Source organism: Streptomyces sp. E11-3 (genome assembly GCF_046540415.1).
In the GTDB taxonomy this organism is placed as follows: domain Bacteria; phylum Actinomycetota; class Actinomycetes; order Streptomycetales; family Streptomycetaceae; genus Streptomyces.
Genome location: NZ_JAZGRL010000002.1, coordinates 1,494,885 through 1,547,571 on the forward strand (window position 1 = coordinate 1,494,885; position 52,687 = coordinate 1,547,571).

The following is a 52,687-nucleotide window of genomic DNA, read 5'->3' on the forward strand; positions in this document are numbered from 1 at the left end:
CAGCCGACCTGCGCCGCGCGCTCCAGGCCGACGCCCCAGCCGAGGCCGCACAGGAAGCCCGCGCGGAAGGCGTCGCCGACGCCGGTCGGGTCGACCTTGGCCTCCTCCTGCGGGCAGCCGACCTCGATCGCGGGGTCACCGGCGCGCTCGATGCGCACACCGCGCGAGCCGAGCGTGGTGACCCGGTGGCCGACGCGGTCCAGGATCTCCTCGTCGCTCCAGCCGGTCTTGGACTCGATGAGCCCCTTCTCGTACTCGTTGGAGAAGAGGTACGTGGCGCCGTCCAGGAGGGTGCGGATCTCGTCGCCGTTCATCCGCGCGATCTGCTGCGAGAAGTCGGCGGCGAAGGGGATGGAGCGGGTGCGGCACTCCTCGGTGTGGCGCAGCATCGCCTCCGGGTCGTCCGCGCCGATCAGGACGAGGTCCAGGCCGCCGACCCGGTCGGCGACGTTCTTCAGCTCGATGAGGCGGGCCTCGCTCATCGCGCCCGTGTAGAAGGAGCCGATCTGGTTGTGGTCGGCGTCCGTGGTGCAGACGAAGCGGGCGGTGTGCAGCACCTCGGAGATGCGCACGGACGCGGTGTCCACGCCGTGCCGGTCCAGCCAGGCGCGGTACTCGTCGAAGTCGGAGCCGGCGGCGCCGACCAGGATCGGGTTCCCGCCGAGCTGCCCCATGCCGAAGCAGATGTTGGGGCCGACGCCTCCCCTGCGTACGTCGAGGTTGTCCACCAGGAAGGACAGCGAGACCGTGTGCAACTGGTCGGCGACCAGCTGGTCGGCGAAGCGACCAGGGAAGGTCATGAGGTGGTCGGTGGCGATGGAGCCGGTGACAGCGATTCGCACGGCTTTAGTCTCCTGCGGGAGGCAGCGGGGGAGATTGACAGTTCACGCTACCCGGTTTCGGCCGTTGGGTTGAACGGGGGAAACTACCCGATAGTAGACCTTCTGTGCCGGGGCTTGGCCTGCGTACGGTGCAGATATGTCGAAGCACACCGTGATCGTGGAGCCCGTCGACCTCAGCCTCGAGCAGCTGCGCGGAGACTGCGCGCAGATGGCACCTCACTGGAAGGCGTCCGCCGCGACCGCTCCCGCGCCCGTGCCGCCCTCGCTCATCCACGGCGTCGTCGTGCCGCCGCACTCGGCCAGGCTGCTGGACTCCATGTCGGACTACGGGGACTGAACTGGGGGCGCTCAAACGGGAACCGCGCGCTCCCCTGTTCCGTCTCATCGGTGCTCCCCCGTCGGGGGGATGCCGGATACGGCATGAGACGGCAGCACAGGTGAAGGAGCGATGCGGTGAGCACCGAGGGACCCGAGAACGACGACGCACCCGCCCGGCGGCGTATTCCGCTGACCGTCGCCTCGGTGGCGGCCGCGGTGCTGCTGGTCGGCGGCGGCGGGGCGTATCTCGCGACGACCACCTCGGGTGACGGCGGCCGTACGGGCGCCAGTGGGCCGAGTGCCGACGCATCCCCGCCCCCGCTCGACCTGGACGGCCACACGGAGCGCGGTACGGAGCCGGACGCGCCCGGCATCGCGCCTGGTGAGCCGGACCCGAGCGGGACCAGGTACCGGGCGGACGGCAAGCTGCCCGACGGGCCCGACGCGGCCCCGGTGTACCGGGCGCGCGGCGAGGTCACCAAGGACCAGGTGGCGCGGCTGGCGGCGGCCCTGAACGTCAAGGGCACGCCCCGGCTCGACGGCACCGCCTGGAAGGTCGGCCAGGTCAAGGACGGCTCCGGGCACGAGCTGCAGGTGCACAAGCAGGCGCCGGGCAGCTGGACCTACGCGAAGTACTTCTCAAGTGAGGGTGACTGCTCCGGAACCACCCGGTGCGCGCCCGTGGGCGGGAAGGGTCTCGCGAGCATGATCCCCCCGGTGAGCGAGGGGGAGGCGAAGGCCGCGGCCCGGCCGCTGCTGAAGGCGATCGGCCAGGACGACGCCAAGCTCGACGCCCGCCAGACCCAGGGAAGGGTTCGGGTGGTGAACGCCGATCCGGTGATCGGCGGGCTGCCCACGCACGGCTGGGCGACGAGCGTCCAGGTCAGCTCGGAGGGCAAGGTGTTCGGCGCCAACGGGCGGCTGACGGAGCCGGAGAAGGGCGCCACCTATCCCGTACTCGACGCGGACGAGACACTGAAGCGGCTGAACACACCGGCCGCGGGGGCCGAGCGGGGCTCCATCGCCGGGTGCGCGAGCGCCGTACCGCACGACGGTGACGCGGCGCGGAGTGACGGCGAGAAGCAGGCGCCGTGTGAGCCGGGTTCGGACATGCCGGTGCACCCGAAGCCCCCGACCGTGGTCGTGGACGACGCGGTGTTCGGGCTCGCGGCGCACTTCGAGCGGGGGCGGCAGATCCTGGTGCCGTCGTGGCTGTTCGAGGTGAAGCCGGACAGCGTGGAGCAGTCCGTCACGATCACGCATCCCGCGGTGGACCCGGAGTATCTGCAGGCGCCCGCGAAGCCGTCCCCGGAGCCCACGAAGCCCACGGATCCCACAGAGCCCCCGGAGCAGCGGGACTCGGCGGTCGAGTCGTACAGCGCCGACGGCAGGACACTGACCCTGCACTTCTGGGGCGGCGTGTGCTCCACGTACTCCGCGTCGGCCGAGGAGCGCGGTGACCGGGTGGTCGTCAAGATCACCGAGACCACGCAGGATCCGGGCAGGGTCTGCATCATGATCGCCAAGGAGCTCACCGAGACGGTGACCCTGGACAAGCCGCTGGGCGACCGGGAGGTCGTCGACACGAAGGGTGCGACCGTGCCCCGCACGTAGCCCGTACGTCACCAACGCGTGAGCGGCGGCTCCCGGATGATCCGGGAGCGGGCCCCCGCCGCTCACGCGTGGAAGCTCGGTGCTCAGTGCTGAGTACTCAGTGACAGCAGCTCAGCTGAACGAGTCGCCGCAGGCGCAGGAGCCCGTGGCGTTGGGGTTGTCGATCGTGAAGCCCTGCTTCTCGATGGTGTCGACGAAGTCGATGGAGGCGCCGCCCAGGTACGGAGCGCTCATCCGGTCGGTGACGACCTTGACTCCGTCGAAGTCCTTCACGACGTCGCCGTCGAGCGAACGCTCGTCGAAGAAGAGCTGGTAACGCAGGCCGGAGCAGCCACCCGGCTGTACGGCGACGCGCAGCGCCAGGTCGTCGCGGCCTTCCTGGTCGAGCAGGGCCTTGACCTTCCCCGCGGCGGCGTCAGACAGGAGAATGCCGTCGCTGACAGTGGTCTTCTCGTCCGATACGGACATCTGCTTCTCTCCCGGGTTGTTCGGACTGCTTGCCGACGGGTGCAACCGTCGGGGCCGCGGATTCATTCCGGGCCTGGCTGGCCGGATTCGCCGTGCCTCTCGCTGTCCCTTCATGCTCGCACACCCGCGCGGCGGTAGGGGCCGCCCAGTCGACCGGGAATGCGTCACATCGACACGATGGCCATCGTCAATCTGACGTGAAGCAGTTATGATAGATAGCGTCATTTCGACGAGAAGGCTCGTCGGCAGTGCCTCAGCAGTACCTCCGCAGTTTCTCCGTAGAACAGAAAGGGTGCGTGTCGTGACCACCGCCCAATCCCCCGTGGATCTTGGCGTCCAGCCGACGCCTCTCGCCCTGCTGCTGCTCGGCCGCGAGGCCGACCCCAGGAGCGAGCGCGGCGTGGAGTGCCCCGGCGACCTGCCGTCGCCCTCCGACCCGGACCTCGTGGCCCGCGCCCGTGCGGCCAAGGAGAAGCTCGGCGACAAGGTCTTCGTGCTCGGCCACCACTACCAGCGCGACGAGGTCATCCAGTTCGCGGACGTGACCGGTGACTCCTTCAAGCTGGCCAAGGACGCGGCTGCCAGGCCGCAGGCCGAGTACATCGTCTTCTGCGGTGTGCACTTCATGGCCGAGTCCGCGGACATCCTGACCACGGGCGACCAGAAGGTCGTTCTGCCGGACCTCGCGGCCGGCTGCTCGATGGCCGACATGGCCACCGCCGAGCAGGTCGCGGAGTGTTGGGACGTACTGACCGACGCGGGCATAGCCGAGCAGGTGGTGCCCGTCTCGTATATGAACTCCTCCGCCGACATCAAGGCCTTCACCGGCAAGCACGGCGGCACCATCTGCACCTCGTCGAACGCCAAGCGCGCCCTGGACTGGGCCTTCGAGCAGGGCGAGAAGGTCCTCTTCCTGCCGGACCAGCACCTCGGCCGGAACACCGCCGTACGGGACATGGGGATGTCCCTGGACGACTGCGTGCTCTACAACCCGCACAAGCCGAACGGCGGGCTGACCGCCGAGCAGCTGCGGAACGCCAAGATGATCCTGTGGCGCGGCCACTGCTCGGTGCACGGCCGCTTCTCGCTCGACTCGGTCAACGAGGTACGTGAGCGGATTGACGGTGTGAACGTGCTGGTGCACCCCGAGTGCAAGCACGAGGTCGTGGCGGCCGCGGACTACGTGGGCTCCACGGAGTACATCATCAAGACCCTGGAAGCGGCCCCGGCCGGTTCCAAGTGGGCCATCGGCACCGAGCTCAACCTGGTGCGGCGGCTCGCCAACCGCTTCGCCGCCGAGGGCAAGGAGATCTCCTTCCTCGACAAGACGGTCTGCTTCTGCTCGACGATGAACCGCATCGACCTGCCGCACCTGGTGTGGGCCCTGGAGTCGCTGGCCGAGGGGAACCTGGTCAACCAGATCCAGGTCGACGCCGAGACCGAGAGCTTCGCGAAGCTGGCGCTGGAGCGGATGCTGGCGCTCCCGTAGCCCCGCGGCGACGACTGTCACCGCCCTGGGACCGGCCGGTCCCAGGGCGGCTGTGCGTCCGGGGTCAGTCCACCCGCGGCCGCACCAGCCCCGACTCGTACGCGATGACCACCAGACCGGCCCGGTCACGTGCGCCGAGTTTCCCCATCGCGCGGTTCACATGGGTCTTCACGGTGAGCGGGCTGACGGTCAGCCGCTCGGCGATCTCGTCGTTGGAGTGACCGCCGGCGACCTGCACCAGGACCTCGCGCTCCCGTACGGTGAGCGCCGCGAGCCGCTCGCTGTGCCGCCCGCCGCCCTCGTCGTCGCCGTCGCCCTGGGCGAGGAACTTCGCGATCAGGCCGCGGGTCGCCGCCGGCGAGAGCAGCGCGTCGCCCGCCGCTGCGACCCGGATGGCGCTCAGCAGCTCCTGGGGCTCGGAGCCCTTGCCGAGGAACCCGGAGGCCCCGGCGCGCAGCGACTGCACCACGTACTCGTCGACCTCGAAGGTGGTCAGCATGACCACACGGACCTCGCGCAGCTCCGGATCGTCGCTGATCATGCGGGTGGCGGCGAGGCCGTCGGTGCCCGGCATCCGGATGTCCATCAGGACCACGTCGGCGCGCTCGGACTTCGCCAGGCGGACCGCCTCGGCGCCGTCCGACGCCTCGCCGACGACGTCCATGTCGGGCTCGGAGGCGACCAGCACCTTGAACGCGCTGCGCAGCAGCGCCTGGTCGTCGGCGAGCAGTACCCGGATCGTCATGTTCTCTCTCCTGCTAGAGCCTGTCTTTGGACCCCCGTCGTCCGCGCGGAGCGCGGGCGCAGCGCCCGCCGCGCAGCGGCTGATGTCCCGGCGGTGCGTGGCCTCGGCGTGCGGCGGTACAGGTCATGAATGGGGTCTCCCCTGCTCGAGCGAAGCCGAGAGCTTGGAGAAGGAGCCACCTGTCCTGTGNGCGGAGCGCGGGCGCAGCGCCCGCCGCGCAGCGGCTGATGTCCCGGCGGTGCGTGGCCTCGGCGTGCGGCGGTACAGGTCATGAATGGGGTCTCCCCTGCTCGAGCGAAGCCGAGAGCTTGGAGAAGGAGCCACCTGTCCTGTGGCGCCGTGCGCCGAGAGTGCGTGCCGGGCGTCGGGGCGCAGGCGGGGGTTCAAAGTCAGGCTCTTGGGGCCCGCAGGGGCAGCGTCGCGTGGACCCGGTACCCGCCGCTGTAGCGGGGGCCCGCCGTGCAGCTGCCGCCCAGCGCCTGGACGCGCTCACGCATGCCGAGCAGGCCATGGCCGCCGCCGTCCGGGCTGTCCTCGTCTCCGGGGCCGTCGTCCAGGACGGTGATCTCGATCAGCTTTCCCACCCTGATGACGCTCACCTCGGCCTTGGCTTCGGCACCCGCGTGCTTGTGGACATTGGTCAGTGCCTCCTGGATGACGCGGTAGGCGGCCAGGTCCACGGAGGCCGGCAGCGGCGCTCCGTCATCGGCGCGTACGACCTCCACCCGGAGCCCGGCGTTACGGAAGGTGTCGACGAGTTCGCCGAGCCGGGCGAGGCCGGGGGCGGGCTCGGTGGGCGCCTCCGGGTCGCCGCTCTGGCGCAGCAGGCCGACCGTGGCGCGCAGCTCGCCGAGCGCCGAGCGGCTGGCCTCGCGTACATGGGCGAGCGCCTCCTTGGCCTGGTCGGGGCGCTTGTCCATGACATGTGAGGCGACGCCCGCCTGCACATTGACCAGGGCGATGTGGTGCGCCACCACGTCGTGCAGTTCGCGGGCGATCCGCAGCCGCTCCTCGGCGACCCGGCGCCGGGCCTCCTCCTCGCGGGTCCGTTCGGCGCGTTCGGCGCGTTCCTGGATGGCGCCGACGAAGGCGCGGCGGCTGCGTACGGCGTCGCCCGCGGCCGCGGCCATCCCGGTCCAGGCGAAGATGCCCAGGTTCTCCTGGGCGTACCAGGGCAGCGGCCCGGAGAGCATGGCGGCGGCGGTGAGGACGGTCATGGAGAGCAGGCCGACCCGCCAGGTGGTGGGCCGGTCGGTACGCGAGGCGACGGTGTAGAGCGCGATGACCGCGCTCATCGCCACGGGCGCACGCGGCTCACCGGTGATCAGTTCGACGAGGGAGAGGGCGCCCGTGGCGGCCAGGACCGTCATCGGGTTGCGCCGTCGGAAGACCAGCGCCACGGAGACCAGCACCATCAAGGCGACACTGAGCGCCCCTGGCGCCCGCCCGAAGGTGGGTCCGTACGGCCCGTGCGGTTCCACGAAGGAGCCGGTCAGCATGGCGGCCAACACGCCGAGCGCGAGCCCCGAGTCCAGGGCGAGGGGATGGGCGGTCAGCCAGCGGCGGGCCCGCGCGAAGGTCGTCACCAGCATCACAGGAGGCGGCGAGAGGGCGCCCCCGCCCCCTTGCCGTACGCGGCGGGGGCGGGGGCGCTCACTCCGTCAGCCAGGGATGAGTCCATCGTCGCTGAGCATGTCGCGGACCTGTTCGAGGGTCGCGTCCACCGGCGGCAGAATCAGTTCGGACGGCTCCAGGGAGTCATCCGGGAGGGGGGTGCCCAGCTCGCGGACCTTCTCCAGGAGCGCGTGCAGGGTGTGCCGGAAACCGGGTCCGTCGCCGTTCTCCATCTCGGCGAGCAGCTCGTCGTCCAGCTTGTTCAGTTCGGCGAAGTGGCTGTCGGCCACCCTCACCTGCCCCTCCCCCATGATCCGTACGATCACGTCACTCTCTCCTCGAGGTCGAGCCGGAGACTGCCTACTGCTTGTCGAAGCGGGGGGTGTCCTGCGGGGTCTGCTGACCCTGCTCGGCACCGTTCCCACCCTCGATGGCCTGCTGCGAACCGGCGGAGCCACCGGACAGCTCGGCCTTCATCCGCTGCAGTTCCAGCTCTACATCCGTACCACCGGAGAGACGGTCCAGCTCGGCGGCGATGTCGTCCTTGTGCATCCCCGACTGGTCGTCCAGGGCACCGGAGGCGAGCAGTTCGTCGATCGCGCCGGAGCGTGCCTGCAGCTGCGCGGTCTTGTCCTCCGCGCGCTGGATCGCCTGCCCGACATCGCCCATCTCCTCGGAGATGCCGGAGAAGGCCTCGCCGATCCGGGTCTGCGCCTGGGCGGCGGTGTAGGTGGCCTTGATGGTCTCCTTCCGGGTGCGGAAGGCGTCAACCTTTGCTTGCAGACGCTGCGCCGCGAGGGTGAGCTTCTCCTCCTCGCCCTGCAGTGTCTGGTGCTGCGTCTCCAGATCCGTGACCTGCTGCTGAAGCGCGGCACGCCGGGACAGCGCCTCGCGCGCCAGGTCCTCACGGCCCAGTGCGAGCGCCTTGCGGCCCTGGTCCTCAAGCTTGGAGGACTGGCCCTGGAGCTGGTTCAGCTGCAGCTCGAGACGCTTGCGGGAGGTCGCCACATCGGCGACGCCGCGGCGCACCTTCTGCAGCAGTTCCAGCTGCTTCTGGTACGAGTAATCGAGGGTTTCGCGCGGGTCCTCGGCCCGGTCAAGGGCCTTGTTCGCCTTCGCGCGGAAGATCATCCCCATACGCTTCATGACACCGCTCATGGGCTTCGCGCGCCCCCTTCTGACGGACTCCAGAGCTCCAGCACTGCAATAGACCCAGCCTACGGGTCCTGACACCATTACCGCACTGTTCGAGCGCCGATGCGCTCATCCCCAAGGACGACTCTGTCCTGACCACTCCGGCGTAGGGAGTAGGTGCTCCCCTGGAGGAAGCTGGGAAACCTGCGGCAAAGCCCTCATACGGATCGCTGTACGTAACGGTTCAGACGACTGCCGTTGCCAGATCGTTCCCCACCGGCGTGTGCTCCATGCGCCGCACCCCGTACCCTTGGGTTTTGTGTTCCGTAGCCGTGCCAATTCCGGGAAGTCCCCCACCGAGAAGGTGCCGGACCTCTCCAAGCAGCCCCGCGACCCAGAAGCACCGAAGGGTCGCCCCACCCCCAAGCGCAGTGAGGCCCAGTCGCAGCGCCGCAGCGTGGCCAACACGCCCATGACCCGCAAGGACGCGGCGAAGCGGCAGCGCGACGCCCGCCGTGCGGACATGGCCAAGCAGCGTGAGGCGCTGGCCAGCGGCGACGAGCGCTATCTGCCGAGGCGCGACAAGGGCAAGGTGCGCAGGTTCGCACGTGACTACGTCGACTCGCGGTTCTGCATCGCCGAGTACTTCCTGCCGCTCGCGGTGATCATCCTGGTGCTGAGCGTGCTGCAGAACCCCGGTCTGCAGAACATCTCGCTCCTCCTCTGGCTGTTCGTGATCGTCATGATCGTCGTCGACTCGATCGGCATCGCGATCCGGCTGAAGAAGCAGCTGCGGGAGCGCTTCCCGGACGAGCCCAAGCGCGGCGCGGTGGCCTACGCGCTGATGCGTACGCTCCAGATGCGCCGACTGCGGCTCCCGAAGCCCCAGGTCAAGCGCGGAGAGCGGCCCTGAGCACGACGACCGGTTTCACCGGGGGCGCGGCGGACTGGCTGAAGGGTCTGGGCGGACTGCGCAACGTCGTACGCCAGGAGCTGGTCGCCCGGCAGCTGGACGAGCAGATCGCCGCGCGCTTCCCGGTCGGGCAGCGGCTGCGGGTGCTCGACGTGGGCGCCGGGCAGGGCACCCAAGCCCTGCGCCTCGCCCGTGCCGGGCATCAGGTGACCGGGGTCGAGTCCGACCCCGTCATGCTGGCCGCGGCCCGCGAGGCACTGGCCACCGAGCCCGAAGGCATCGTCAAACGGGTACGGCTGATCGAGGGCGACGGCCGGGAGACGGGCGTCCACTTCACCCCCGGCTCCTTCGACATCGTCCTGTGCCACGGCGTGCTGATGTACGTCGACGAGCCCGACGCCATGCTCGCGGGCCTGGCCCGGGTGCTCGCACCCGGCGGCCTGCTGTCCCTGGTGGTACGGAACGCCGACGCGCTGGCCATGCGGCCAGGACTCACCGGCGACTGGGACACGGCGCGGGCCGCCTTCGACACGGACGTGTACACCAACCGCCTCGGCCTCCAGGTGCGCGCCGACCACCTCGCCACACTGACCACGACACTCGACGGCATCGGGGCCCCGCTGCGGGCCTGGTACGGGGTGCGGGTGTTCACGGACACGGCGTCCAACAGCGCGGAACTGCCGCCCGACGGCGCGCTCGTGGCGCTGCTCGACGCGGAGGAGCGGGCGGGAAGCACGGAACCGTACCGGCGGGTGGCGGCGCTGCTGCACCTGTGCGGGGTGCGTGGCGCGACGGCCTGATCCGTCGGCGGCGCCGGATCGCCCCTGATCGGCCCCTCACCGGAGGCCGACCCTCCGCACCCGCGGTGATACTCCGGGCATGGACCGCTCTCGTACCCGCAGCGCCCGGCTGCTCCTTCCGCTGACCTCCGCCGTCTGTGCCGCCGCGCTGCTCGGGGGGTGCTCAGGCTCCTCGCAGTCCGGTTCGTCGCAGCCCGCTGCGCATCAGGCCGCGGCGCCCGCGAAGGCCGACGCCGACGACCTCCAGCAGGACTACCAGAAAGTGATCAAGGACGTCCTGCCGTCGGTCGTCCAGATCGACGCCGCCGACAGTCTGGGCTCCGGGGTCGTGTACGACGACCGGGGCCATATCGTCACCAACGCCCATGTCGTGGGCAAGGAGAAGACCTTCAGGGTCACCTCGCCGACCGGCGAGGAGGCGCACGCGGCGAAGCTGGTCTTCAGCTACCCGGAGCAGGATCTCGCCGTCATCAAGCTCACCAAGGTGCCGGACGGGCTGAAGGCCGCGAAGTTCGCCGACTCGGCGAAGGTCGAGGTCGGCCAGCTGGTGCTGGCGATGGGGTCTCCGCTCGGGCTTTCCTCCAGCGTCACCCAGGGCATCGTCTCGGCGACCGGCCGCACCGTCAGCGAGGGCCGTACGGGCGGCGGGACCGGGGCGACCATCGGCGGCATGGTGCAGACCTCGGCCGCGATCAATCCCGGCAACAGCGGTGGTGCGCTGGTCAACCTGGACAGCCAGGTGATCGGCATCCCCACGCTCGCGGCCGCCGACCCTGAGCTGGGCGGCAGTGCGGTGCCGGGTATCGGGTTCGCGATCCCCGCCTCGATGGTCAAGACGATCGCCGACCAGATCGTGAAGGACGGCAAGGTCACCGACTCCGGCCGGGCGGCGCTGGACATCACGGGCCGCACGGTGGTCGGCGACGACTTGCGCCCCGCTGGGGTGGCCGTCGTCGACACCAAGTCCGGCGGCGCGGCGGATGAGGCGGGCATCGAGCCGGGCGACATCCTCGTCGGGGTCGGCGACGCGGACGTCCCCACGACCACTGCCCTGGCCGAGGCGCTGGCCGCGCAGAAGCCGGGCGACAAGGTGAAGGTCACCTACTCCAGGGACGACACGGAACACACGACCGAGGTCACGCTAGGCGAGAGGTAGCCCCACGGTCCCCCGTGTCGGGGTGCCGGTCCCCTCGGGCTTGGTCCAACGGTGCGCCGCCGCGTCGGGGTGCGTGCGCGCTGTTCGTTGTGGGGTGGGACCGCGCGTCGGGGTGCGTGCTCCGCGCCGTGGTGCGGGGTGCGCGCTGTTTCGTTGTGGGGCGAGGCCGCGTCGGGGGGTACGTGCTCACGCCGACGTCTGATCCGGTGATGCCACAGGGATCCCGGCGTGGACCGTCGGCGCTGCGCGCGCACCCCCCGCCCCGTCCCCTCCGGCCGGCAGCGCGACTACCGGCCGGTGGGGGCTCGCGCCCCGCCCGTTGTNCACACCCCCGCCCCGCCCCGCCCCACAACGAAACAGAACGCAGCCCACGCCGCGGGACGCCGCCCGGACGGCTACTCCGCGTTCAGTGGCATCGGGCCGTAGATCTTGGTGCCGTCCTCGGAGAGGGTCACCTGGTCCGCGCCGCCATCCAGGAGCGCCTTCCAGTGTTCGCCGATCCAGGACTCCGCGTCCCCCTGCGTGGTGAACTCCTCCGGTTCCACGGCCGGCTGGACCTCGGTCCCATCGGACTTCTCGAACCGCCACGTCCACGCCACCATGTCAGCCTCCCAAGATTCCCAAGATCCCGACCAAGATCCGACTCGTGCCAGCAGCCTATCCGGGCGCGCAAGACCCGCGCGGACACGGGAGGATCGTCCCCGTGGAACTGACTCTGCTGGGCACCGGTGCCCCCGAAGGCCTGCCCCGACCCGACTGCCCCTGCGCGGCCTGCGCCAGCGCGCGCGGCGAATTCGCGCGTGCCGCCACGGCGCTCCTGGTGGACGGCGTACTGCTGCTCGACCTCACCCCCGGCGCCGCCTTCGCCGCCGCCCGCGCGGGCCACACGCTCAGTGGCGTACGCCAGGTGCTGCTCTCGCATCCGCACTACGGCCCGGCGCTGGAGCACCCGGCCGGACTGCCCGCGTCCGGGCGGGTCCCCGACGGACGGGAGTTGGCGCTGCTCAGCGGGCACCGGGTGCGGGCGCTGCCGATGGACGCGCCGGGCACCGGCTACGAGGTGACGGGCCCCGACGGGCAGCGGCTGCTGTACCTCCCGCCGGGTGCCGGGCCCGCGGGACTCGACCACCCCGTCCCGTACGACATGGTGGTCGCCGACATCGCCGGTCGCCCTGACGCCCTGGCCCGGCTGCGCGCGGCGGGCGCCGTCACCGCCACCACCGACCTGATCGCCGTCCACCTGGGCCACGACGCCCCGACCGGACCCGAACTGCACCGCAGGCTCGCGTCCGCGGGCGCCCGCGCGGTGCCGGACGGTACGACGCTGGTGGTCGGCGAGTACCACGAGGTGCCCGACGTACCGCGCCGCACGTTGGTGCTCGGCGGCGCGCGCTCGGGAAAGTCCGTCGAGGCCGAGCGTCGGCTCGAATCGTTCCCCGGCGTGGTGTACGTGGCGACGGGCGGCAGCCGCGAGCACGACCCGGAGTGGGCCGCCCGGGTGACCGCGCACCGCGAACGGCGCCCGGGCGCCTGGCGCACGGAGGAGACCTGTGACCTGGTGCCGCTGCTGGACGAGGACGGGCCCGCGCTGCTGATCGACTGCCTGTCACTGTGGCTGACCGACGCGATGGACCAGGTGGAGGCTTGGGACGACGCCAAGTGGGCCGCGGGCGGCAGCCGTGCGCTGCACCAGCGGGTCGACGCTTTGGTCGAGGCGGTACGGCAGACGCGGCGCACCGTCGTCGCGGTGTCCAACGAGGTCGGCTCGGGTGTCGTCCCCGCGACCGCGTCCGGCCGCCGGTTCCGGGATGAACTGGGGCGGCTGAACACGGCGTTCGCCATGGAGTGCGAGCAGGTGCTGCTGGTGGTGGCGGGGCAGCCCCAGGTACTCCGCGGCTGACTGCCGGAACCCGCCCTGCCGGAATCCGCCCTGTCGGGCTCTCAGAGACCGCGTTCGATGTGTCCCGGTACTGTTCGGCGAATGAGCTCGCTGAATCTCGACGACTTCTCCGACCTGATCGAGCGCCCCGACGGCGGGGTGCGCCGCGACGCCGAAGAGCGCAGGGAACGCCTGGCCGTGCCGCCCGGTTCGCTCGGCCGCCTGGACGAACTGGGCGAGTGGCTCGCCGCCGCGCAGTCCTCGGTGCCGGTGAAGCCGATCACGCAGCCGCGGGTCGTGCTGTTCGCCGGGGACCACGGGGTCGCCGAGCTCGGCGTGTCCGCCCGGCCCGCGGGCGGCGCGCGGGACCTGGTGCGGGCCGCGCTCGCGGGTGAGAGTCCGGTCGCGGTGCTGGCCCGCGGCAGCGAGGTGCCGGTGCGGGTCGTGGACATGGCCCTCGACTGCGATCCGGCCGAGCTGCCCAAGGACGTCGTACGCCATCGGGTACGGCGTGGTTCGGGGCGCATCGACATCGAGGACGCGCTCACCGAGGACGAGGCGGAGCAGGCGTTCCGGGCGGGCATGGCGGTCGCGGACGAGGAGGCGGACTCCGGCACCGACCTCGTCGTACTCGGCGACCTCAGCGTCGGCGGTACGACGGTGGCGGCCACGCTGATCGCGGCGCTCTGCGGCACCGACGCGTCCGTGGTGACCGGGCGTGGCGGGCAGCACATCGACGACCTGGCCTGGATGCGCAAGTGCGCGGCGGTACGGGACGGGTTGCGGCGGGCGCGGCCGGTGCTGGGCGACCAGTTGGAGCTGCTGCGTACGGTCGGTGGCGCGGATGTCGCGGCCATCACCGGGTTTCTGCTGCAGAGCGCGGTGCGGCGTACGCCGGTGATCCTGGACGGTGTGGTCTCCGCGGCCTGTGCGCTGGTGGCGCAGCGGGTCGCCTTCCGGTCACCCGACTGGTGGCTGGCCGGGCAGTCCAGCGGCGAACCGGCCCAGGCGAAGGCGCTGGACCGGTTGGCGCTTGATCCGCTGCTGTCGCATGGGGTGACGGTGGGTGAGGGGGTGGGCGCGATGCTGGCGTTGCCGGTGGTGCGCGCGGCGGCCTTGCTGGCAGCGGAGCTGCCGGTGGCGCCTACGGCGCCGGAGGCGGCCGTCGAGGCTGAGTGACGGCCCCAGGCCCCCGAACGCCCTTCGGGCGTGGCCTCAAACGCCGGCCGGGCTGAAAGGTGATTTCCAGCCCGGCCTGGGACCCCATACGCCCCATATGCTCACCTTCATGCGCACACTGGGCCGGCTGGCCAACGCCGAGTGGGGCCCGCTCTACCGCACCGTCCGCGACACACTCCGCGGCACCAAGCCCTGGCGGGCCATCCCCCTCACCCTCGCCGCCGTCAGCCTGACCGCCCTCGCGCAGTACGTGCAGAACCAGCCCTGGGGCTACCAGTTCGTCCAGAACATCGGTTCCGTACGCGCCGAAGACCCCCTGTGGCTGGCGCTCCTCCGCACCCCGCTCTCCCTCTTCGTCCCCGCACTCGACCTCCCCGTGTGGGGCGCACTCGCGCAGATCCTGCTGGTCTTCGGCATCGCCGAGATCTGCGTCGGTCGATGGCGCACCCTCGCCATCGCCTACGCCGCCACCCTGGCCGGCACGCTCTACGCGCGCGTGGGCATCGAACTGGGGCCCGACCACCCCCTCGGACTGCCCGCATCGGACGCCCAGGTCGTGGACACCGGCCCGTCGGCCGCCGTCGTCGGGCTCGCGGTCTTCGTCTGCTGGCGCTACCAGGCGTACGTCACAGCGGCGTTGGTGGTCGCGGTGATGGTCGTCGAGGTGCTGGTCAAGGACAACCTCGCGGGGCGGGAGCATCTCGCGGCGATCGCGGCGATCGCGGTCGTACTGGCGCTGTGCGCGGCGGCGGCCGCGGCGGGCGCGGCCGTACGGCGACGGCGTGCGGCGGCCGCCGCAGCCCGTATCAGCGGGAGTCCTGGCGAGTGAGCGCGGCCGGGTCAGGATCGGGCTTGCCGCCGATCAGTTCCTCCAGCCTGCGCCGTGGACGCGCCCAGCGGCGGTCGTGGTGGTACGCGCGCAGCCCGGCCTTGGCGCGGGCGCGCGGGCGGCGTCCGTAGAACATCCTGGCCCAGGGTGAGCCGGGCCGGGCCAGCCGGATCGCGCCGATGAGCGCCACGAGCGGGACGACCACGCCGATCAGCGCCATCCGCGCCTTGCCCTTGCCGAGGGCGACCAGGGCGAAGAAGAAGTTCGTGGCGGTGTTGATCACGACGAGTCCGCGGTTGTGCCGCTCCTGCTCGGTCAGTTCGTTGACCCCGAAGGGCAGGAACCCGCCGAGCACCAGCGCCACCAGGGCCGCGGTGAGGACGACGATCTCGACGCTCTGGCGGCCCTGTTCGCTCCAGTAGACGTCGTCGAGGTGCAGGACCAGCGCGAACTCGTCGAGCACCAGGCCCGCCCCGAGGCCGAAGAGCACCGCCGAGACCAGCGAGGCGAAGCCGTGCCGCCCGCTGGCCACCGCGCCGAAGCCGCCGATGACGACCAGGATGATGCCGGGCACCACATGGTGGATGTGCAGGCCGCCGGGTGCGATGTTCCTGAACGGCCCCTTGCCCGCCCGGATGAGCCGGGTGATGGTCCGGGTGGTCAGGAAGGAGCCGACGAAGGACAGCAGGGCGAGCAGCAACGGCAGCTTCCCCGGCTCGATGATGCTGCGGTACCACCAGTCACCCATACGCCGCTCTCCCGATATGCACCGTGTGCACGGTATGAGCAATTTACCGGGTCCGGTGCCGGGATAGCCTGCGCGGGATGACCGCGATACCCCCCTCCCCCGCCACGGCCGCGCCCCTCGGCGACGGACTGCGCTTCGCCTTCGGCACCCTCACCGTCCTGCCGGTCAGGGTGACCCGCTGGGACCGCGGCGCGGCCCGTACCGGCATGCTGTGCGCCCCCGTGGCAGGCCTGGTGGTGGGACTCGCCGCGGCCGCGCTCGGCACGGCGCTGCTGCTCCTGGGCACCGGGCCGCTGCTCGCCGCGGTCGGCAGCGCGGCGGTGCCCGCGGCGCTGACCCGCGGCCTGCACCTGGACGGCCTCGCCGACACCGCGGACGGCCTCGGCAGCGGCAAGCCCGCGGCGGACGCCCTGCAGATCATGAAGCGGTCCGACATCGGGCCGTTCGGAGTCGTCACGCTGCTGTTCGTGCTGCTCGCCCAAGTGGCGGTACTCGCCCAGGCGTACGACGGCGGCTGGGCACGCGGCGCCCTGGCGGCCCTCGTCTCGGCGACCGCCGCCCGCACCGCCCTGACCCTCGCATCCCGTACCGGCGTACCAGCCGCCAGGCCCGAGGGGCTCGGCGCCGCGGTGGCGGGGACGGTCCCGGTGCGCGCCGCGCTGCTGGTGCTCGCCGCCGTCACGGCGGCCGCCGCGAGCGCGGGCGCCGCCTTCGGGACGTACGACCTGATCCGCTACGCCCTCGCGGTGCTTGCCGCGGTGGCCGCGGCCGAACTGCTGCTGCGGCACTGCACGCGCCGCTTCGGTGGCGTCACCGGCGATGTGTTCGGCGCGCTCGCCGAAACCGCGGCAACGGCCGCCCTCGTCGTGCTCGCGACAGGCTGACGGGCGTAGGCTCGCCAGGGACCTGGGGGCACCAACCCAAAAGCCCGCAAAGACAACGAAAGAGAGACCTCACCACCGTGACTGCTCTGACTCACAGCACCTCCGCCGCGTCCGGCCTGCGCGCCGACGCGATCGTGGTCGGTGTCGCGAAGGGCGCCAAGGGGCCGGTGCTCGCACCGGGCGCCGAGGCCGTGGACAAGGCGTTCGACGGAAAGCTCGCCTCCGTCCTGGAGACCCTCGGCGCCTCGGGCGGCGAGGGCGAGGTGACGAAGCTGCCATCGCCCGCGGGCCTGAAGGCTCCGGTCGTCCTCGCGGTCGGGCTCGGCACGGTCCCCGAGAAGAACGAGACCTACGGTACGGACGAGCTCCGCCGCGCGGCCGGCACCGCCGCCCGCGCGCTGACCGGTACCAAGAAGGCCGCGTTCGCGCTGCCCGTCGACGAGGCCGCCGACGTCGAGGCGATCGCCGAGGGCGCGGCCCTGGGCGGGTACTCCTTCGACGCCTACAAGGACAACGGCAACGGCGACACCAAGGCCAAGGGCGGCAAGAAGGCCAAGGACGCCAAGGGCCCGCTCGGCGAGGCCGTGCTGCTCGGCGGGAAGCCGCGCGACAAGGCCTACAAGGCCGCGCTGCAGCGCGCCACCGCGGTCGCCGAGGAGATGAACCGCTGCCGTGACCTGATCAACACCCCGCCGAACGACCTCAACCCCGAGGCCTTCGCCGCGGTGGCGCAGGCCGCGGGCAAGGAGCACGGCATCAAGGTGCAGGTGCTCGACGAGAAGGCGCTCATCAAGGGCGGCTTCGGCGGCATCCTGGGCGTCGGCATCGGCTCCGAGGCACCGCCCCGCCTGGTGAAGCTCTCGTACACGCACGCCAAGGCCAAGAAGCACCTGGCCCTGGTCGGCAAGGGCATCACGTACGACTCGGGCGGCATCTCGCTCAAGCCGGCCGGGCACAACGAGACGATGAAGTGCGACATGAGCGGTGCCGCCGCCGTGTTCTCCGCCATCGTCGCGATCGCCCGCCTGGGCCTTGAGGTGAACGTCACCGGCTGGCTGGCGCTCGCCGAGAACATGCCGTCCGGCTCCGCGACCCGCCCCGGCGACGTACTGCGGATGTACAGCGGCAAGACCGTCGAGGTCCTGAACACCGACGCCGAGGGCCGCCTCGTGCTGGCCGACGCGCTGGCCAAGGCCTGTGAGGACAAGCCGGACGCGATCGTCGACGTGGCGACCCTGACCGGCGCCATGGTGATGGCGCTCGGCAACCGCACCTTCGGCATCATGGCCAACGACGACGCCTTCCGTACGTCGATCCACGAGATCGCGGAAGAGGTCGGCGAGCCGTCCTGGCCGATGCCGCTCCCGGCCCACCTCAACAAGGGCATGGAGTCGCCGACCGCCGACATCGCCAACATGGGCGAGCGGATGGGCGGCGGCCTGGTCGCCGGTCTGTTCCTCAAGGAGTTCATCGGCGAGGGCATCACCTGGGCGCACCTGGACATCGCAGGCCCGGCCTTCCACGAGGGCGCCCCGTTCGGCTACACGCCCAAGGGCGGCACCGGCTCCGCCGTCCGCACCCTGGTCCGGCTGGCCGAGCGCACCGCCGCTGGCGACCTGGGCTGAGTGCCATCCACCGCGCCGGGCCCGTCCGGGGCCCGGCGCGGTGGGTTTCGCCCTCAACGAAATTCGTAGGGGCACAGGTGGCCCTGACCCTCGAAGACAGTGGGACACCCGTCTCATCCAGAGGCCCGACGTCCCGTCCCCCGCGGACAAGTGCAAAGATGGGTTCTCGGCAGGACAGGGCCCCCACCAAAGGGCCGAAGGACAAAGCGGCCGAACACCAGCCGCCGAGCGGTCGTCAAGGCCGCCGACCGGCGCACATGCATGGAGGACGTGACGTGGCGAACGACGCCAGCACCGTTTTCGACCTAGTGATCCTCGGCGGCGGTAGCGGCGGTTACGCCGCGGCGCTGCGCGCTTCGCAGCTGGGTCTGGACGTCGCCCTGATCGAAAAGGGCAAGATGGGCGGCACCTGCCTGCACAACGGCTGCATCCCCACGAAGGCTCTGCTGCACGCGGGCGAGGTCGCCGACCAGGCCCGCGAGAGCGAGCAGTTCGGCGTCAAGGCCACCTTCGAGGGCATCGACATGGCGGCCGTCCACAAGTACAAGGACGACGTGGTCACCGGCCTGTTCAAGGGCCTGACGGGGCTGCTCGCCTCGCGCAAGGTGACCATCATCGAGGGTGAGGGCCGACTCTCCTCGCCCACCTCCGTCGATGTGAACGGCCAGCGCGTCCAGGGCCGTCACATCCTCCTCGCCACCGGCTCCGTGCCGCGCTCGCTGCCCGGCCTGGAGATCGACGGCAACCGCATCATCTCCTCGGACCACGCGCTGGTCATGGACCGCGTTCCGCAGTCCGCGATCGTGCTGGGCGGCGGCGTCATCGGCGTCGAGTTCGCCTCCGCGTGGAAGTCCTTCGGCGCCGAGGTCACGGTGATCGAGGGCCTCAAGCACCTGGTACCGGTCGAGGACGAGAACTCCTCGAAGCTCCTGGAGCGCGCCTTCCGCAAGCGCGGGATCAAGTTCAACCTGGGCACCTTCTTCGAGAAGGCCGAGTACACCGAGAACGGCGTCCGCGTCACCCTCGCCGACGGCAAGACCTTCGAGGCCGAGGTCCTCCTGGTCGCCATCGGCCGCGGCCCGGTCTCGGCCGGTCTCGGCTACGAGGAGCAGGGCGTCGCGATGGACCGCGGCTTCGTCCAGGTCGACGAGTACATGCAGACCAACGTGCCGACCATCTCGGCCGTCGGTGACCTCGTCCCGACCCTCCAGCTCGCGCACGTCGGCTTCGCCGAGGGCATCCTGGTAGCGGAGCGGCTGGCCGGTCTCAAGACCGTGCCGATCGACTACGACGGTGTGCCGAAGGTGACGTACTGCCACCCCGAGGTCGCCTCGGTCGGCCTCAGCGAGGCCAAGGCCAAGGAGGTCTACGGTGCGGACAGGGTCGTCGCGCTGAAGTTCAACCTCGGCGGCAACGGCAAGAGCAAGATCCTGAAGACCCAGGGCGAGATCAAGCTCGTCCAGGTCAAGGACGGCGCTGTGGTCGGTGTCCACATGGTCGGTGACCGCATGGGTGAGCAGATCGGCGAGGCGCAGCTCATTTACAACTGGGAGGCGCTGCCCGCCGAGGTCGCGCAGCTCATCCACGCGCACCCGACGCAGAACGAGGCGCTCGGCGAGGCCCACCTGGCGCTGGCCGGGAAGCCGCTGCACGCGCACGACTAGTCGCCTAGTCGCGGCAGTTTGCGCAGCGTGTCCAGTGCGTCCCGCGTGTTCTCACAAGAGCGCACCCCCAGTCACATAAGTTCGTAAGGAGCAACCGAAACCATGGCGGTTTCCGTAACCCTGCCGGCGCTCGGCGAGAGCGTGACCGAAGGCACCGTCACCCGTTGGCTGAAGGCCGAGGGTGAGCGCGTGGAGGCCGACGAGCCGCTGCTCGAGGTCTCCACCGACAAGGTCGACACCGAGATCCCGGCCCCCGCGTCCGGTGTCCTCGCGTCCATCAAGGTCGCCGAGGACGAGACGGTCGAGGTCGGCGCCGAGCTGGCCATCATCGACGACGGCAGTGGCGCCCCCGCCGCTGCCCCCGCCCCGGCCGCCGCTGCGGCTGAGGCNTGGCCCGCCGCGGTGAGGTCAAGCGCGAGGCGGTGCAGGAGGCCGCGAAGGCCTACGGTCTGGCCTGAGCCTGACCGGCTCCGCAGGTAGTACGACGAAGGGGCCCCGCCCGGAGATCACTCCGGGCGGGGCCCCTTCGTACTGCTTTCAGCTGGGTTCTTTCTGGGGCGAGGTCAGCTTCCCTCGGGTCCCGGCTCCGGCTCGTCCGGGTGGCCGCGGAGCTTGAGGAGTGCGGCGATCAGACCGCCCCACACGATGACCATGGAGACGACCATCATCACGACGGCACTGGTCGACATCAGCTCTTCCCTTCGTTCAGGGCGTCCTGGTCCAGCTGGGCGTCCTTGTCGGCCTGCTTCCAGGGGATCAGCGAGATCAGGATGCCGATGAGCAGCGTGCCGATGACGACGCTCCAGCCCGTCGAGAGCAGGAAGCCGGTCGAGTAGCCCTCGTAGTTCTCGTCGAACTCCTGGCGCAGCGCGTCCACCAGCATCCAGCCCAGGCCCAGCGGGGTGATGACGCCGAGGCAGATCTTCCACCAGTGGCCGAGCATGACCGCCGATGTGGCGTCCGCGTCCCGCTGCAGCATCGGCAGCTTGCGCACCATCCAGGCCACCAGGACCACGCTGGCCAGGGCGGCGACCGCGATGCCGTACTGGTTGATGAAGTGGTCGGATGAATCGAGGAAGTACAGGCCGGTGTCCGTCGGGAACAGCACGATCGACACCACGGCCACCGCACCGCCGACGCCGAACACGGCGACCGGGCGGCTCATGCCGGTGCGGTCCTGCACCGCGGAGACGACGACCTGGACGATGCTGATCAGCGAGGACAGACCGGCGATCACCAGGGACCCGAAGAACAGCACGCCGAAGAACGCGCCGGCCGGCATCTCGGAGATGATCGTCGGGAAGGCGACGAAGGCCAGCCCCAGGCCGCCGCTGACGTCGCCGATCTCGCCGCCGGTGGAGGCGGCCATGAAGCCCAGCGTGGCGAAGACGCCGATACCGGCCAGCAGCTCGAAGGAGCTGTTGGCGAATCCGGCCACCAGCGCGGACCCGGTGAGGTCGGCGCGCCGCCGCAGGTAGGAGGCGTAGGTGACCATGATGCCGAAGCCGATGGACAGCGAGAAGAAGATCTGGCCGTAGGCCGCGACCCAGACACTGCCGTCCGTCAGGGAGTCCCAGTCGGGCGAGAAGAAGGCGTCCAGACCGATCTCGGCGCCGTCCAGTGTGAGGGCCCTGACGACCAGGATCAGGAAGAAGACGACCAGCAGCGGGATGAAGATCTTGTTGGACGCCTCGATGCCGCGCCGCACCCCGAACGCCAGGATGACCAGCACGACGACCCAGACGGCGATCAGCGGCCAGAGCACTCCGGGCACGTACTCGGACATCGCGCCGGGCTTCTCGGCCACCCGCAGGAAGTCGCCGAACAGGAAGCCCTCCGGGTCGGCGCCCCACTGCTGGCCGACCGAGAAGCCGACGAAGCGCACCGCCCAGGCGAGGATGACGGCGTAGTAGGTGGCGATGACGAAGCTGATCCCGACCTGCCACCAGCCGATCGCCTCGGCCGGACGGGCCAGTCGTCGGAACGCGGCCGGAGGGGATTTCCGGTACTTGCGCCCGATCGTGTATTCCATGATGAGCAGCGGCAGACCAGCGGTGAGCAGCGCGATCAGATACGGCAGCAGGAATGCTCCGCCGCCGTTCCCGTAGGCAACGGCGGGGAACCGCCAGATGTTGCCGAGTCCGATGGCCGAGCCGATCGCGGCCAACAGGAATCCTGCGCGCGTGCCCCACTGTTCGCGGGGTTGGTTGGGCATTGCTTGGTGTCCCTTGTGTGCCTTGTGTGCCGTGGGCGGGATGTGACTTGTGGTGACGTGACCGATTTTGACAGCACGTTAGCAGTGAGGACCGTATCCGGCTGGTTGGGGAACGCGCACGGCAGAATACGGTCATGCGTGCTGCCCGTCTCATCAAGATGGTCCTTCTTCTGCAGGCCCGCCCCTCGATGACGGCGGCCGAGCTCGCCCGGGAGCTCGAGGTGTCCGAGCGGACCATCACTCGCGATGCCCAGGCGCTGTCCGAGGCCGGTGTCCCGGTCTACGCCGACCGGGGGCGGCTCGGCGGCTACCGGCTGATCGGCGGCTACCGCACCCGCCTCACCGGCCTCGGCCGTGACGAGGCGGAGGCCCTGTTCCTGTCCGGGCTGCCCGGCGCGCTGCGCGAGATGGGCCTCCAGGACGCGGCGTCCGCAGCCCGCCTCAAGGTCTCCGCGGCGCTCCTGCCCTCCCTGAAGGACGCCTCGCAGAACGCGGCGCAGCGCTTTCACCTGGACGCACCCGCCTGGTACAAGGACCCGGAGACCCCGGAGCTGCTGCCCGCGATCGCGGACGCGGTCTGGGACGACCGCCGGATCACCGCCGCGTACCGCCGCCAGGGCGGTGAGGTGGAGCGGGAGTTGGAGCCGTACGGGCTGGTCCTGAAGGCGGGGGTCTGGTACCTGTGCGCCCGGGCGACGGATACCTCGGGTGGTACGGGGGGCTCCGGCGGCTCTGGCGGCTCTGGCGGCTCTGGCGGCTTTCGGGTGTACCGGATCGACCGCTTCGCCGCCGTCTCCGCCACCGCGGAACGCTTCGCGCGCGAGGAGGACTTCGACCTGCCCGCATTCTGGGAGGAGCGCGCGGTCCAGTTCGCGCGCTCCATCCTGCGCGCCGAGGTCGTCCTGCGGGTCTCCGAGGCGGGCGCGCGCCATCTGCCGTACGTCACCGACGCGGCCGCCGCCCGCGAGGCGCTGGAGGCCGCCGACGGGCCCGACGAGCGGGGCTGGCTGACGGTCACCCTGCCCGTCGAGGCCCCGGACGTGGCGTACTCCCAGCTGCTCGCTCTGGGCCCGGAGGCGGAGGTCCTGGAGCCCGTGGAGCTGCGGCAGCGGATCGCCGGGGCGGCCGACCGGATGCGGGAGCTGTACGCCGGGCGGTAAGCCCCTGGAACCAAACCCTCCGCCCGCCGCGTTTCCCTCCTCGCAGGGCCTCAACACTCGTACGCTGTCAAGGTGTTGACGCGATCACCGGTCAACCGGTGGGAATGACGGGGGTGCGCACGATGCTCAGAGCACGGGTGGACGATCTGGTGGTCGTGGTGCCGGGCATCCTGGGGAGCCGCCTCACGGACGCCGACGGCCATGAGGTCTGGGGCCTGTCGGGCGGCGCGCTCTGGCGGGGCATCCGGACGTTCGGCGGCTCCCTGCGGGGCCTGGCCCTGCCCGCCGGGCTCGGCGACGCGCATCCCGGCGACGGGGTGCGGCCCACCGGCCTGGTCAGCGATCTGCACGCGCTCCCCGGGATCTGGAATCCCGTCGACGGCTACAGCGGCCTGCTGCGGTGGCTGGAGCAGCACTTCACGCTGCGGGCCCGCCCGGGCGGCTCGCCCGGGGACGAACCGGCCAATCTGTTCCCGTTCGCCTACGACTGGCGGCTGTCCTGCCGGTACAACGCCGAACAGCTGAAGAGCCTGCTCGACCGCGAACTGTCCCGCTGGCGGGAGTCCGCGCCGGAGCGCCGAGCCGCCAAGGTCGTGTTCCTCTGCCATTCGATGGGCGGCCTGGTGGTCCGCCACTATGTGGAGCGGTGCGGTGGCGCCGAGACCACCCGCCGCGTCATCACTCTCGGCACTCCGCGGCGCGGCTCGCTGGACGCGCTGCTGCACCTGGTCAACGGGCTGCGCTACGGCTGGGGCCCGTTCGGCGTCGACCTGACCGCCTTCGCCCGCAGCCTCCCCTCGCTGCACCAGCTCACGCCGGACTACGCCTGCCTGGATGCCCCGGGCGGGCTGCTCTACGCGCGCGAACTGACCGGGCTGCCCGGCGTCGACGAGGAACTCCTCAAGGACGCCGCGCGGTTCCACGCCGATCTGCGTGAACCGGGCGCGGGCAGGGGCACGGGCACGGCGTCTGGGGAGTACGCGGGGTCTGTGGAGCATCTGGTGGAGTATCTGACGGTGTCCGGTGTACTCCAGCCCACGCTCACCACCGCCGAGTTCGCGGGCGAGGAGCTGGTGCCCCGCACCACCATCGACGGGCAGGACGAGGGCGGCGACGGCCGGGTCCCGCGCCTGTCGGCGGAGGACGGGTCGCGGCCCGCCTTCACGCCCTGGGAACAGCACGGTTCGCTGCAGAACAACCCCGCCGTCCGGCAGGCGATCTGGGGCTGGCTGGGCCCCGAGCCGCCGACGCATCGGGCGGGCGAGGACGGCGACGTACCACTGAGCGTGGTGGCGCCCGAGGGGGTGGCGGCGGGCGCGTCGTATGAGGTCACCGCCGTCATCCCGGAGCGTGTTCCGCGCCATGACGAGCGTGTGGTGTACGCCGGTCTGGTCCCCGCCGGGGCGGTGGGGCCGGGGATGCGCAGGACGCTGCGGAACCGGGGCGGCGGGCGGTACACGACGTCCTTCCCCGGGGTCGCGGCCGGGGCGTATCGCACCCGGGTCGAGGTGGGTGGGGCACCGCATACCGCGGTGACGTCGCTCCTGGTCGTCGAGCCCGAGGAGTTCGGACATGCCTGAGGCCCGGGAAGCCACGCAGGTAGCGGGCCAGGGGACGGTTCTGGGCATCGTCCTCGACTCGTACGAGCACCCGGAGGTGTTCCCTCCCCTGGAGGGGGCGTATGAGCAGATGCGGGAACTGTGCTCCGCGCTCGCGACGTACGGCTATACGCCCACGGTCGTCAGGAACCCCGCCAAGAACGACGCGGAGACCGCGGTCGAGAGCTGGCGCGGGGCACGGGAGTCGGCCGGGGACCACGGACCCGCGGTCGTGGTGTGGTCGGGCCACGCCCTCGCGGTCGGCAAGGACTTGCGGCTGGTCACCCACGGCAAGAAGGAGCCCACCGGCCGGACCGCGACCGTCGAGTTCCCCCTGCTGGCGGAGGCCGCGCTGAGCAGCGGGGCCGATGACATCCTGCTGCTGATCGACACCTGCTACTCGGGCGAGGCCGCCGTCCCCGCGCTGGATGAAGCCGTGCGGGCCATGGAGAACCGCAGCCTGCCCGAGGGCCGTTCCTCGTCCCTCGTCTTCGCCGCGAGCTGCCAGCCGCGGGAGACGGCCCACGGCTCCGGGCTGCTCCTCACCTCGGTCACCGATGTGCTGCGCAACGGGCCCCGCACCCATGGCTATCAGCACGAGTGGAGCGTACGGAACCAGGGTGTCAACGCCCGTACCGTCATCGGGGCCGCGCTGGCCCAGTGGCCGGATGACGCCGCACAGCGCCCGCTGTCCTTCGCCAGCGGGCCCGGCCCCGTCTTCCGCAACCCCCTGTGGCGCAAGCAGGACGAGCCCGATCTGGTCGAGCATCTGGTCATGGCCGCGCGTGGCGCCGACCACAAGGACGAGGGCTGGTTCTTCACCGGGCGCCGAAGGGTGCTGGGCGAGATCGTCGAGTGGCTGGAGGCGGGCAAACCCGGGCTGTTCCTGGTGACGGGCGGGGCGGGCGTGGGCAAGTCCGCCGTGCTCGGCCGTATCGCCACGCTCTCCAGCCCCCGGCACCGGGAGGAGAGTCTGCGGCAGCACGGGCTCGGCCCGGACGACCCCGACCCGGGCGAGGGGAAGGTGGACGCCCGGGTACATCTGCGGGGCCTGGACGCCCCGGGAATCGCTGTCGCTGTCGCCGACCAGCTGGGACTGCCACGGCCCGCCAATCCGGCCGCTCTGATCAGCGAGTTGGGACGGCTGCGGAAGTCGGGAGTGGCCCCGCATGTCCTGGTCCTCGACGGGGTGGACGAGGCCGCGGACGAACGGTCACCCGACAACATCGAGAAGTTCCTGTTCGACCTGAGCGGGCTGGCCTTGGTGCTGCTGGGCTCCCGGGACCGGGTGTTCCGCCCGCACATGGAGCCTCAGGAGAACCTCCTGGACGCGCTCACCCGGCTGTGCGGCACGGCGGCCCGGATGGTCGACCTGGGGGCGGAACCGGACACCGAGGACGACATCCGCACGTATGTACGGTCGCGGCTGCTCGCCGAGGGGGTCGGTGAGGGGCGGGCTTCGGAGGTCGCGGGCACGCTCGCCGCCCGGGCCGCGAAGGCCAAGGAAGGCGGGTTCCTACTGGCCCGCCTCTCGGTGCCCGCGTTGGCCCCCCGGCTCCGGGAAGCGGACGCCGACTGGCGGAGCGCCGTACCGGCGTCGATCGCCGCCGCCTTCGAGGCGGCAATCGCCGAAACCGCTCCCCGGACGCGGGACGGCGAGGAACTCCCGCGCTGTGCCCGCGATCTCCTTACGGCGCTCGCATGGAGTACGGGGCTGGGTCTGCCCGCGTGGGGCGTATGGGAGGCGGTGGCGTCCGCGCTCGGGCCCCAGGGGGTGACGTATGGGTCTGAGGACATCAACTGGCTGCTGGAGACCTGTGGCGCGTATGTGGTCGAGGACAGTGATGGTGTGCAGGCGGTGTACCGGCTGTACCACCAGGAGTTCGTGAACCACTTGCGGACGGTGTCGGCCGCGGTGGTGGAGGACCCGGCTCTGGTGGTCATGCGGGCTCTGGCGGATCTGGTGCCGGAGGGTGACGACGGGGACGGCTCGGGGGCACGGCCGAACTTCTATCTGCGGTACGCCCTGGCCGGTCAGGCGGTGCTGGCGGGGGCGAAGGGCGTCACGGTGCTGCGGGGGCTCGTACCGCGCGACGAGGATGTCTATCTGCCTCAGTTGGCGGGGGCGCTCAACAACTTCGCCATCCGGCTGGCGGAGACCGGGGACCGCCAGGCAGCCCTGGACCCCGCCCACGAAGCCGCCAACACCTACCGCGCCCTCGCCCAGACCAACCCCGCCGCCTACCTCCCCAACCTCGCCATGTCCCTCAACAACCTCGCCATCTCCCTGACGGAGANCCCACCCTCACCTCGCACCCCGCAAACCCTCACCCCGACGACGAGTTCCGCGCCATCCAACAGAGCGTCACCAGCGCCACGTACAGCACCGCCTTCACCCTCGACCCCTTGCAGGCAGCGCGCGCCTACGACCTGCCCGACCGGCTCGCCCGCGAAGTCCCCGCCGTGCTGCACATCTCGGCCCGCGGCTCCCCCGACGGCGGGCTCCGGTTCCTCACCGACGACGGCGGCGACGCGCCCGTAACCGACAACGGGCTGCGGAAGCTCCTCGCCGTATACGTCGAGGACGGTCTCGTCCTCATCGTGCTCAACGCATGCTGGACCGCCGACCTGGCCGACGCCCTCACCGAGGTGGTCGACTGCGTGATCGGGACCCACGGCCCGCTCTCCGACCTCCACGCGATCGGCTACTCCCGTTCGCTGTACCTCAACCTCGCCTGCGGACGCTCGGTCGGCCACGCACACCGCGCGGCGCTCGCCGCCCTGGAGATGTACGGAGCCGACCCTGCCCTGCTTCCCGAGCTGCGCACCGCTCCCCGGGTGAACGCCGACGCGGTGTTCCTGGTGGCCCCCGAGTTCCGGCGGCCGCCGCGGCGCGCGCCGATCAAGCCCCGCGGCAGTGCCTTCCTCGCCAAGCTGCGCAAGCCCTACCGGTAGCCCGTCACATCCGCCTCCTTGGCCGACTGGTCGACCTCCGTGATGTATCGCCACGCGTCCGGCGCCGAGCCGTCGGTGTCCGTGAAGCCGTACTCCTTGGCGAGTCCCCCGCTGGACAGCGACTGGCCGTTGAAGCGGGCGACCTCGGGGTCGGTGGCGAGTGCGGCCAGGGCGCGGCCCACGAAGGTGGGGGACTCCGAGATCGCGAAGTGCGGGTTCTGCTCGCAGCCGTCCTGCCAGTTCTCCTCGGTCACCTTGAAGGCGGTGTCGAGCATGAACTCCGAGCGCAGCCAGCCGGGCGTGAGGCACAGCACCGTACAGCCGTATTCCTTGAGCTCTTCGGCGAGGCCGCGGGCCATCCGGATCGGCGCGTACTTGGCCAGGTCGTAGTAGAACGGCTCGCGGTAGTGGGGGCCGTTGTACTCCTCGGTGCCGTCGGTGACCTCGACGACCAGGCCGCCGCGGTTCCTGATCAGCAGCGGCAGCGCGTACCGGCTGGTGACGATGTGGGTCTCGATGCCCAGGCGCAGTACCCGCAGCCCTTTGTCGAGGTCGTGCTCCCACATCTTCTTGCCCCACTGGACGTGTACGTCGCCGCCCCAGATGTCGTTGACCAGGATGTCGAGCCGCCCCTGCTCGCGGTCGATCCGCTCGACGAGGTCCCGTACCTGGTCGGGTTCGAGGTGGTCGACCGCCACGCCGATGCCGGTGCCTCCTGCCGCCGTGACCAGCTCGGCCGTCTCCTCGATGGTCTCGGTCGTCCGTCCGACCTCGCTGACGTGGTCCCGGGTCGTACGGCCGGTCGCGTAGACCGTGGCCCCGGCCCGGCCGAGCTCCACGGCCATGGCCCGGCCCGCGCCGCGCGTCGCGCCCGCGACCAGGGCGATCTTTCCGCTGAGCGGCTTGTTCCGCGCTGTTGAGGAAGTCATACGTCGAGCCTGGCAGCCATACCCGACATCCGCTGTCGCCATTGCCGGACGAACCGCCCAGGGTCCGTCGGCCGAAAGCCGATAACAACAGTGGCACTCCGGGTGCGTCAGCAACCTCCAGGGACGATGCTGGAGCGGTGATGGACGAGACGGAGTTCTGGGAGATCGTCGACAGCACCCGCGAGGACGCCCAGGGCGACCCCGAGGAGCAGGCCGACCTGCTCGTCGAGCGGCTGCTGCGGCTCGACCCGGACGCCGTACTCGACTTCGCCCGCCACTTCGAGGCCCGCTACAACCGCGCCTACCGCTGGGACCTGTGGGGTGCGGCGTCGGTGCTGCTGGACGGGGCCAGCGACGACGCCTTCGACTACTTCCGGTGCTGGCTGATCGGACAGGGCCGGGAGGTCTTCGAGGGCGCGCTGCACGACCCGGACTCGCTGGCCGATCTGCTGGACGAGTTCGACGAGGAGATCGACGGGGACGGCGAGGAGCTCGGGTACGCGGCGGACGAGGCGTACGAGCAGCTCACCGGGGTCGTCGCGCCCGATCTGGGGGTGGCTCCCGCGCCCCCGGAGCCGGAGGGCACACCGATCGACTTCGAGGACGACACGGCGCTGGCGCGCTACTACCCGAAACTGTGGGACCGCTTCGCGCCGGAGTGACGCGCCACCGTGCGCTACGACAGCGAGCGGCCCATCAGTACATCGTCCACGTACACCCCCTCGATCAGGAACTCCCCCGGCAGGATGCCCTCGACCTCGAAGCCCTCCGTCTCGTAGAGCTTCCTGGCCGGGGTGTTGTGTCCGAGTACCCGCAGGGTGATGCGGGTGGCGCCCCGCCCGCGTGCCTCGGCGCAGGCCGCTCTGATCAGCGCGCGGCCGACGCCCTGCCCGCGGGCCCACTCGGCGACGGCGAAGCCCTGGATCTGCCGCACATGGGCGTTGACGGCGAGCGGGGTGGGCGGGACCAGCCGGACGTACCCGGCGATCCGGCCGTCCTCGGCCTCGGCGACCAGGTCCTGTTCGGGCAGGTGCCGCTCCGAGAAGAACGGTTCGGACGCGGCAGGTTTCGCTGTGACGGCGTGCAGCGTGGACCAGGTGTCGTGGTCCAGACGGCTGAGCGCCGCCTCGTCGGTGTGCCGGGCGGGACGTATACGTGCGTCGGACATACGGATCACTGTACGGGCGTACGCCCCCTGCCGTCGGGCCGTGTTCGGGGCAGGATGGGGCCATGCAGGCATCGCGAATCGCCGTCGCCGGCGCGTCTGGACTCATCGGTTCCGCCCTGGTGCGCTCGCTGGAGGCGGACGGGCACCAGGTGCTGCGGCTGGTCCGCAGAGCGGCCCGCGCCGAGCGGGAGGTCGAGTGGGACCCCAAGCGGAGTTACGTGGACACCGGCGGCCTCGCCGGGTGCACGGGTGTGGTGAACCTGGCCGGGGCGGGGATCGGCAACCACCGCTGGACGGACGCGTACAAGCGGGAGCTGCGGGACAGCCGGGTGCTGGGCACCGCCGCGCTGGCGGAGGCCGTCGCCGCGCTGGACGAGCCGCCGCGGGTGTTTCTGTGCGGCAGCGCGATCGGGTACTACGGCGACACTGGGGGGCGCGCGGTGGACGAGAGCGCCCCGGCCGGGGACGGGTTCCTGCCGTCGCTGTGTGTGGAGTGGGAGGAGGCCGCGGGGGCGGCCGTGGAGGCGGGGGTACGGACCGTCTTCGCCCGCTCCGGCCTGGTGGTGGCCCGCAAGGGCGGCGCCTGGGGGCGGATGTTCCCGCTGTTCAAGGCGGGGCTCGGCGGGCGGCTCGGCAGCGGTCGGCAGTACTGGAGCTTTGTGGCGCTGCACGACGAGGTGGCCGCGCTGCGCCATCTCCTCGCCTCCGACGACCTGTCAGGACCGGTCAATGTGACGGCCCCGAGCCCGGTCACCAACCGCGAGGTGACGGCCGCGATGGGGCGTGCGCTGCACCGCCCGACGCTCTTCACGGCACCGGCTCCGGCGCTGCGTCTGGTGCTCGGTGAGATGGCGGGCGATGTGCTGTGCAGCCAACGGGTGCTGCCGACCCGGCTGCTGGACTCCGGATTCCGGTTCGCCTTCCCGACGATCGACGACGCGATCGGCGCGGCGCTGCGCTGAACGTACGCGATCGGCGCGGCGCCGCGCTGACCGTATTGGACCCTTGACTGACCGTGTGCGACCGCTGTGCGACCGTGCACGGCCGGTGCGCGACTGCGACCGATCGGATACGCCCCTACCCTCGTGGCGAACTCGGGTATTCCTAGCCCCTGTTGAGGGCATGAGGTTCCCATCAGCCGCGCAACCTCGGGAGGGGCACACGTGCTTGAGCCCTCGCAAGAAGCGGACGTCGTCATCGTGGGTTCCGGGGTCGCTGGTCTTTCGGCGGCCCATCAGCTGACCAGCGCCGGAGTCACCACTCTCGTCCTGGAGGCCGCCCCGTATGTCGGGGGGCGGATGTCCACGGAAGCGGTCGACGGGTTCCGGCTCGACCGGATCGGACAGCTGCTCTCCACCTCGTACCCGGAACTGCGCCGTACACCGGGTCTTGACGCCCTGGTCCTGAAGCCCTTCGCGCCGGGCGTCCTGGTGCACAGCGACGGCCGTCAGCACCGTACGTGGGAGCCGGGCGGCGGTCTCGACGGTCCCGGCGGCGCGGGGAGGAGCGCGAGGGGCGCACTCTCGGCAGCGCGCGCCCTCGCGAGCGCCCCCCGGAGTGCCAGGCCGCCGCTGGGCAGCGCCCTCGACCAGGCCAGGCTCGGCGCCTTCCTGGCCCGGCTCGCGGCCACCCCGGTGGAGCGCCTGCTGGCCCGGCCCGAACGGCCCGCCCGGCAGTCCCTGGCGGCCCAGGCGTCGCTGCCCGCGCGCGGGTTGCCGGCCCGCGCCGTCGACGGCTTCGTACGCCCCCTGCTGTCCGCGCTGCTCTGCGACCCGGAGCTCACCACCTCCAGCCGGTGCGCGGAGCTCGCGCTGCGCGGGTTCGCCCGGGGGCGCCTCTGCCTGCCCGCAGGCGGCGCCGACGCGCTGCCCGCGCTGCTGGCCGCGGCGCTGCCGCCGGGCACTGTACGCACCGGCGTGAAGGCCGTGGAGATCTCCACCACCTCGGTACGCACCGCGGGCCACGGCGAACTGCGCTGCCGCGCGGTGCTGTTGGCGACCGGCGCCCGGCAGGCCGCCGAGCTGCTGCCCGGGCTGCGGATGCCGTCCTTCCACCCGGTGACGGTGCTGCACCACACCGCGCCTGAGCCGCCGTTGACCGAGCCCGCGCTGCTGCTTGACGCGGACCGCCGCGGGCCGGTCTCGCACACCGCGGTCATCAGCGAGGTCGACCCGGCGCGCGCCCCCTCGGGCCGCCCCCTGATCTCCTCCACGGTGCTCGGCCCACCGCCCGCCGAGACGGAGGTACGCGCCCATCTGGCGGCCCTGTACGGCACCTCCACCGCCGACTGGGAGCTGATCGCCGTCCACCACGACCCGGAGGCCGTCCCGACCATGCCGCCGCCGCACGATCTGCGCCGCCCGGTCCGGGTGCTCTCGGGCCTGTACGTCTGCGGCGACCACCGGGACACCAGCACCGTGCAGGGCGCCCTGTACTCCGGCCGCCGCGCCGCGCACGCCGCGCTGCGGGACTTCGGCCTGAGCGCACCGCACGCGGCGGAACGGATGCCTGCGGCCGCGTAGGCCCCACGACTTCCCGTACCCGTGGAGGCTCTCCCCCACGGGTACGGGAACACCATCCCGTCACGGGAACACCATCCCGTCACGGGTATGAGGTCCCGCGCTCAGCCCAGCGCCGCGACCCGGTCCCGGTACCCGCGCACCGGCGCCGCGTCGCGGTAGGGCTCCAGGCGGCGCTCGAAGTCGCGTACGTACTCGTTCGCCCGTGCCGAGCGCATCTCCGCGGCCTGCTGGGCCGCCTCAGCGCCCAGTGAGCAGGCCTGGTCGAGCTCGCCGAGGCCGAGTCGGGCCGAGGCGAGCACCACCCGGCAGAACAGCCGTGAGCGGGCGTACGCGGGCGCCCGCAGCTGGAGCGAGCGCTCCGCGTGCTGCGCCGCCGCCCGGTACTGCTGGAGGTCACGGTGGCAGTGCCCGAAGTCGTCCGCGAGCTGCGCCTCGTCGAAGAACCGGGCCCAGTACGGCACCTCGTCCCCCGGCCGGGACGTCTCCAGCGCGCGCTCGGCCCGTACCAACGACGCCGTACAGGCCCGCACCTCGCCCAGCACCCCGTGCCCACGCGCCTCGACGGCGTGCAGCAGCGACTGGATCACGGGCGGGGCCGCCGAGCCGACGCCCTGCTGGGCGACCCGCGCCAGCTGGACGGCTTCGCGGCCATGGCTCAGATAGACCGCCTGGCGGCTCATGGTGACCAGGACGTACGAGCCGTACGCCCGGTCCCCCGCCGCCTGCGCGAGGCGTAGCGCCTGGACGAAGTAGCGCTGCGCGAGCCCGTGGGCCGCGATGTCGTACGAGGTCCACCCGGCCAGCCGGGTCAGGTCGGCGGCCGCCGCGAAGAGCCGCCGCCCGGTCGCCTCGCTGTACAGGCCGCGCAGCATCGGCTCGGTCTCGTGCTCCAGATAGCGGACCAGGGCCTGGCGCGCGTGCCCGCCGCCGTACGCGTGGTCAAGGGCCCGGAACAGCTCGCCCACCGAGCGCAGCGCGGCGATGTCCCCGGAGCCGACCCGCTGACCGGGGCCGCGCTCGGTCTGCTGGCGCTGGCGGGGCACCGAGGCCCGCCCCTGGGCCGGGACCCGCAGGCCACTCGGCGGCTCGCCCCGCCCCACCCGCTCGTCCGCGCGGCCGATCAGCCAGTCGCGGCTCGGGACCACCAGGCCCGCGGGGGTGAAGGCGATCTTCCGCAGCTCGGCGTGGCTGCCGGAGTCCTTGCGCCACAGGCCGCCGACGATGTCCACGGCCTCCTCGGGCGACGCCGCGAACTCCAGGCCCGCGTAGACCGGTGCGCAGGCGTCCAGGCCTAAGTCCTGTGCCGTGAGCCGACGCCCGAGTCTGCGGGTGAAGACCTCGGCGATCAGCGCCGGCGTTGTACCGCGCGGCTGCTGCCCGCGCAGCCACCGGGTCACCGAGGTCTTGTCGTACCGCAGATCGAGGCCGTGCTCCAGGCCGAGCTGGTCGACCCTGCGGGCCAGCCCTGCGTTGGAGAAGCCGGCCTCGGCGATCAGCGCGGCGAGTTGGCGGTTGGGCGTGCGCTGCGGGGGTCGTTCCGTCATCAGCTGTGCGGTCTCCTGCCTTCCGGGCGCCGGGAGCAGCCCTCAGTCCTGCCGCCGAACGGCGTGAATGTAGCGGCCCTCACCGGCCTCATCGCGACCTTCCCGAGGCATTCATCCGATCGTGTGAGACGGACCCCATGGGGGCACCCGGCGCCCGTTTCGCGAAGCCCCCGTACAGTGGCTGGGAGCGCGCGATCAGCGCACGGTGCACGAGTCTGGAGGCGCCAGAAGTGAGTCAGCTGCGATTCGTCCGAATGGGTTTCGGCCAGGACGCCGTCGAGTACCAGGAAGCGTGGCAGGAGCAGCGCCGGGTGCACGCGGCGCGCTTCGCGGACGAGATCGAGGACACCTGCCTCCTCCTTGAGCACCCGCCGGTGTATACGGCGGGGCGGCGCACCGAGGACAGCGAGCGCCCGCTGGACGGCACCCCGGTGATCGACGTGGACCGCGGCGGCAAGATCACCTGGCACGGCCCGGGGCAGCTGGTGGGCTACCCGATCATGAAGCTGCCGCGTCCGGTGGACGTGGTGGCCCACGTACGCCGCCTTGAGGACGCCCTGATCCGTACCTGCGCCGAGTTCGGTGTGGAGACCAGCAGGGTCGAGGGGCGCAGCGGAGTGTGGGTCCTGGGCGACCCGGTGGAGCAGCGCCTGGGCGGCCTCTCGCTGGACTTCGACCCGCGGCTCACGGACGAGGAGTTCGACCCGCGGATGAACGGTCCGGAGTACGCGCCGTCCAACGCCGGGCAGCGCCGCGAGGACCGCAAGCTGGCCGCCATCGGCATCCGGGTCGCCAAGGGCGTCACGATGCATGGCTTCGCACTGAACGTGAACCCGGACAACACCTGGTTCGACCGGATCGTGCCCTGCGGCATCCGGGACGCGGGCGTCGCCTCGCTCGCGGGCGAGCTCGGCAGGGACGTCACCATCGAGGAGGTGGCACCGGTCATCGAACGGCACCTACGGGACGTGCTGACGGGCGCCGACCTCAAGCCGCGCGTGATCGAGAAGCCGCGCGTGATCGAGCGCGAGGCCGCGGAGGCGGCCGTGTAGGGCCCTGGCCTGCCGTAGCGCCTCGGGGAATGCGACCCTAGGGCCAGAGGTTGGCAGGACGTAGGGCCGTACAAATAACGGGCGTACCCTGGTGGGCGCCGAAGAATCGAAGTTGTAGGGAGCCGGACGTGTCCGCTGTCGCACCCGACGGACGCAAGATGCTGCGTCTGGAGGTCCGGAACAGCCAGACCCCCATCGAGCGCAAGCCCGAGTGGATCAAGACCCGGGCGAAGATGGGCCCCGAGTACACGCAGATGCAGAAGCTCGTCAAAAGCGAGGGTCTGCACACCGTGTGCCAGGAGGCGGGCTGTCCCAACATCTACGAATGCTGGGAGGACCGCGAGGCGACCTTCCTCATCGGCGGCGACCAGTGCACCCGGCGCTGTGACTTCTGCCAGATCGACACCGGCAAGCCGGAGCCCCTGGACCGCGACGAGCCGCGCCGCGTCGGTGAGTCCGTGGTCACCATGGACCTGAACTACGCCACCATCACCGGCGTCGCGCGCGACGACCTGGAGGACGGCGGCGCCTGGCTGTACGCCGAGACCGTGCGCCAGATCCACGCGATGACGGCGGAGCGCGCCGACGGCTACACCAAGGTCGAGCTCCTCATCCCCGACTTCAACGCCGATCCGGACCAGCTGGCCGAGGTCTTCTCGTCCCGCCCGGAGGTTCTCGGGCACAACGTCGAGACGGTGCCGCGGATCTTCAAGCGCATCCGCCCCGGCTTCCGCTACGAGCGCTCCCTGAAGGTCATCACGGAGGCCCGCGAGGCGGGCCTGGTCACCAAGTCGAACCTGATCCTCGGCATGGGCGAGACCCGCGAAGAGGTCAGCGAGGCGCTGCGCCAGCTGCACGAGGCGGGCACCGAGCTGATCACCATCACCCAGTACCTGCGTCCGACGCCGCGGCACCACCCCGTCGAGCGCTGGGTCAAGCCGGCCGAGTTCGTGGAGCTCAAGGAGGAGGCCGAGCAGATCGGCTTCTCCGGCGTGATGTCGGGTCCGCTGGTGCGTTCGTCGTACCGCGCGGGTCGGCTCTACCAGATGGCGATCGAGAAGCGCGGCGCGTACGTCGCGTCGCAGGCGGTCTGAGCCACTCTCCCGGCACGTCTCCCGGCGCATCCCCCAGCGTGCGTGTGAATTCGCGCACAAGTAACTACTGGCCAGTAATGGCCGATACGGCGTGGCCCGTACACCCCCCGCAGGTCGGGGGCGGTGTACGGGCCGCGTCAGTATTCGCGCGCTCCGCATCAAGGCTTCATGGGTGTTTGACCGGTCGGTCACGCACTGGTAACACCAATCAGTGACGCTGTACTCACGTCGAGTGCTACCCCCACCACTTCGGCGTCAGCGTCACCTCCGACGTCGGCGTCACCTTCGACGTCAGCGTCACCGCACCGCCGCACCACCGCCGCTCACCCGCGCACCGCCGTCCAGAGGGGACCCCCGCCATGCAGGCCGCGCCCGTACGCGCCACCGCCATCCCGTCCGTCACCGACGCCCTGCGCGTCGTCGAGTCACTGCTGATGAGCCGCGGCCACCGCACCGCCCGCCGCAATGCCTGGACATCCGTGGTCGAGGACCGGCGTCGCGCCAAGGACCGGGTGGAGGCTCAGCGGGTGCTGGAGGCGGTTAGCGCGGCCCGCACGTCGTAGTCGACTCGCCGGGGACGTAAACTTCACGACATGGCGAGGAAGGACAACGCAGCGAGTACTGCGAACCCAGGGCGACTCAAGCAGATTGCCCTCACGTACAAGATGACCCGCAAGGCCGACCCCAAGATCGGTCTTGTGATCGCCGCTGTGGGAATCGTCACCTTCGGTGCCCTCCTCGGGGTGGGCTTCCTGATCGGGCACCCGGTCTACCTCGGCATTCTCGGCTTCCTGCTCGCCTTCCTGGCGATGGCGATCATCTTCGGGCGCCGAGCCGAGCGAGCCGCGTTCGGTCAGATGGAGGGCCAGCCCGGTGCGGCTGCCGCCGTCCTGGACAACATCGGACGCGGCTGGACGACGACCCCCGCGGTGGGCATGAACCGCAGCCAGGACGTGGTGCACCGCGCCGTGGGCAAGGCGGGCATCGTACTGATCGGCGAGGGCAACCCGAACCGGGTGAAGGGCCTGCTGGCCGCCGAGAAGAAGAAGATGGCGCGCATCGTCACCGATGTGCCGGTCCATGACTTCATCGTCGGCAACGACGAGGGCCAGGTCCCGCTGAAGAAGCTCCGCAGCCGGATGCTCAAGCTCCCGCGTACGCTCACCGGCCCGCAGGTCACGTCGACCAACGACCGGCTGCGGGCGATGGGCGACCTGCTGAGCAATATGCCGCTGCCGAAGGGGCCGATGCCGAAGGGCATGAAGATGCCGCGAGGTGGCCCGCAGGGCCGCTGAGCCCGTTTCCTTCCCCGTTCTTCCCACTTCCTACGTATGACGGAGGGGCGCCCGGAACCGACAAGGTTCCGAGCGCCCCTCCGTCATGTGCGCTGTTGTTCGCGGCGGCTAGATCCTCACCTGAACCTAGATCCTCACCTGAACCGCGCGGCCGATGCGGTCGTGCAGCCCCCGCCCGTCCCGGTCCCAGATCAGCGCCGGGATGGCCAGGCACAGCAGTACGCTCCGGACGATCGCCCGTACGAAACTGATGCGCCCCCCGTCCTCGCCGACGACCCGCAGGCCGAAGAGCCGCTTGCCGGGCGTCGAGCCGATGGTGCCCACCGTGAGCACCTGGAGCACGAGGAAGACGCCGAGTGCCCAGTTGCCCGCGGCCTGGCTGTCACCCTGTGCGAAGAGTCCGTATGCGATGAGCATGCACAGGCCCCAGTCGACGGCGATGGCGCCGAGCCGACGGCCTACCGGGGCGATCGCGCCGGGGCCGCTCTCCGGCAGCCCCAGCTGTTCGCCCCGATAACCGAAGTCGGCACCCATGTCCTCGGCCGCCTGCCGGGGGCCGGACAGCCACGATCCGATTGCTTGCCTGTTGTCCACCCGTCCACGGTACTGCGCCCCGCTTTGGGCCTACGGGCCCGGGGTCCCGGAGCGAGGCGGGGACGCCGGGGGGACGCCGGGGGGGACGCCGTTGGAGATGCCGTTGGAGATGCCGCCCACCCCTCAGCCGGTTAACTTCGACGAAACAAATGGGTCATCCTTGAGAAATGGCCCGTCCCTATGGTCAGGTCCAGCGTGTGCCACCGCACTGGCCACACCAAGAGCGACACATCCCCGGCTCCACCCCGGACCGGGAGTAGGAGGAGCTGGATGTTCCAGAACGCCGACGACGCCAAGAAGTTCATCGCAGACGAGGACGTGAAGTTCGTCGACGTCCGCTTCTGCGACCTGCCGGGTGTGATGCAGCACTTCACGGTGCCCGCAGCGGCGTTCGACCCAGCCGAGACGCTGATGTTCGACGGCTCGTCGATCCGCGGCTTCCAGGCGATCCACGAGTCCGACATGGCGCTCGTGCCCGACCTGACGACGGCCCGTATGGACCCGTTCCGCCGGGACAAGACGCTGAACGTCAACTTCTTCATCCACGACCCGGTGACCGGCGAGGCCTACAGCCGCGACCCGCGCAACATCGCGAAGAAGGCCGAGGCCTACCTCGCCTCGACCGGCATCGCCGACACCGCGTACTTCGGCCCCGAGGCCGAGTTCTACGTCTTCGACTCGGTGCGCTTCAACACCACGTCGAACGAGAGCTTCTACCACATCGACTCCGAGGCGGGTGCCTGGAACACCGGCTCCGAGGAGAACAACCGCGGCTACAAGGTCCGCTACAAGGGCGGCTACTTCCCGGCCCCGCCGGTCGACCACTTCGCCGACCTGCGCGCCGAGATCTCCCTCGAGCTGGACAAGAACGGCCTCCAGGTCGAGCGCCAGCACCACGAGGTGGGCACCGCCGGCCAGGCCGAGATCAACTACAAGTTCAACACGCTGCTGGCCGCCGCAGACGACCTGATGCTCTTCAAGTACATCGTGAAGAACGTCGCCTGGCGCAACGGCAAGACCGCGACCTTCATGCCCAAGCCGATCTTCGGTGACAACGGCTCCGGCATGCACGTCCACCAGTCGCTCTGGCAGGGTGGCGTCCCGCTCTTCTACGACGAGCAGGGCTACGCGGGCCTCTCGGACACCGCCCGCTACTACATCGGCGGCATCCTCAAGCACGCCCCGTCGCTCCTCGCCTTCACCAACCCGACGGTGAACTCGTACCACCGCCTGGTCCCCGGCTTCGAGGCCCCGGTCAACATGGTCTACTCGCAGCGCAACCGCTCCGCGGCCATGCGCATCCCGATCACGGGCTCCAACCCGAAGGCCAAGCGCGTCGAGTTCCGCGCCCCCGACCCGTCCTCCAACCCGTACCTGGCCTTCTCGGCCCTCCTCCTCGCGGGCCTGGACGGCGTCAAGAACAAGATCGAACCGGCCGAGCCGATCGACAAGGACCTCTACGAGCTCGCCCCCGAGGAGCACGCGAACGTCCAGCAGGTCCCGACCTCCCTCCCGGCCGTCCTGGACGCCCTCGAGGCGGACAACGAGTACCTGCAGGCCGGCGGCGTCTTCACCTCCGACCTGATCGAGACCTGGATCGACTACAAGCGCACGAACGAGATCGCGCCGATCCAGCTGCGGCCGCACCCGCACGAGTTCGAGCTGTACTTCGACATCTAAGGGGCGGGGTCGGGCGACCTGGGCGGAAGTCCTGCAAACAGGCTGTGACCTGCGAAAACTATTCTCAGTAGTTCTCACTGTCACTGCTGGCTTTCCACCCCCTTGTGCACCGAGTGTGCACCGCCCGGCCAATTCTCCGACGTGATGTCAGAACGCTGCGAGGGCCGCTATCCCCATAGTCGGGGTAGCGGCCCTCGCTGGCTCGTCCAGGCTCTGTGCAGTGCGGCAGCCTTCTTCGTCTCGTAGTAATGGCCAGGGTCGGCGACCTGCGAAAATCGCCGCAACAGGTCGCTGACCTGGCCATTTCTTAATGGCTGGCGATGGCTCGTGACGGTCTTGATCGGGTGCCCTGCGGACTGTGTGCGGACTGCTCGGGCTGGCCCGGTAGTCAGTGGGACCTCTACCGCGGTCCGCTGGGACAGCATTAGGAAGCCAGCCCCCAGACAGTCACGTCGATCTTGATGACACGGCCAGCCGCTGGAGCTGAGACCACGCGGACGTAGGCCGTACGCCCTTCGTCCGTGTACATGCAGAATTGCCGTCCTGCGGTCAAGCGGTCGATCTCGTACGTTGAGTTCCGCTCCACGGCTTGGCCGCACTCCGCCGCACTGGGTTTGGGTGATCCCTGCGGGAGTGGCGCCAGCCGGTGCTCTGCGGGTGGTGCGAAGAAGCGCGTGCTGGCAACCCTGCCGTCAGCGGCTGATGTCGCAGACAGGTCCGCCCCCTTGCCCGAAGACAGCGCCATGGGCTTGGCGGAGTCCAGCTCTAGGTTCGATCCGTAGGGGCTCACCTCAACTGCAAACTCTTCCGGCCCAAACATGATCTTCGGCGACTGCTTTGGGTTCGGCGCTTGCTGACTTCCTGAAGCGGAGTCTCTGCGCGTCGATGGCGTGTCTCCACGAGCCTCGGTGGGCGAATCACCGGACCCACTGGCGAGCAGAGTGACGAGAATCCCGATGACCGGGATGACAATGCCGACGACCCACCATGCCCACCGCGGTTGCCCCGAACTGTTGCGGCTCCCGCCGGCCTGGGGAGTAGTTCGTCTCTGGCCCTGATTGCTGCCTATGGTCACTTGGGTTCCTCGTCGAGGGAGCTCACGTGTCGTTTGAGATCTCACCCTACGAGCGGGGTAGAAGTGGTCGCTGGCTCTTTCGAGGAGACACAAGGCGGTGCGGTCACGAGACTCCGCATGCGTACCGTTTGACTGGCGAAGTGGCGGTGCAGCGAACGGCACTGGTTACGGCACGAGGAGTTTGATCTCGATGGCGAGTGCCCCAAGTGCTTCCTTCTCGGGGCCGTAGATGGAGCGGATGTTGGCTAGCTGCTCGTCGTGGCTCGCGCTGGGGTTCACGTTGGCTGGGCCCTCGCCGTCGAGGAGGGCCTCGAACGTCTCGTACGCGGTGACGCGCAGGACACGGACGTCGCAGGTCTCGTCGGTGCCCTTGATGCGGAAGCGAATGGTGTCGCCTGCGGCGAGGTCTTCCAGATGCGGGTACTTGACCCGTACCTCAATGGTCTTGGTGCCCGCGGCTACGAGGTCGAAGTACTTGCGGTAGAGGTTGAGTTCGCGGGCGCGGGCGGTGGTGTCGGTCATGGGGCGGGGACGCTCCTGGGTGCTGGTGTCGTCATCATGCGGCCGATCTCGGCGGCCGAGTACGAGCGGAAGAAGTGGCGGGGGTCGGACAGCAGGGTCTCGGTCAGGGCGAGCAGTTGGTCGGCGTACTGGGCCTGCGAGCCGGGCCACTGCCGAGTGTCGAGCATCCAGTCGGCGGCGCCGTCGGGCAAGGGCGCGTGGCCTTCGCGTATCAGGGACTTGGACAGCTTCGCTCCGGTGTCGGTGACGATCTGGGGGCAGAACAGGCGGGCGGGGAGCTGGGCGCGGGCGAGGCCCACGGCCTGGAGTGCCTCGTCCACGAGGTGGGCGCCGAAGACCCAGTCGCCGCCCTTGACCATGACGTGGAGCGTGCCGCGTGGGCTGGCCAGGGCGAGTTCCTTGACGAGGTTGCGGTACAGGGTGGCCAGGTCCAGGTACGCGCCCGTAGTGGGCGTGACGGTCGCCTCGTAGCGGCCGTGGCGGAGGCAGACAGCGCTGATCGTGGCGGCGTCCTTGCCGGTAGGGCGGACCTGGGTACGCTCGGCGTGCTTCTCGGCCCAGCCGCAATGGCGGTGCGGGCACGGGACGCGGATGTGTGGGGTGCCCGTCGAGGGGGCGAGCCACCAGCGGGCCGCGTCGAGGCGGGGCAGGACCCGTAACCAGGTGCGGCGGTAGTGCTCGTCGGCCTGCTGCTGGGTGTACGTCTCGGCTCGGTACGGGATGCCCAAGCGTCGGGACAGCGCGGTGAAAAGGGGCTCGTACAGGGCGGCGACGAGGTCGGTGAGGGCCTGTTCGCCGAGCGCCTGGGCGTAGGCGCGCTGGTAGCGGTGACCGGTCACCGGGTCGGTGGTCAGGTCGTATGGCGCGTTGTCGAGGGCGCTGAAGAGGACTTCCGCGGGCAGGCCGAAGCGGCTTCGGAGGCGGGCGGCCATGGCGAAGGCGAGGGACTGAACGAGAGAGGTGCCAATGTGTGGGGCGCCGTTGATCTGGGTGCCGACGACCAGCACGATCTTCTCGGGTGGTTCGGCCAGGATGCGCGGGGTGAGGACGTCCTCGGCGTGGTGGAGGGCGTTGGCAAGCACGGTGTTCGGTGAGACGGGGTGCGCTGTCACGGCGGATTCCCTTGTGTCGGGGTGCAGTTCATTCGGTCCGGGTGTGACCGAAGAGGAGCCGCTGCTGGTGTGTGGCGTGGTCGGGGTAGGCGTCGATCTCGGCGGGTGCGGCGGCGCGCGAGAGCGCGTCGAGGCCCAGAACGAGGGCGGCTGGTGTGCGCTGGCTGAGGAGTAGCGTCCACGGCCTGCCTGCGGGTACGCGCTTGCGGTACGGGGTTCCGTCGAAGCGCAGGGCGACGTCAGCGGAGCTGAGCGGGCTCAGGCGCGGCCCGATGTCGGGTGGCGGTGCTGTGGCTGGGCCGAGGCCGAGTGAGGTCGCGACGGTGCGCATGCGCTGCTCGGTGATCACGGGTGTCTCGTACGCGCGGCGAGGTAGCTGCGGCACGAGGAGCAGACAGCACAGGGTCGCGCCGGTCGGGTCGGTGTCGAGCCAGGTGGCGGTGGCCAGGGAGGCGATCAGCCCGGCGGACAGCGTGCGCGCCTCGTTGGCGCGGGTGGGGATCAGCATGTGGTCACCGCCGGGACCTGGAAGGACGCCCAGACGCGTTTGCCGGGACCTTGGCGGGCTGAGCTGCCCCAGTCATCGGCGATGGCGGAGACCAGGACCAGCCCGCGGCCGTCGTCGCAGGTGGACTGGGCGTTGCGCTGCTTGGGGGTGCCGTCGCCCTTGTCGTGGACCTCGACGAGCAACTGGGTGTCGTGGAGTTCGATGCGTACGAGGATCACCTCGGCGGCGGACGTCCCGTGCAGCAGGGCGTTCGTCACGAGTTCTGATGTGCAGAGTCGGACGTCGTCAAGGCGTTCGTGGCAGCCCCACTGGGTAACGGTGTCGGCGACGAACTCGCGGGCGGCGCGTGCGCTGAGCTTGCGCCGGGCGAAGAGCATCGTGCGCTGTGTCGCGGTGGCTGCGGCCTGATCCGACTCGGCCGTCCCGGCTCATTGCGTGGTCTGCTGGGCATGTCCAACAGCAAATCGCCGTCGCTCGTTTGGGTCGGGAGCCAGCATGGGGGCCATGCAGGGGGCCACTATGGGGGCCAGGATCGATCCACATGCTCCGGGGAGTCGGGATGGGCGACACGGGTATCGGTGCCTTGCTCCTCGGCCTGCGCAAGGGACGCGGCTGGAGCCAGCAGAAGGTCGCCGACGAGTACAACACCCGCGAGGGCCGTGCGGCCATGACCGGCAAGGAGATCGGACGCTACGAGCGCGAGATGCGCATCCCGGTCCCGTACACCAGAATCCACTTGGCCCTGGTCTTCGCCGTGGAGGTCGGGGTCCTCGACCGTGCTGCCGCGATCACTAAGCGGGGCCGTGGCAGCCAGGACGGTGCGGAGGGCTCAGACGGCTCGGCGGCTCCGAGTCCGGCCGAGCGGCCCGTAGTCGGCGCCGTATCAGCGGACGCCTCGTCGTCGGCCGAGTTCGCCAGGTTCATCGCGCACCGCAACGCCGACGAACTGGTCGTCGAGCAGCTGGAGGCCGATGTGGCGCGACTCGCGCGCTCGTACGTCAGCCACCCTCTGCTGGAGCTGTACGTCGAGATCAAGCACCTGCGGGATGGCGTCTTCGGCCTGCTGCGCGGGCGCCAACGGCCTCGGCAGACCAGTGACTTGTACGTCTCCGCATCCCGGCTGTGCGGGCTGTGCGCCCACGTCTGCCTGGATCTGGGGCACTACGACTCGGCGGCCACCCATGCCCGTACGGCGCGTGCGTGCGCGGAGGCGGCCGGGCACGAGGGGATGCTGGCCTGGGTGCGGGCGGTGGAGTCCCTGATCGCCTACTGGACTGGGCGCTATGAGCAGGCGGCCCGGCTCGCTCAGGCGGGGCGCCACCACCGTGCGGGAGGAAGCATTGGCGCCCGCCTCGCGAGCCTGGAGGCGCGTTCCCTCGCGATAGCAGGTGACGAGGCGGGCGCCGTAATCGCCCTGGCGGACGCGGAACGCTCCCGCGAGGGGATGCCCAGGAACGACGACGCACCGGGAGTCTTCACCTTCCCGGCCGCCAAGCAGTTCGCGTACGCCGGGACGACGCACCTGGCCATCGGCGGCCGCGCCCACGTCCAGCAGGCCATCGCCAGCGCGGACACGGCGATCCGGCTCTACCGCAGCGCGGAGGCCGACGACCAGTCGGTCGGCGACATCTTCGCGGCCCACCTCGACCTCGCCCGTGGCCACATGCTCCTGGACGACATCGACGGCACCACGGCGATGGTCGGCTTCGTTCTTGAGGCGCCTGTGGAGCGCGTATCGGCGAGCATCGTGCGGAGGCTGGTCGACCTCGGACGGGACCTGGGCGGGCGGCAGTACGGTGGAGCCGCGCAGGTGTCCCAACTGCGCGAGCGCATCCAGCACACGGCCGTCCTCGCGGCCCCTCCCGCCGCCCGCCTTCCGGAGCTGCCGACGTGACCGACCTCTCCGCCGCCCACGACGCCGCCGTGACCGACCGCGACCGCCTTGCCGGGAGCGCCTACAACGGTGACCGGCACCTCGCCGCCCGGCAGTCCCTCTACAATTGGCAGACGCCTCGCCACGATCTGCCCGGCATCGTCACCGAGCACCTCAGCTCGGTACGCGGACGCGTCGTCGATGTCGGCTGCGGGAACGGCAAGTTCATCCAGCGGCTGCGCCAGAAACGGCCCGATCTGGACCTTCTGGGCCTCGACATCGCGCCGGGCATCCTCGCCGACGTGCCCGGTGCCGTCGCGGTGGCGGATGTGGCTCGGCTTCCGCTGGCGTCGGCGAGTGTCGATGCCGCTCTGGCGATGCACATGCTCTACCACGCCTCAGACATTGCCCAGGCGGTACGCGAGCTGTCCCGCGTCGTCACTGCGGGTGGCTTGCTGGTTGCCTCCACCAACAGCGACCGCGACAAGGCGGAACTGGACGAGTTGTGGGTGCGCGCGGCCGGTGACGTCCTCGGCACCAGCCGCGGCCCGGCACGGATCTCGCTCAGCGCCCGATTCTCCCTGGAAAAGGCGCCCGGCTTCCTCGGCGAGGAGTTCAGGCGCGTCGACACGATCGACCTGCCCGGCACCATCACCGTCCGCGACCCCGAACCCGTGATCGCGCACATGGCCTCGTACCAGGCATGGGCGGACCAGCACGACGTGCCCTTCGGGGCGACGATCGAACGGGCCCGCACCATCTTGGACGAACACATCGACCGGCATGGGGCGTTCGAGATCCACTGCCTCGGCGGTGTCCTGGTCTGCCGCCGTTAGCGGCGTCGGCCACGTTCCAAGAGTGACTCAGCCCGGGAGTACGCCCGTAGTCGAGGTCACCGGGACCACCTCGGGGGAGGGTGGGGCAGCAACCTTCACCGGCTTGCCGAGGTCGGAGAGGGTCATGGTGGCCGTGACGGAGGCGCCGCCGCCGTGGAAGGTGAGGCGGGTGCGGACCACTCGGCCCTTGGGGTCGATCCAGGCGTCCGCGAAGGCGGGGATGTCGGTGCCCAGTGCTTCGCGTTGGTCGGCGGCCTTGGTGCGGGTGGGCTCGGCCAGGCGGCTGGTGAGGGTGGCGTGGTCCAGTTTGCCGCGGTAGCGGGTCGCGGGGGTTCCGTTGACCTGCTGCGTGGAGTGCTTTGAGATGCGGGTCATCGCGGCTACCTGCTGGAGTACGTGCTCCGGGTCGTTCAGCGGGGCGCGGAGGAGGTAGTGGGCCTCGGCCTTGTCGCGGGCTATTGAGGCCCAGGTGTCCGGCAGGCGGTCGAAGCCGCGTACGTAGACCTTGCCGTCGGCGAAGATCTCGTCCAGGTGGCTGATGGCGCCGCCCGGGAGGTCTACCGCCAGGCGGCCCTTGTCGGCCGCCAGGTCGAAGTTGCCGGTGATGGTGAGTGTGTGGGTCGTGGCCTTCGCCGTGTCGGTCAGCTCTATCTTTTCGTTGATCTTGGCTGTGGTGGCGCGAGTTGCCGCCACCGCTGCTTTCACCACCGGTCCGTGGTCGTCGGACGGGGTGGGCTTTGGGGCGGCGCCGTCCGAGGGGCCCGTGCAACCGGCGCCGAGCAGTGTGGCGGCGGTCGCGAGGAGGGGGACGGCACGGCGCATGGGCTCTCCGGGGAGTTTCGGCTGGGCGGGGCCCAGGGGGTGAAGATCGGATGCATGTTCGCACAGGTGGGAGGGGTGGTCCCGTCGTGGAGGGGCCCGGTCGGGCCCTGGTGGGGACGTTCGGCCTGTACCTGGGGGTGGTCGGGGCGGCGAGGCTGGAGGAGAGCGTTCCTGCTGAGAGGGATGAGAGGGATCGGAGGGCTCCGGCCATGTTGGATCACATCAATACGCCTCGGGTTGCTGAGGCACTGTCCGCCGAGCACCGCGCTCGGCTGATGTCCGTCGCCCGTGAGGTCAATTTTCCGCAGGACGCCCGGCTCTTCGAGGAGGGAGCGCGCGCCGACCGGTTCTGGATCATCCGGTCCGGCACGGTGACCCTGGACGTGCGGGTGCCGGGCCGTCGCCCTCCGGTCATCGAGAGCATCGGGTTCGGTGAGCTCGTCGGCTGGTCCTGGCTGATCCCGCCGCATGTCTGGCACCTCGGTGCGTCGGCGTTGAGCCCGGTGCGGGCTTACGAGTTCGACGCGGCGCAGGTACGGGAGTTGTGTGAGCAGGATCGTGAGTTCGGGGCGGCGATCGAGATGTGGGTCGCCAAGGTGCTGGCCCATCGGCTGCAGGCGGCCAGGACTCGGCTGCTTGATCTGTACGCGCCCTATGGGAGTGGTGCGGCGTGACCAGCGGTGGCCATCGGTGACGACGGCGACGGCGTGGAGTGCGGAGTGTGGGCCACTCGGCCCTGTTTCGGGGGGCAGGGGCAGCGGATGATCGAACTCGGGTCCCTACCCTGAGGGGAAGGCATGAGCGCACGTACGTTCTCCGCACAAGACCCGGTCAAGGTCTTTCTTCTCGACGACCACGAGGTGGTCCGCCGCGGGCTGCGCGACCTGCTCGAAGCCGAGTCGGACATCGTCGTGGTCGGCGACGCCGCGACCAGCGATCAGGCGCTCATCCGGGGTCCCGCGCTCCGTCCGGACGTCGCGGTCCTCGATATCCGGCTGCCCGACAGCGACGGCATCACGGTCTGCCGCGAGCTGCGTGACCGTATGCCGGAGCTGGCCTGCCTCATGCTGACGTCGTTCGATGACGAGGATGCGCTGCTTGACGCCATCATGGCGGGGGCTTCGGGGTACGTCCTCAAGCAGATCAAGGGCACTGATCTGGTCACGGCGGTCCGCACGGTCGCCTCGGGGCAGTCGCTGCTCGACCCGGCGACCACGGCCCGGCTGATGGCCAGCCTGCGCGGCCCGGAGGCGGAAGTCGCCGAGGACGCCCGGCTCTCCGCGCTGACCGAGCGCGAGCGCGCCATCCTCGATCTGGTGGGGGTCGGGCTCACCAACCGGGCGATCGGCAAGGAGCTGTATCTGTCGGAGAAGACGGTGAAGAACCACATCTCCCGGCTGTTGTCCAAGCTGGGTGTTGAGCGTCGGGTGCAGGCCGCGGTGATCGCCGCCGAGGTCAAGCCGCCGCCCCCCTGAGAGCCTGTCTTTAAACCCCCGTCGTCCGCGCGGAGCGCGGGCGCAGCGCCCGCCGCGCGGCAGCTGTCGGATACAGCCAGTGCGTGGCCTCGGGGCGCAGGCGGGGGTTCAAAGACAGGCTCTGAGCATCGGCGGGGAGGTCACGTGAGCATCGGCGGGAAGGTCACGCGTTGTCGGGCAGCGGGACCCGCCACTCCAGCCGGGTCCCGCCCTCGGGGCGCCTGGCGACGCTGAGCTCGCCGCCCAACGCCTCCGCCCGCTCGGCGAGGTTGCGCAGGCCGCTGCGTCGTACGCCGTCGCTCATGCCCACTCCCTCGTCCGCCACGACCAGGCTGAGCCGACCGTCGCGTACGAGGAGGGAGACCTCGGCGGCCGACGCGCCCGCGTGCCGGGCCGTGTTGGCCAGGGACTCGCCGAGTACGGCCAGCGCCTCGTCCGCGACATCCTTGGGTACGTCCGTGTCGACCAGCCCCTCGATGCGCAGGGCCGGGGTGAACCCGAGCGCGGTCACGGCCTCCTCCACCACCCTCCCGACCCGCATCCGCAGCCCGGAACCGGCACCCGGTGTGTCATGCGCGCGCAGCCCGAAGATCGTCGACCGAATGATCTTGATGGTGGTGTCGAGGTCGTCGACCGCCCGCAGCAACCGCTCGGACGCCTGGGGATGGTCGACGAACCGCTCGGCGCTCTGCAGGGTCATCCCGGTGGCGAACAGCCGCTGGATCGCCAGGTCGTGCAGATCCCGGGCGATCCGGTCGCGGTCCTGGAGCAGGCTCACCTGCTCGGCGTCCCGCCGTCGGTCCGAGAGCTCCAGGGCGAGCGCGGCCTGCCCGGCGAATCCGGGCAGCGGGGCGGTCTCCGTCTCGGCGAAGGGCGCCCGCCCGGCGCTGCGCGCGAGCAGCAGCACCCCACGCACCCCCTCACGCGTACTCATCGGGACCGCCACGGCGGGGCCGACCCCCTCCCACCGCTCAGGCCGGAACGTCACCCGCGGGTCGTTGCGCAGGTCCGGCGTGGTGACCAGGGCACCCGCCCGCAGCGCGGCCCCGGTGAGGGTGCCCGCCTGGGGGGCGATCTCTCGCTGGTGCCCCTCGGCGCCGACTCCCAGTGCGAGCACCTCGCGCAGCGTGTCACCGCCCTGCACCAGCTCGACGACGCCGAGTTCGGCGGAGGTGAGCCGACGGGCCCGCTCGACCATCAGCTTGAGCACATGGCTCTCGGCCGCCCCGGACAGCAGTTCGCTGGTGACCTCCGCGCTCGCCTGGAGCCAGTGCTCCCGCATCCGTGCGTGTTCGTACAACCGCGCGTTCTCGATGGCCACGCCGGCGGCGACGGCCAGGGTCGACAGCAGTGACTCGTCCTCGGCCTCGAACGCGACCCCGCCGCGCTTGTCGGTCAGGTAGATGTTGCCGAACACCTGGTCGCGTACCCGGATCGGGACCCCCAGGAAGGACCGCATCGGCGGATGGTGCGCCGGGAATCCGGACGACGCCGGGTGCTCCGACAGCTCGGCGAGCCGCAGCGGCTTGGGGTTGCGGATCAGTTCCCCGAGCAGCCCGTGCCCGGACGGCAGGTCTCCGATCTCGGCCCGTACCTGGTCGCTGATCCCCACCGGCAGGAACGCGTCGAGTTTGTTCCCGTTTCCGATGACCCCGAGCGCTCCGTACTCCGCGTCCACCAGCGTCACGGCGGCCTCGACGATCCGCCGCAGCACCTGCGGCAGGTCCAGCTCCCGCCCCACCGAGAGCACCGCTTCCAGGAGGCTGTGCAGCCGGTCCCTGGTGCCCCGGACCGACTCGATCCGCGCCTGGAGCTCGTCGAGCAGCTCGTCCAGCCGGAACTGCGGCAGCCCGACGCCTTCTGTCCCGACTTCGGTCATGAGGCTCCCCCCTACAGACACAGCGTAGTGCGCTGATGTCTCACGGTAGCCGCACTCGGGGGTGGTTGGGCCTGTTCAGGGCCGAATGGCCCTTGCGTGAGGGCCAGTTCGCCCCTCCCGGACCCGACAGGCCGCTGTCAGCGTCGGAGGGTACGCGGCACCGCGGCGACTCGTTCGGGACACACCAGAAAGTGAACCGCCATGCGGCATGACCCACACAGCACCGGGACCAGCAGCACGAGGGCACAGCGCACTCCGGGCCGCGCTACCCCGCGCCCCCGGGGGCGCCCTGTCACCGTCGGTGTCGACGGCTCTCGGGAGAGCCTGGACGCCGCGCAGTGGGCGGCCCGTGAGGCACTGCGCCGCGGGCTGCCGCTGCGGCTGCTGCACGCCGGGGAAGACCCGGCGCCCCGGTCGGGACCCGGCGGTGGTGCCGACCGTTCGACCGCTCTCCTGGACCGTGCCGCGATCACCCTCTCCTACGCCCATCCGGCGTTGGAGATCGTCGCCCGGCGTACCCTCAGACCCGTGGCTCCCGCGCTGCTGTCCGCAGCGGCCGAGTCCGCGGAACTCGTGCTCGGCTCCCGTGTCTTCACCACGTCCGGGGGATTCCTGGTCGGCCCGGTGGGAGCGGCGGTTGTGGCTCGCGCCGAGTGCCCGGTGGTGCTCGTACGCGCGGGTGAACACCCCGCGGACGAACACCTCCTGGGCTCCGACCGGGAGCCGTCGGTCAGGACGCCCTATCGGCCGGTCGTGCTCGGCCTCGATCCGGACCACGCCGGGGACGAGCTGCTTGAGCACGCCTTCGACGCGGCCGCGATCCGGCGTACGTCGCTGCAGGTGCTGCACACCTGGTCGCTGCCCGCGCACGCCGGGCACGCGCACGCACCGACCGGGCACGCATCGGCCGCAAGGGACGACGCGCCCACCCTGGAGAACGCCAGGGCGCAGGCCCTGTCCGCGGTCCTGCGGCCGTGGTGCAACAAGTTCCCCGACGTCCTGGTCGTCGAGCACCTCGTCTACGGGTGGCCGAGGCATCAGCTGGTGAAGGCCGCCACGCGCGCGTCCCTGCTCGTCCTGGGCCGCCGCCGCGGTGCGGTGGGGCGGCAGCTGGGCAGGACCACGCACTCAGTCCTGCACCATGTCACCTGCCCGGTGGCGGTGGTCCCGTACGGCTGACTCCGTGCCGCTCCCCCAGGCCGCCAGCTCGTCCGGGGTGCGCGGGCCCGTGCCTGCGTCGGTCAACAGGCCTTGGGTGCGCAGGAGTTGGGCGGCCGCGATGCCCCAGGGGGTGCGCAGGCCCGCCTTGTGGAGCAGGTCCTGGCGGGCCAGCGCGTCGGGTGCCGGGCCGAGGTGTACGCCGCCGGGGACGAGCAGGGCCGCGTCGTCGGCCCAGTGCAGGGCCAGGTCCACGTCGTGGGTGGCCATGACGACGGTCGTCCCGCCGGCGCGCAGCCGGGCCAGGGTGTCCAGGAGGCGTTCCTGACCGTCCGGGTCCAGGCCCGCGGTGGGTTCGTCCAGGATGAGTACGCGCGGGCGCATCGCCACGGCGCCGGCGATGGCGGTGCGTTTGCGCTGGCCGTAGGAGAGCAGGTGGGTGGGGCGGTCGCGGAGCGCGGTGATGTCGAGGGCGGTCAGGGCCTCGTCGATACGGGCGCGTACTTCGTCTTCGGGCAGGCCGAGGTTCATCGGGCCGAAGGACACGTCCTGTTCGACGGATGCGGCGAAGAGCTGGTCGTCCGGGTCCTGGACGACCAGCTGGACGGTGGTACGCAGCCGGGTCAGGCCCTTGCGGTCGTACGTCACGGGCTTGCCGTCGAGCAGCAGGGTGCCGTTGGCCGGGCGGAGGCCGCCGCTGAGCAGGCGCATCAGGGTGGTCTTGCCGCTGCCGTTGCGGCCGAGCAGGGCGAGGGCGCGGCCCGGGGTGATGCCGAAGTCAAGGGCGTCGATGACGGTGGGGCCCTCGTCGTAGGCGTAGGAGGCGCCGCGGAGTTCGACCTCGGCGGCGACGTCCAGGGCGGCGGGTGCGGGGGCCTGGCCGGTCATCCCAGGGGCCTTTCCAGTACGGGGTGCAGGGTGAGGGTGAGGGTCGCCAGGGCGACCAGGAGGGTGGCGGACGCGGCCACGAAGCGCGGCGAGATACGGGCCTCGGGGACCAGGACGCGCAGGGTGCCGTCGTAGCCGCGGCCGGCGAGTCCGGCCTGGAGGCGGGCGGCGCGGTCGAAGGCGCGGACGAACGCGGTGGCGCCGAGTCCGGCGAGTGAGCGCCAGGTTGCGGCGCGGGTGGTGTGGCCCAGGCGGGCGGCCTGCGCCTGGCGGATCAGGGTCATCGAGTCCAGGAGCAGGAAGCTCATGCGGTACGTGACCAGGGCGACGTCGACGACCGCGGGCGGCACCCCGGCCTTCACCAGCCGGGGCAGCAGATCGGACATGGGGGTGGTGAAGGCGAACAGCAGCACGCCGAGCGAGGCCGCGGAGGTTCGCAGCAGGAGCCCCGCGGCGCGGGCCGGGCCGTTCGGGTCCAGGGTCAGGAACCCTTCGGGGGCGCCGACTTGGACGAGCAGGGTCACCGCGCCGCTGACGCAGAAGCCGAGCGGGATACGGTACGCCCGCCACAGTCTGCGCGGGGGCACTCCGGCGGGCCCGAGCAGTACGGCGAGCGCCGTACCGATGACGAGGACCGCGCCCGGCCAGGGCGGCAGCGAGATCGCCAGCACGGTCAGCCCGAGTCCGAGCACGGCCTTGTCCACGGGGTGACGACGGCGCCAGCGACTGCTGTGCGCCGCCGCGTCGATAGGCAGCATGGTGAACGCGCCCCCCGCTAGGGGCGCGGGGGCGCGGAGTCGGTGGCGGGGGTGGGCTGGTCGGCGTCCGGGGC

The 52,687-nt window shown here is 70.9% G+C and carries 51 protein-coding genes and 1 pseudogene (1 of these 52 running past the window's edge); 30 read left to right on the top strand and 22 right to left on the bottom strand.

Annotated features, from left to right (window positions below; all coding sequences use genetic code 11):
- Positions 1 to 842, bottom strand: partial view of a carbohydrate kinase family protein gene (locus tag U9R90_RS25845; RefSeq protein WP_411059070.1) — the 5' portion only. It extends 133 nt beyond the left edge of the window; only the first 842 of its 975 coding nucleotides appear in the window; the start codon lies at positions 840 to 842; its stop codon lies off the left edge, out of view.
- A gap of 136 nt (positions 843 to 978) precedes the next feature.
- Between U9R90_RS25845 and U9R90_RS25850 the strand changes: the two genes are divergently transcribed.
- Positions 979 to 1,179: a hypothetical protein gene (locus tag U9R90_RS25850; RefSeq protein ID WP_411059071.1), complete on the top strand. Its 201-nt coding sequence runs from the start codon at positions 979 to 981 to the stop codon at positions 1,177 to 1,179.
- 116 nt (positions 1,180 to 1,295) lie between these two features.
- The gene (locus U9R90_RS25855; RefSeq protein WP_411059072.1) at positions 1,296 to 2,774 is read left to right on the top strand and encodes a hypothetical protein; all 1,479 of its coding nucleotides are present in this window, start codon (positions 1,296 to 1,298) and stop codon (positions 2,772 to 2,774) included.
- Positions 2,775 to 2,885: 111 nt separating this feature from the next.
- Here the strand turns inward: U9R90_RS25855 and U9R90_RS25860 are convergent, their stop codons facing one another.
- Entirely contained in the window at positions 2,886 to 3,242 is a 357-nt protein-coding gene (locus U9R90_RS25860; protein WP_205375817.1) for a HesB/IscA family protein, read from the bottom strand.
- 292 nt (positions 3,243 to 3,534) lie between these two features.
- Here U9R90_RS25860 and nadA point away from each other — a divergent pair, with 292 nt between their 5' ends.
- Positions 3,535 to 4,731, top strand: a complete 1,197-nt coding sequence (gene nadA / locus U9R90_RS25865) for a quinolinate synthase NadA (RefSeq protein WP_411059073.1) — start codon at positions 3,535 to 3,537, stop codon at positions 4,729 to 4,731.
- Positions 4,732 to 4,795: 64 nt separating this feature from the next.
- On the opposite strand, the gene U9R90_RS25870 is transcribed toward nadA, so the two are convergent.
- The 4 genes from U9R90_RS25870 to U9R90_RS25885 form a co-directional block, all read right to left on the bottom strand.
- Positions 4,796 to 5,476, bottom strand: a complete 681-nt coding sequence (locus U9R90_RS25870; protein WP_411059074.1) for a response regulator — start codon at positions 5,474 to 5,476, stop codon at positions 4,796 to 4,798.
- Between the two features lie 389 nt (positions 5,477 to 5,865).
- Positions 5,866 to 7,068, bottom strand: a complete 1,203-nt coding sequence (locus U9R90_RS25875) for a sensor histidine kinase (RefSeq protein ID WP_411059075.1) — start codon at positions 7,066 to 7,068, stop codon at positions 5,866 to 5,868.
- Positions 7,069 to 7,137: 69 nt separating this feature from the next.
- Positions 7,138 to 7,416 (bottom strand): PspA-associated protein PspAA, encoded by a 279-nt coding sequence (gene pspAA / locus U9R90_RS25880; RefSeq protein WP_411059076.1) that lies wholly within the window; start codon positions 7,414 to 7,416, stop codon positions 7,138 to 7,140.
- A 34-nt stretch (positions 7,417 to 7,450) separates the two neighbouring features.
- Entirely contained in the window at positions 7,451 to 8,248 is a 798-nt protein-coding gene (locus U9R90_RS25885) for a PspA/IM30 family protein (protein WP_411059077.1), read from the bottom strand.
- A 295-nt stretch (positions 8,249 to 8,543) separates the two neighbouring features.
- On the opposite strand from U9R90_RS25885, the gene U9R90_RS25890 reads away from it, so the two are divergent.
- The 3 genes from U9R90_RS25890 (at position 8,544) to U9R90_RS25900 (ending at position 11,093) form a co-directional block, all read left to right on the top strand.
- Positions 8,544 to 9,137, top strand: coding sequence for a DUF3043 domain-containing protein (locus tag U9R90_RS25890; RefSeq protein WP_411059078.1), 594 nt, complete (start codon positions 8,544 to 8,546; stop codon positions 9,135 to 9,137).
- Between the two features lie 47 nt (positions 9,138 to 9,184).
- Positions 9,185 to 9,937, top strand: a complete 753-nt coding sequence (locus U9R90_RS25895) for a class I SAM-dependent methyltransferase (protein ID WP_411059803.1) — start codon at positions 9,185 to 9,187, stop codon at positions 9,935 to 9,937.
- A 79-nt stretch (positions 9,938 to 10,016) separates the two neighbouring features.
- Positions 10,017 to 11,093, top strand: coding sequence for a S1C family serine protease (locus tag U9R90_RS25900; RefSeq protein WP_411059079.1), 1,077 nt, complete (start codon positions 10,017 to 10,019; stop codon positions 11,091 to 11,093).
- Between the two features lie 395 nt (positions 11,094 to 11,488).
- On the opposite strand, the gene U9R90_RS25905 is transcribed toward U9R90_RS25900, so the two are convergent.
- Positions 11,489 to 11,695 carry a hypothetical protein gene (locus U9R90_RS25905; RefSeq protein WP_411059080.1) on the bottom strand — a complete coding sequence of 69 codons (207 nt, stop codon included), beginning with the start codon at positions 11,693 to 11,695 and terminating at the stop codon, positions 11,489 to 11,491.
- Positions 11,696 to 11,796: 101 nt separating this feature from the next.
- On the opposite strand from U9R90_RS25905, the gene U9R90_RS25910 reads away from it, so the two are divergent.
- From U9R90_RS25910 to U9R90_RS25920, 3 genes are all read left to right on the top strand, one after another.
- Entirely contained in the window at positions 11,797 to 12,993 is a 1,197-nt protein-coding gene (locus U9R90_RS25910; protein WP_411059081.1) for a bifunctional adenosylcobinamide kinase/adenosylcobinamide-phosphate guanylyltransferase, read from the top strand.
- 81 nt (positions 12,994 to 13,074) lie between these two features.
- Complete coding sequence (gene cobT / locus U9R90_RS25915; protein ID WP_411059082.1) at positions 13,075 to 14,151, top strand: nicotinate-nucleotide--dimethylbenzimidazole phosphoribosyltransferase; 1,077 nt, start codon at positions 13,075 to 13,077, stop codon at positions 14,149 to 14,151.
- A 109-nt stretch (positions 14,152 to 14,260) separates the two neighbouring features.
- Positions 14,261 to 14,980, top strand: coding sequence for a hypothetical protein (locus U9R90_RS25920; RefSeq protein ID WP_411059083.1), 720 nt, complete (start codon positions 14,261 to 14,263; stop codon positions 14,978 to 14,980).
- Here U9R90_RS25920 and U9R90_RS25925 read toward each other — a convergent pair.
- On the bottom strand, positions 14,958 to 15,728 hold the full coding sequence (locus U9R90_RS25925) for a hypothetical protein (RefSeq protein ID WP_411059084.1): 771 nt from the start codon (positions 15,726 to 15,728) through the stop codon (positions 14,958 to 14,960). The two genes, U9R90_RS25920 and U9R90_RS25925, sit on opposite strands and share 23 nt — an antisense overlap.
- 77 nt (positions 15,729 to 15,805) lie before the next feature.
- Between U9R90_RS25925 and U9R90_RS25930 the strand changes: the two genes are divergently transcribed.
- From U9R90_RS25930 to U9R90_RS25945, 4 genes and pseudogenes are all read left to right on the top strand, one after another.
- Positions 15,806 to 16,612, top strand: coding sequence for an adenosylcobinamide-GDP ribazoletransferase (locus U9R90_RS25930; RefSeq protein ID WP_411059085.1), 807 nt, complete (start codon positions 15,806 to 15,808; stop codon positions 16,610 to 16,612).
- A gap of 77 nt (positions 16,613 to 16,689) precedes the next feature.
- Entirely contained in the window at positions 16,690 to 18,237 is a 1,548-nt protein-coding gene (locus tag U9R90_RS25935) for a leucyl aminopeptidase (RefSeq protein WP_411059086.1), read from the top strand.
- Positions 18,238 to 18,512: 275 nt separating this feature from the next.
- Positions 18,513 to 19,901, top strand: coding sequence for a dihydrolipoyl dehydrogenase (gene lpdA / locus U9R90_RS25940; RefSeq protein WP_411059087.1), 1,389 nt, complete (start codon positions 18,513 to 18,515; stop codon positions 19,899 to 19,901).
- A gap of 102 nt (positions 19,902 to 20,003) precedes the next feature.
- Positions 20,004 to 20,357 (top strand): annotated as a pseudogene (locus tag U9R90_RS25945) (biotin/lipoyl-containing protein); the annotation flags it as partial.
- Positions 20,358 to 20,464: 107 nt separating this feature from the next.
- Here the strand turns inward: U9R90_RS25945 and U9R90_RS25950 are convergent.
- Both U9R90_RS25950 and U9R90_RS25955 read right to left on the bottom strand, forming a co-directional pair.
- Complete coding sequence (locus U9R90_RS25950; protein ID WP_411059088.1) at positions 20,465 to 20,590, bottom strand: methionine/alanine import family NSS transporter small subunit; 126 nt, start codon at positions 20,588 to 20,590, stop codon at positions 20,465 to 20,467.
- Positions 20,590 to 22,116 (bottom strand): sodium-dependent transporter, encoded by a 1,527-nt coding sequence (locus tag U9R90_RS25955; RefSeq protein WP_411059089.1) that lies wholly within the window; start codon positions 22,114 to 22,116, stop codon positions 20,590 to 20,592. Before U9R90_RS25955 ends, U9R90_RS25950 begins: the two co-directional genes overlap by 1 nt.
- A gap of 134 nt (positions 22,117 to 22,250) precedes the next feature.
- Here U9R90_RS25955 and U9R90_RS25960 point away from each other — a divergent pair, with 134 nt between their 5' ends.
- The 4 genes from U9R90_RS25960 to U9R90_RS25975 all read left to right on the top strand — a co-directional run bounded on the left by U9R90_RS25960 (position 22,251) and on the right by U9R90_RS25975 (position 27,829).
- Complete coding sequence (locus U9R90_RS25960) at positions 22,251 to 23,276, top strand: helix-turn-helix transcriptional regulator (protein ID WP_411059090.1); 1,026 nt, start codon at positions 22,251 to 22,253, stop codon at positions 23,274 to 23,276.
- 122 nt (positions 23,277 to 23,398) lie between these two features.
- Positions 23,399 to 24,856 (top strand): lipase/acyltransferase domain-containing protein, encoded by a 1,458-nt coding sequence (locus tag U9R90_RS25965; RefSeq protein WP_411059091.1) that lies wholly within the window; start codon positions 23,399 to 23,401, stop codon positions 24,854 to 24,856.
- Complete coding sequence (locus U9R90_RS25970; RefSeq protein ID WP_411059092.1) at positions 24,849 to 27,416, top strand: caspase family protein; 2,568 nt, start codon at positions 24,849 to 24,851, stop codon at positions 27,414 to 27,416. Before U9R90_RS25965 ends, U9R90_RS25970 begins: the two co-directional genes overlap by 8 nt.
- Positions 27,338 to 27,829, top strand: a complete 492-nt coding sequence (locus tag U9R90_RS25975; RefSeq protein ID WP_411059804.1) for a hypothetical protein — start codon at positions 27,338 to 27,340, stop codon at positions 27,827 to 27,829. The genes U9R90_RS25970 and U9R90_RS25975 overlap by 79 nt, the downstream gene beginning before the upstream one ends.
- Here U9R90_RS25975 and U9R90_RS25980 read toward each other — a convergent pair.
- Positions 27,820 to 28,758 carry an SDR family oxidoreductase gene (locus U9R90_RS25980; protein ID WP_411059093.1) on the bottom strand — a complete coding sequence of 313 codons (939 nt, stop codon included), beginning with the start codon at positions 28,756 to 28,758 and terminating at the stop codon, positions 27,820 to 27,822. The genes U9R90_RS25975 and U9R90_RS25980 overlap by 10 nt on opposite strands.
- Positions 28,759 to 28,898: 140 nt before the next feature.
- Here U9R90_RS25980 and U9R90_RS25985 point away from each other — a divergent pair, with 140 nt between their 5' ends.
- Positions 28,899 to 29,420, top strand: coding sequence for a DUF4240 domain-containing protein (locus U9R90_RS25985; protein WP_411059094.1), 522 nt, complete (start codon positions 28,899 to 28,901; stop codon positions 29,418 to 29,420).
- A gap of 14 nt (positions 29,421 to 29,434) precedes the next feature.
- Here the strand turns inward: U9R90_RS25985 and U9R90_RS25990 are convergent, their stop codons facing one another.
- Positions 29,435 to 29,926 carry a GNAT family N-acetyltransferase gene (locus U9R90_RS25990; RefSeq protein WP_411059095.1) on the bottom strand — a complete coding sequence of 164 codons (492 nt, stop codon included), beginning with the start codon at positions 29,924 to 29,926 and terminating at the stop codon, positions 29,435 to 29,437.
- Between the two features lie 62 nt (positions 29,927 to 29,988).
- On the opposite strand from U9R90_RS25990, the gene U9R90_RS25995 reads away from it, so the two are divergent.
- Together U9R90_RS25995 and U9R90_RS26000 are read left to right on the top strand one after the other, a co-directional pair.
- On the top strand, positions 29,989 to 30,888 hold the full coding sequence (locus U9R90_RS25995; RefSeq protein ID WP_411059096.1) for a TIGR01777 family oxidoreductase: 900 nt from the start codon (positions 29,989 to 29,991) through the stop codon (positions 30,886 to 30,888).
- A gap of 201 nt (positions 30,889 to 31,089) precedes the next feature.
- Positions 31,090 to 32,448, top strand: coding sequence for an NAD(P)/FAD-dependent oxidoreductase (locus U9R90_RS26000; RefSeq protein ID WP_411059097.1), 1,359 nt, complete (start codon positions 31,090 to 31,092; stop codon positions 32,446 to 32,448).
- Positions 32,449 to 32,549: 101 nt separating this feature from the next.
- Here U9R90_RS26000 and U9R90_RS26005 read toward each other — a convergent pair whose 3' ends face one another.
- The gene (locus tag U9R90_RS26005) at positions 32,550 to 33,992 is read right to left on the bottom strand and encodes a regulator (protein ID WP_411059098.1); all 1,443 of its coding nucleotides are present in this window, start codon (positions 33,990 to 33,992) and stop codon (positions 32,550 to 32,552) included.
- A gap of 230 nt (positions 33,993 to 34,222) precedes the next feature.
- On the opposite strand from U9R90_RS26005, the gene lipB reads away from it, so the two are divergent.
- From lipB to U9R90_RS26025, 4 genes are all read left to right on the top strand, one after another.
- A complete protein-coding gene (gene lipB, locus U9R90_RS26010; RefSeq protein WP_411059099.1) occupies positions 34,223 to 35,044 on the top strand; it encodes a lipoyl(octanoyl) transferase LipB in 822 nt (273 codons plus the stop codon).
- 128 nt (positions 35,045 to 35,172) lie between these two features.
- A complete protein-coding gene (locus U9R90_RS26015; protein ID WP_411059100.1) occupies positions 35,173 to 36,138 on the top strand; it encodes a lipoyl synthase in 966 nt (321 codons plus the stop codon).
- A 359-nt stretch (positions 36,139 to 36,497) separates the two neighbouring features.
- Positions 36,498 to 36,701, top strand: a complete 204-nt coding sequence (locus U9R90_RS26020) for a hypothetical protein (RefSeq protein WP_411059101.1) — start codon at positions 36,498 to 36,500, stop codon at positions 36,699 to 36,701.
- 30 nt (positions 36,702 to 36,731) lie between these two features.
- Positions 36,732 to 37,433 carry a DUF4191 domain-containing protein gene (locus U9R90_RS26025; protein ID WP_411059102.1) on the top strand — a complete coding sequence of 234 codons (702 nt, stop codon included), beginning with the start codon at positions 36,732 to 36,734 and terminating at the stop codon, positions 37,431 to 37,433.
- A gap of 126 nt (positions 37,434 to 37,559) precedes the next feature.
- On the opposite strand, the gene U9R90_RS26030 is transcribed toward U9R90_RS26025, so the two are convergent.
- Positions 37,560 to 38,027, bottom strand: a complete 468-nt coding sequence (locus tag U9R90_RS26030) for an RDD family protein (RefSeq protein WP_411059103.1) — start codon at positions 38,025 to 38,027, stop codon at positions 37,560 to 37,562.
- A gap of 270 nt (positions 38,028 to 38,297) precedes the next feature.
- Here U9R90_RS26030 and glnA point away from each other — a divergent pair, with 270 nt between their 5' ends.
- Entirely contained in the window at positions 38,298 to 39,707 is a 1,410-nt protein-coding gene (gene glnA, locus U9R90_RS26035; protein ID WP_411059104.1) for a type I glutamate--ammonia ligase, read from the top strand.
- 1,240 nt (positions 39,708 to 40,947) lie between these two features.
- Here the strand turns inward: glnA and U9R90_RS26040 are convergent.
- The 4 genes from U9R90_RS26040 to U9R90_RS26055 are packed head-to-tail and all read right to left on the bottom strand — an operon-like array spanning position 40,948 to position 43,301.
- Positions 40,948 to 41,304 carry an ASCH domain-containing protein gene (locus U9R90_RS26040; protein ID WP_411059105.1) on the bottom strand — a complete coding sequence of 119 codons (357 nt, stop codon included), beginning with the start codon at positions 41,302 to 41,304 and terminating at the stop codon, positions 40,948 to 40,950.
- Positions 41,301 to 42,416, bottom strand: a complete 1,116-nt coding sequence (locus U9R90_RS26045; RefSeq protein WP_411059106.1) for a hypothetical protein — start codon at positions 42,414 to 42,416, stop codon at positions 41,301 to 41,303. Before U9R90_RS26045 ends, U9R90_RS26040 begins: the two co-directional genes overlap by 4 nt.
- 28 nt (positions 42,417 to 42,444) lie before the next feature.
- A complete protein-coding gene (locus U9R90_RS26050) occupies positions 42,445 to 42,924 on the bottom strand; it encodes a hypothetical protein (protein WP_411059107.1) in 480 nt (159 codons plus the stop codon).
- Positions 42,918 to 43,301, bottom strand: coding sequence for an ATP-binding protein (locus tag U9R90_RS26055; protein ID WP_411059108.1), 384 nt, complete (start codon positions 43,299 to 43,301; stop codon positions 42,918 to 42,920). The genes U9R90_RS26050 and U9R90_RS26055 overlap by 7 nt, the downstream gene beginning before the upstream one ends.
- Before the next feature lie 182 nt (positions 43,302 to 43,483).
- On the opposite strand from U9R90_RS26055, the gene U9R90_RS26060 reads away from it, so the two are divergent.
- Positions 43,484 to 44,818, top strand: a complete 1,335-nt coding sequence (locus U9R90_RS26060; protein ID WP_411059109.1) for an XRE family transcriptional regulator — start codon at positions 43,484 to 43,486, stop codon at positions 44,816 to 44,818.
- The gene (locus U9R90_RS26065; protein WP_411059110.1) at positions 44,815 to 45,633 is read left to right on the top strand and encodes a class I SAM-dependent methyltransferase; all 819 of its coding nucleotides are present in this window, start codon (positions 44,815 to 44,817) and stop codon (positions 45,631 to 45,633) included. The genes U9R90_RS26060 and U9R90_RS26065 overlap by 4 nt, the downstream gene beginning before the upstream one ends.
- 27 nt (positions 45,634 to 45,660) lie before the next feature.
- Here the strand turns inward: U9R90_RS26065 and U9R90_RS26070 are convergent, their stop codons facing one another.
- Complete coding sequence (locus U9R90_RS26070; RefSeq protein WP_411059111.1) at positions 45,661 to 46,455, bottom strand: LppX_LprAFG lipoprotein; 795 nt, start codon at positions 46,453 to 46,455, stop codon at positions 45,661 to 45,663.
- A 275-nt stretch (positions 46,456 to 46,730) separates the two neighbouring features.
- Here U9R90_RS26070 and U9R90_RS26075 point away from each other — a divergent pair, with 275 nt between their 5' ends.
- Together U9R90_RS26075 and U9R90_RS26080 are read left to right on the top strand one after the other, a co-directional pair.
- Positions 46,731 to 47,129 (top strand): Crp/Fnr family transcriptional regulator, encoded by a 399-nt coding sequence (locus tag U9R90_RS26075; protein ID WP_411059112.1) that lies wholly within the window; start codon positions 46,731 to 46,733, stop codon positions 47,127 to 47,129.
- A 123-nt stretch (positions 47,130 to 47,252) separates the two neighbouring features.
- Positions 47,253 to 47,930 carry a response regulator gene (locus U9R90_RS26080; protein WP_411059113.1) on the top strand — a complete coding sequence of 226 codons (678 nt, stop codon included), beginning with the start codon at positions 47,253 to 47,255 and terminating at the stop codon, positions 47,928 to 47,930.
- Between the two features lie 163 nt (positions 47,931 to 48,093).
- Here U9R90_RS26080 and U9R90_RS26085 read toward each other — a convergent pair whose 3' ends face one another.
- Positions 48,094 to 49,809, bottom strand: a complete 1,716-nt coding sequence (locus tag U9R90_RS26085; protein ID WP_411059114.1) for a GAF domain-containing protein — start codon at positions 49,807 to 49,809, stop codon at positions 48,094 to 48,096.
- 201 nt (positions 49,810 to 50,010) lie between these two features.
- Here U9R90_RS26085 and U9R90_RS26090 point away from each other — a divergent pair, with 201 nt between their 5' ends.
- Complete coding sequence (locus U9R90_RS26090) at positions 50,011 to 50,988, top strand: universal stress protein (RefSeq protein WP_411059115.1); 978 nt, start codon at positions 50,011 to 50,013, stop codon at positions 50,986 to 50,988.
- On the opposite strand, the gene U9R90_RS26095 is transcribed toward U9R90_RS26090, so the two are convergent.
- Both U9R90_RS26095 and cbiQ read right to left on the bottom strand, forming a co-directional pair.
- Entirely contained in the window at positions 50,938 to 51,855 is a 918-nt protein-coding gene (locus tag U9R90_RS26095) for an energy-coupling factor ABC transporter ATP-binding protein (RefSeq protein WP_411059116.1), read from the bottom strand. The genes U9R90_RS26090 and U9R90_RS26095 overlap by 51 nt on opposite strands.
- Positions 51,852 to 52,613 (bottom strand): cobalt ECF transporter T component CbiQ, encoded by a 762-nt coding sequence (gene cbiQ, locus U9R90_RS26100; RefSeq protein WP_411059805.1) that lies wholly within the window; start codon positions 52,611 to 52,613, stop codon positions 51,852 to 51,854. Before cbiQ ends, U9R90_RS26095 begins: the two co-directional genes overlap by 4 nt.
- Between the last annotated feature and the right edge of the window lie 74 nt (positions 52,614 to 52,687).

What these genes read in the sequence shown, in the direction of transcription:
- U9R90_RS25850 (WP_411059071.1), top strand. Translation starts at nt 979, where the DNA reads ATGTCGAAGCACACCGTGATCGTGGAGCCCGTCGACCTCAGCCTCGAG.
- U9R90_RS25860 (WP_205375817.1), bottom strand. Translation starts at nt 3,242, where the DNA reads ATGTCCGTATCGGACGAGAAGACCACTGTCAGCGACGGCATTCTCCTG.
- U9R90_RS25870 (WP_411059074.1), bottom strand. Translation starts at nt 5,476, where the DNA reads ATGACGATCCGGGTACTGCTCGCCGACGACCAGGCGCTGCTGCGCAGC.
- U9R90_RS25875 (WP_411059075.1), bottom strand. Translation starts at nt 7,068, where the DNA reads ATGCTGGTGACGACCTTCGCGCGGGCCCGCCGCTGGCTGACCGCCCAT.
- U9R90_RS25885 (WP_411059077.1), bottom strand. Translation starts at nt 8,248, where the DNA reads ATGAGCGGTGTCATGAAGCGTATGGGGATGATCTTCCGCGCGAAGGCG.
- U9R90_RS25900 (WP_411059079.1), top strand. Translation starts at nt 10,017, where the DNA reads ATGGACCGCTCTCGTACCCGCAGCGCCCGGCTGCTCCTTCCGCTGACC.
- U9R90_RS25905 (WP_411059080.1), bottom strand. Translation starts at nt 11,695, where the DNA reads ATGGTGGCGTGGACGTGGCGGTTCGAGAAGTCCGATGGGACCGAGGTC.
- cobT (WP_411059082.1), top strand. Translation starts at nt 13,075, where the DNA reads ATGAGCTCGCTGAATCTCGACGACTTCTCCGACCTGATCGAGCGCCCC.
- U9R90_RS25920 (WP_411059083.1), top strand. Translation starts at nt 14,261, where the DNA reads ATGCGCACACTGGGCCGGCTGGCCAACGCCGAGTGGGGCCCGCTCTAC.
- U9R90_RS25925 (WP_411059084.1), bottom strand. Translation starts at nt 15,728, where the DNA reads ATGGGTGACTGGTGGTACCGCAGCATCATCGAGCCGGGGAAGCTGCCG.
- U9R90_RS25930 (WP_411059085.1), top strand. Translation starts at nt 15,806, where the DNA reads ATGACCGCGATACCCCCCTCCCCCGCCACGGCCGCGCCCCTCGGCGAC.
- U9R90_RS25950 (WP_411059088.1), bottom strand. Translation starts at nt 20,590, where the DNA reads ATGTCGACCAGTGCCGTCGTGATGATGGTCGTCTCCATGGTCATCGTG.
- U9R90_RS25955 (WP_411059089.1), bottom strand. Translation starts at nt 22,116, where the DNA reads ATGCCCAACCAACCCCGCGAACAGTGGGGCACGCGCGCAGGATTCCTG.
- U9R90_RS25960 (WP_411059090.1), top strand. Translation starts at nt 22,251, where the DNA reads ATGCGTGCTGCCCGTCTCATCAAGATGGTCCTTCTTCTGCAGGCCCGC.
- U9R90_RS25965 (WP_411059091.1), top strand. Translation starts at nt 23,399, where the DNA reads ATGCTCAGAGCACGGGTGGACGATCTGGTGGTCGTGGTGCCGGGCATC.
- U9R90_RS25980 (WP_411059093.1), bottom strand. Translation starts at nt 28,758, where the DNA reads ATGACTTCCTCAACAGCGCGGAACAAGCCGCTCAGCGGAAAGATCGCC.
- U9R90_RS25985 (WP_411059094.1), top strand. Translation starts at nt 28,899, where the DNA reads ATGGACGAGACGGAGTTCTGGGAGATCGTCGACAGCACCCGCGAGGAC.
- U9R90_RS25990 (WP_411059095.1), bottom strand. Translation starts at nt 29,926, where the DNA reads ATGTCCGACGCACGTATACGTCCCGCCCGGCACACCGACGAGGCGGCG.
- U9R90_RS25995 (WP_411059096.1), top strand. Translation starts at nt 29,989, where the DNA reads ATGCAGGCATCGCGAATCGCCGTCGCCGGCGCGTCTGGACTCATCGGT.
- U9R90_RS26005 (WP_411059098.1), bottom strand. Translation starts at nt 33,992, where the DNA reads ATGACGGAACGACCCCCGCAGCGCACGCCCAACCGCCAACTCGCCGCG.
- U9R90_RS26020 (WP_411059101.1), top strand. Translation starts at nt 36,498, where the DNA reads ATGCAGGCCGCGCCCGTACGCGCCACCGCCATCCCGTCCGTCACCGAC.
- U9R90_RS26025 (WP_411059102.1), top strand. Translation starts at nt 36,732, where the DNA reads ATGGCGAGGAAGGACAACGCAGCGAGTACTGCGAACCCAGGGCGACTC.
- glnA (WP_411059104.1), top strand. Translation starts at nt 38,298, where the DNA reads ATGTTCCAGAACGCCGACGACGCCAAGAAGTTCATCGCAGACGAGGAC.
- U9R90_RS26040 (WP_411059105.1), bottom strand. Translation starts at nt 41,304, where the DNA reads ATGACCGACACCACCGCCCGCGCCCGCGAACTCAACCTCTACCGCAAG.
- U9R90_RS26050 (WP_411059107.1), bottom strand. Translation starts at nt 42,924, where the DNA reads ATGCTGATCCCCACCCGCGCCAACGAGGCGCGCACGCTGTCCGCCGGG.
- U9R90_RS26055 (WP_411059108.1), bottom strand. Translation starts at nt 43,301, where the DNA reads ATGCTCTTCGCCCGGCGCAAGCTCAGCGCACGCGCCGCCCGCGAGTTC.
- U9R90_RS26060 (WP_411059109.1), top strand. Translation starts at nt 43,484, where the DNA reads ATGGGCGACACGGGTATCGGTGCCTTGCTCCTCGGCCTGCGCAAGGGA.
- U9R90_RS26070 (WP_411059111.1), bottom strand. Translation starts at nt 46,455, where the DNA reads ATGCGCCGTGCCGTCCCCCTCCTCGCGACCGCCGCCACACTGCTCGGC.
- U9R90_RS26075 (WP_411059112.1), top strand. Translation starts at nt 46,731, where the DNA reads ATGTCCGTCGCCCGTGAGGTCAATTTTCCGCAGGACGCCCGGCTCTTC.
- U9R90_RS26080 (WP_411059113.1), top strand. Translation starts at nt 47,253, where the DNA reads ATGAGCGCACGTACGTTCTCCGCACAAGACCCGGTCAAGGTCTTTCTT.
- U9R90_RS26085 (WP_411059114.1), bottom strand. Translation starts at nt 49,809, where the DNA reads ATGACCGAAGTCGGGACAGAAGGCGTCGGGCTGCCGCAGTTCCGGCTG.
- U9R90_RS26090 (WP_411059115.1), top strand. Translation starts at nt 50,011, where the DNA reads ATGCGGCATGACCCACACAGCACCGGGACCAGCAGCACGAGGGCACAG.
- U9R90_RS26095 (WP_411059116.1), bottom strand. Translation starts at nt 51,855, where the DNA reads ATGACCGGCCAGGCCCCCGCACCCGCCGCCCTGGACGTCGCCGCCGAG.
- cbiQ (WP_411059805.1), bottom strand. Translation starts at nt 52,613, where the DNA reads ATGCTGCCTATCGACGCGGCGGCGCACAGCAGTCGCTGGCGCCGTCGT.